The organism is Cupriavidus sp. 01T418 (assembly GCF_056398885.1).
In genome coordinates, this window is sequence record NZ_JBFTQG010000009.1 from 1 (window position 1) to 54,591 (window position 54,591).

The following is a 54,591-nucleotide window of genomic DNA, read 5'->3' on the forward strand; positions in this document are numbered from 1 at the left end:
CGATGCGCGCGATCCGGACAAGATCGTCGAGATCGTGGCGGCGCTGGAGCCCACCCTGGGCGGCGTCAACCTCGAGGACATCAAGGCGCCCGAATGCTTCTACATTGAGAAGAAGCTGCGCGAGCGCATGAACATCCCGGTCTTCCACGATGACCAGCACGGTACCGCCATCATCTCGGGCGCTGCGCTGCTCAACGGCCTGAAGGTGGTGGGCAAGGACATCGCCAAGGTCAAGCTGGCGGTATCGGGCGCTGGTGCGGCGGCCATTGCCTGCCTGGATACCATGGTGAGCCTGGGCGTGACCCGCTCGAACATCTCCGTGGTGGACTCCAAGGGCGTGATCTATGTGGGCCGCGACTCCAGCATGGAGCCCAACAAGGCCCGCTACGCGCGGGAAACCTCGGCCCGCACCCTGGCCAACGTGGTCAACGGTGCTGACGTGTTCCTGGGTTGCTCGGCTGCCGGCGTGCTGACCGCCGAGATGGTCAAGACCATGGCCGACAAGCCCATCATCCTGGCGCTGGCCAACCCCGAGCCGGAAATCCGCCCGGAAGTGGCCAAGGCCGCCCGCCCGGACTGCATCATCGCCACCGGCCGTTCGGACTACCCGAACCAGGTCAACAACGTGCTGTGCTTCCCGTACATCTTCCGCGGCGCGCTCGATTGCGGCGCCACCAAGATCACGGAAGAAATGAAGCTGGCTTGCGTCAAGGCCATCGCCGATCTGGCCGAAGCCGAACTGAACGACGCCGTTGCCGCCGCCTACGGTGGCCAGGAACTGAAGTTCGGCCCCGACTACATCATCCCGACGCCGTTCGACCAGCGCCTGATCGAGAAGATCGCGCCCGCGGTGGCCAAGGCCGCTGAAGAATCCGGCGTGGCCACGCGTCCCATCAAGGACCTGGAAGCCTATCGCCAGCAGCTCACCCAGTACGTCTACCATACCGGCCTGATCATGAAGCCGGTGTTCACGGCCGCCAAGGCCGCGCCCAAGCGCGTGGTCTACGCCGAGGGCGAGGAAGAGCGCGTGCTGCGCGCGGTGCAGACCGTGGTGGACGAAGGCCTGGCGCGCCCGATCCTGATCGGCCGCCCGCACGTTATCCAGATGCGCATCGAGAAAGCCGGCTTGCGCCTGAAGGCCGGCGAGGACTTCGAGCTGATCAATCCGGAAGACGATCCGCGCTACCGCGCCTACCACGAGGCGTATCACGCGCTGCGCGGCCGCGACGGCGTGACGCCCGACATGGCCAAGGTGGCGCTGCGCCGCTCCAATACGCTGATCGGCACCATGCTGATGCATATGGGCGACGCCGACGCGCTGCTGTGCGGCACCGTGGGCCGCTTCGAAGCGCACCTGGAGCACGTGCGGGACGTCATCGGCCTGGCGCCGGGCGCCAAGGTGTTCGCCGCGATGAACGCGCTGATGCTCGAGAAGTACACGCTGTTCATCACCGACACCTTTGTCAACGACGACCCCACCGCCGAGGAACTGGCTGCCATCACGCAGCTGGCGGCCGAGGAGGTCGCGCGCTTCGGCCAGCATCCGAAGGTGGCGCTGATGTCGCACTCGATGTTCGGCTCGTCGAACCGGCCGTCGGCCCGGAAGATGCGCGCGGCCCAGGAGATCCTGGCCCGCGAGGCACCGCACCTGGAAGTGGAAGGCGAGATGCAGGGCGACGCCGCCCTGGTCGAGGACGTGCGCCGCCACTTCCTGCCGGGCACCAAGCTGGCTGGCAGCGCCAACCTGCTGGTGATGCCGACGCTGGACGCGGCCAATATCGCCTTCAACCTGCTCAAGATCACGGGCGGGCAGGGCGTCACCATTGGCCCGATCCTGCTGGGCGCGGCCAAGCCGGTGCACATCCTCAACCCGCAAGCCACCACGCGCCGCATCGTCAATATGACGGCGGTAGCGGTGGCGGAAGCCAACGCGGTGCGTTGATTCGCGGTGCGGCGGCCTGGAGCCGCCGCGCGCGCGTGGGACGCCAGTGGTGAGGAAGCAGCTCGTCGATTGCTGTCTGCAAGTTGACGCGGGGCGGTTGAAACTAGGTGGAAGCCACTGCCCGGTCAGCCAGTCCACTTCGCGTTGCGGATGACGCTGCAGAAGTTCCCAGGCTTGAAAGAGGGATCCTTGTCGGCGATCACATCGGCTTTGACGTTGCCGAAGGTTGTGTCGGGTTTGTGCTTGATGCCGTCATAGAAGGCCTGAATGATGTTTTCCTTGAAATGGTCTCCACGCGGATGCGCGCGGACAACCGCTTCACGCTCGGCGTCGGTGTACTCAGGATAGGTCAGGCCCAGTACGTCCATTTCCACGCCGGCAGTGACCAGCGCCACGACAGGATGCATGTGCTGGGGAATCCCTGGCGTTGTATGCAAGGCAATCGCCGTCCATACCGTGTCGATATCTTGCTGATTGATTCCGTGGTTTCGCAGAAAATCACGGGCGGCGTTGGCGCCATCCACCTCGAAGCGCTCGCAGGCGCTGCTGTGCTTATGCGTCAGCCCCATGTCGTGGAACATGCAGCCGCAGTACAGCAACTCGGGGTCGAACTTCAGGCCGCGATGCTTCCCGGCCAAGGCGCCGAAGTAATACACGCGGCTCGAGTGATGGAACAGCAGGGGCGATGCGGTGTCCCGAACGAGTTCGGTGATTTCGCGGCTAAGCTTGCTATCGGGGATAGCGATCCCGTCGATATTCAACGTCATGACAAGTCTCCAAGGTGGGGCCAGGTCTAATTTTCGGTCAATGTTGTTTTGGCCGCAATCGGCGTAATACGTCATATACTGCCATTGTGCGTGTTGGACTGACATACGGGAGGTTGCCGTCGAAATGGCAATAACGGTTGCAATTGTGGCGCTGCCAGGTGTTCAGCTCCTGGATGTGGCTGGACCGCTGGACGTGTTCGCACAAGCGAATGTGGAGGTGAGGCACGAGGCCTACGGCTTGCGCATCGTGGCGTGCGAGTCCGGGGTGATCCGGAGCTCGTCCGGCGCATGCCTTGTGGCCGACGAGGTGGCCGGGGACACGAGCACCTGCATAGACACCTTGCTCATCGCTGGCGCACCGAACGCTGCGCAGATACGCTTGAAGCCCGAAGTACTATCCTGGCTGCGCACAACCGCGGCGCAGGCCAGACGCTACGGCTCAGTTTGTACCGGCGCCTTCGCATTGGCAGCGACAGGGCTGCTGGATGGACGTCGACTCACCACGCATTGGGCCGCGGTGGACCAGCTCGCGCAGGCGTACCCCTCCGTTACCATCGACCAAGACGCGCTTTACGTGCGTGATGGGAAACTTCGTACGGCAGCCGGTGTCACGGCAGGTCTAGACCTTGCCTTGTCGCTGGTGGAGGAGGATTTGGGCCGGGAGATCGCCATGCGCGTTGCTGCGCAGTTAGTCATGTACTTCAAGCGTCCTGGGGGGCAGCTTCAGTTCAGTCGCAAAGGCGAAACACGTCCCGCCGGGCGCTCGGCCCTGCAGGAGGTCCAGCGTTGGGTCGCGGCGAACCCGGGGTTGGAACATAGTGTGGAGAAGCTCGCCAAACACGCTGGCTTGAGTCCACGCCATTTCGCGCGTCTGTTCCATGCCGAAGTCGGTGTGACGCCGGCCACGTGGATCGAGATGGCACGAGTCACAGCAGCTCGGGAGTTGCTGGAGACCGGAAGAGAAGCGCCCAAGCAGGTTGCTGCAAAGTGCGGTTTTGCCAATGCAGATACGTTGAGACGGGCTTTCGCCAAGCATGTCGGCGTCACGCCGGCCGAATACAGGAAGCGGTATGCCGGAGCATGACCTGTCTCGGCGCGTAACGTCAGGTGGTTCAGCGGGAACGGTGATTCGCCATGAACGCGGACGATTTCACCTGCGTTTCGGGTCAGATTCCCGATTCCGGGCGACGCGTCCGAGCTCGTCGCGCGCCTTGCCCATCGGGGTGCCTTATCCAAGGCGCGGCGCTTGCCGGGGCGCATCGCGACGTGCCAGTTCGCCGCGATGCCTTGCGTTTTGCCGCGTTTCTCCACGCCTTGGTAACCCGCATCACCGAATGCGTCGGTCTCGTCGCCATGCACCAGGACGTGGGCTCGCGTGACATCGTTGGCGTTGCCGGCCGTGCCCACCACCGTGTGCACCAGGCCCGAGTCGACGCCGCCAACTCCTTCGCTACAACCCGGAGCCCCCGTGAAATTCGACACGACCACCATCCGACTGATCCTCGCCATCGCTGAGGAAGGCAGCATCTCCCGCGCCGCCGACAGACTCAGTCTGGCGGTGGCGGCCGCATCCCGCCGCGTGACGGACCTGGAAGACCAACTCGGCGCCAAACTCTTCAAGCGCGTACCGCACGGAGTCGAAATCACCGGATCGGGCGACAAGCTACTCCAATACGTCCGGCAGATCGACAACCTCATCGACCGCCTCGAAGGCGACGCGCAGGCTCTCAACCAGGGCCTCGACGGCCGCATTATCATCGGTGCGCCCAAGGCCGTCGTCATCCAGTTCCTGGCCCGCGAGATTGCCGACATCCAGCGCAAATACCCCGGCATCTCCTTGAAGATCGTCGAGGAGAACAGCAAGATCGTGCAGCAACTGCTGCGCGACAAAGTGATCGACGTCGGCATCTACGAGAAGAAAAGCGGCTTCCTGGATCTGGCGAAGTCCCCGTACAAGGAGGACCGCCTGGTGCTGGTCTATAACCGCCCGCATTTCCAGTTTCCCGACGGACCCGTCGGAATCGACGATATCCTCGATCTCCCCATCGTGAGCCTCGGCAAGGGCTCCGCGGTCCTGTCCGCCGTGCACCGCGCGTACCGCAGCCGCGGGCGGCTGTTCCCCAACAATTTCACCGTCAGCGGTTTCGACACCATGCTGGCGATGGTGCACCATGGCCTGGGTGTCGGCCTGATGCCGCCCGACGTCCTGCACAGTTTTCATCCCGGGGAATCGCTGGCATCGGCCGAACTCCAGGGCGACTGGCACCGGCGCAGCTACGTCCTGTCCTGCGTCGAGGGCCACGCTCAGGAGCAGACCCTGCGCAACGTGGTGACCGAGCTGGTCGGCAGACCGGCCTAGTCCCCGGGGGAGGCGCCCCGCCCGGTTTCGCATTGCGCGAAACCAGACATGATCCAGGCGTTCTTGCGGCGGCCTGGTATGTAGCGGACAGTGAGATCAGAAGACTGCTGGCCATGCCTGGCATGGCTAAGCGGTCCCACTCACACCTTCTACAGAGGAGACTCGGGATGACCGAATCGAAGCATCTGCCGCTGCAAGGCATTCGCGTGCTGGACGTCAGCCAGGTCATGGCGGGCCCCTTCGCCTGCATGCTGCTGGCCGACATGGGCGCGGACGTGATCAAGGTGGAGCCGCTCGAAGGCGACCAGACCCGCGGCGCGATGGGCTTCAAGATGAAGGGGCCCGACAGCATGGGCTTCCTGAACATGAACCGCAACAAGCGCTCGCTGACGCTTGACCTCAAGAGCGACGAAGGGCGCGAGTTCTTCTACAAGCTCGCCAAGACCGCCGACGTGATTGTCGAAAACTACCGGCCAGGCGTGGTGCAGCGTCTGCGCATCGACTACGAGTCGATCAAGGCGATCAATCCGAAGATTGTCTACGTCAGTATCTCCGGCTTCGGGCAAAGCGGACCGTGGGCGTCGAGGCCCGGCTTCGATCTCATGGCGCAGGCCATGTCCGGCGTGATGAGCGTGACCGGCTACAGGGGCGGCAAGCCCGTCAAGGCCGGGGTACCGGTGGCGGACATCGGCTGCGCGCTGTTCGCGGTCTACGGCCTGCTGTCGGCCTACATCGGCGCGCAGAAAAACGGCGAGGGTCAGCACATCGACGCGTCGCTGTTCGATTCGGTAATGGCCTTCTCGATCTGGGACATGTCGGAATACTGGGGCACGGGCGTGCCGCCGACGCCGCTCGGCACCAGCAATAAGATGAGCGCGCCCTACCAGGCCGTGAAGGCGCGAGACGGCTACTTCGTGATGGGCGCCACCAATCAGAAGCTCTGGACGAAGCTGTGCGAACTACTGGAGCGCCCGGACTTGATCGCTCAGGCCGACTATGCGAGCGTGTCGCTGCGGCTGAAGAATCGCGAGGCGCTGATCGAAGCCTTGGAGCAGGAATTCGCGAAGCGCGACAGCGCGGCTTGGGTCGACGCGATGCTCGCCGCCGGCATTCCGGCCGGCCCGATCCTGTCCTATCCCGATGCGTTCGAGAGCGAGCACGCCACGCACCGTCGCATGTGCATGGAGATCGAACACCCGAACGAAGGCAAGGTCAAGAACATTGGCTTTCCCGTCAAGATGCTGGGCACGCCGCAGACGGTGCGTCGTCATCCGCCGCTGCTGGGCGAGCACAACGACGAGATCTTCGCCGAGATTGATGGGACGGCGCCATGAGCGAACTCGTCAGTCTCAAGATCCATCAGTCGGGCGCAGCGGAGATCGTGATCGACCGCCCGGAGCGGCATAACGCGATGACGCTCGATATGTACGAGTCGCTGTTGGCGCTGATCGCAGAGTGCGCAAATAACAGCGGCGTGCGCTGCATCCTGTTCCGGGGGGCGCGCGGCAAGTCCTTCATTTCCGGCACCGACATCGCGTACTTCAAGGACTTCCGCGACGGCCGTGATGGCGTGGCCTACGAGGCCTTCGTCGAGCGGGTGATCGACACGGTCGAACGCATTGAGGTGCCCACGGTTGCAGTGATCGACGGGTGGGCCGTCGGCGGCGGCCTGGCATTGGCAACGGCCTGCGATTTCCGGCTCTGCAGCGACGGCTCGCGCTTCGGCGCGCCGATCGCGAAGACGCTCTCCAACACGCTGGCGTCGCGCAACATCGCACGGTTGCATGCGGCGCTCGGCGTGCCGCGGGTCAAGAAGATGTTGCTGCTCGCCGACTACCTCACGGCGCACGAAGCGCTAGCGTGTGGCTATGTCTATGACGTGTGTTCGCAAGACGCACTGCAAGACGACGCCCATACGCTCGCGCAACGGCTCATGGCGCTTTCACCGGTCACGCAGAAGGCCGTGAAGGAAAGCCTGCGCCGCATCGTCGTCGAACAGCGGCTCGACGACGAAGATCTGATCGAAGAGGTGTACAGCAGCGCCCGTTTCAAAGACGCCGTGGTCGCCTTTACCTCGGGATCGCCGAGAAAATAACAACGAACAATGTGGAGTGAGACATGAAACGAATACAGATCAAGGCGACCACTACCGTCCTGCTGATGTTGTGCCTGATGTACTTCATCACCTACGTCGACCGCGTCAACATCAGCACCGCCGCCGGGCAATTCAAGTCCGAACTCGGGCTGAGCAACACGCAACTCGGCTTCATCTTCTCGGCTTTCGCGTATCCGTACGTGATATTCCAGTTCATTGGCGGCTGGGTCAGCGATCGTTTCGGCGCCAGGCGCACGCTGATCGCCTGCGCCTTCATCTGGGCGGTGGCGACCACGCTGACGGGCTTCGCCGGCGGCTTCGCGACGCTCGTCGCGGCTCGGCTGCTGCTGGGTCTGGGCGAAGGCGCCACCTTCCCCGCGTCCACCAGCGCGATGGCGTCGTGGGTGAGGAAGGACAAGCGCGGCATGGCCCAAGGTATCACTCACTCGTCGGCGCGGTTCGGCAATGCGGTGGCGCCGATCCTGGTGCTGGCGCTGATGACTTCGTTCGACTGGCGATTCGCCTTCTACCTGCTCGGCGCGCTGAGTTTCGGCTGGCTGGTCCTGTGGTACGTGACCTACACCGAAAAGCCGGCGGATCATCCGCGCATCACCGCTGGGGAAATTGAGAGCCTGCCGCCGCCGAGAGTTCGTCCGGTGGAAGCGCCCGGCACCTGGGCGCGTCTCTATCGTCGCTTGCTGCCTGTCTCCGCCGTGTACTTCTGCTACAACTGGATCCTCTGGTTGATGCTCGACTGGATGCCGCTCTACTTCATGCATAGCTTCCATCTGAACATCAAGAAGGCGGTGATTTTCACGTCAGGGGTGTTCGTCGCCGGTGTGTTCGGCGATCTGATCGGCGGCCTCATCAGCGATAAGCTGCTTCGACGCACCGGCAATCTGAAGCTCGCGCGCAGCGTCCTGGTCGCGTTCTGCATGACCATGACCGGGCTGTCGCTGATCCCGGTGGTGCTGATCCACGAACCGATGTATTCGCTGATTTTTCTGGCCGCGGCGATGTTCTTCAACGAAATGAATATCGGGCCGATGTGGGCTATTCCGATGGACATCGCTTATGACCGTTCGGGTACGGCCAGCGGCATTATGAGCGGCACAGGCTTCACGGCGGCTATCGTCAGCCCGGTTGTGGCGGGCTATCTGATCGACCGCCTGGGGAATTGGAATGTCACCTTTCTGCTGTCCATCGGCGTGATGGCCTGCGGTGTACTGCTGACTTGTATCATGAAACCGGATATGCCGTTCATCGCCAAGCTGAAGCCAGTGGCGCCTTCGGAGCACGCAGGTCGAGATGCAGCGTTGCCGATTGTCAATAGAAACTGAAAACGCCGTAGATGCCTTAGGGCATCTCCTTGTACAGAGCTGAGCGTCAGCCTCACCACCTGAGCGCCGACAGCCCCCATCCCTGCCCCCGATCGAAGAATCAGAATCAGAGGAGACAAGATGCGAATCAAACTTCTGGCGGCAATCGCCATGATCGTTCTTGCGTCCGGCATGGCCAGCGCGCAATCCTATCCGACCAAGCCGATCACCATCGTGATCGGCTCCAGCCCTGGCAGCACGACGGATGGCCTGGCCCGCGCGATGGGTGCCCAGATCACGAAGGAGACGGGCCAACCGGTCGTCGTCGACAGCCGCCCCGGCGCATTTGGCGGCATCGCGGCGCAGCTCGTCGCGCGCTCGGCCGCCGATGGTTACACGCTGTTCATGACCACCAACACCACACAGGCCGCCAATCCGCATCTGGTGAAGAACCTGCCCTACAACCCCATCAAGGACTTTGTACCGATCGGCCAGGTGGTCCAGGGCTACATGCTGATGGTCGTGAATCCCGACGTGAAGGCCAGGAACGTGCCCGAATTCATCGCGCTAGCGAAGAGGGAACCGGGCAAGCTGACGTTCGGCTCCGGCTCATCGTCGGCGCGGGTCGCCACCGAGCAATTCCAGCACATGACCGGGACGAAATTGACTTACATCCCCTACAAGGCCAATCCGCCCGCCGTGATCGACCTTGTCGCCGGACAGACCGACGTGATGATCGTCGACCTGACCACCAGCCTGCCGCAGGTCAAGGCCGGCAAACTGCGCGCACTCGGCGTCAGCAGCCCACAGCGCTCGCAGCTGCTGCCCAACGTGCCGACCATCGCGGAGCAAGGCGTGGCGGGTTATGAGTCCAGCTACTGGAACGGTCTATACGCGCCCGCTGGTACACCGGCGCCGATCATCAACCGTCTCAACGAACTGATGCGCAAGGCGATGGCGACCGAATCGATCCGCCATTTCGTGATGGAGAACGGCATGGAGGTAAAGGTGTCTTCGCCTGAGGAACTTGCCAGATTCCAGCTTGCCGAGCTGGACCGCTGGGGCAAGATCATCAAGACGGCGGGCATCGAGCCTGAATAAGGTCGACTCGGATGGCGTGAGGCAGGATGTCCTGCTCACGCCAGCGCCTTTGACTGCAACTCAACCGCGGCCGACGAAGGGCATATTGCTCGCCGTCACGGTCATGTTCAACACATCTGACGACAATGGCAGCGCTGCGATGTAGCGCACGGCTTCTGCCACGTGCTTAATATCCATCATCGGCTCGGTGGCCACGGTGCCGTTGGCCTGACGCACGCCTCTGGTCATGCGGGAAGACAAGTCCGTCGGCGCATTGCCGACGTCGATTTGCCTGCATACGATGTTGAACTCGCGATCGTCCAGGCCTGACTTTGAGTTCAGGCCAACCCGATGGGCACCTGGAGGCTGCGTAGCTCACTGGTGGCGGTTCGGCGAGGCCCCCTACTTACTCCCAGGTGAGCGTAGAGTCCTTTAGCAGGTGGCCCGCCAGAATGTAGTCTCCATGCTCAATGGCACGTGCTTCTAGTTCGCACAGACAGACCTCTGGCAGTGCGGTCAAATCGAACATGCAATACAGGTGCCGCTGCCTGAATGTGAGTTTCGGTGCTCGTAATCCCCGGACTAGGGCTTCCGGAGAGCACACAGCGACATGCTCGATGGTTCGGAACTGCACGACGACGCCATATTGCTGCCCGAGCCTTCCAAGCTCGAACGCATCTTCCCACGCGGTCTCGTAGTCGAGGTCTACCGTGCCCTTCGTCCGAGAATTGATGCGTTCAACCGCATTGGTCCGATTGTGTGCGACGTAGACGGTCATGGGCGCGTACCTAGTCGGTGGAGTCGGGGTCCCATAAAATATATCGAGAACTTTAGGTCGGCGCAACCAGAAGCTGTGCGCGATTGAAGATTGAAGTAATCCTGCTTCTTCGTGCTGCAAGCCAAGGAATAGTGCCCCACCAGCATACGGTCCTCATGCAACGTCAGCCTGACCTCGCACTTGCCTCCAGGCTGCCGCGTGACTTGTGCCGAGGAAACGCGCATAGGCTGCCCAGCTTGGATGCGCACGTTGCCGCTTTGTGAGATGGATGACGTTGCCGCTCGGCTTGTGCCGTCGTCGCGTTGCAGCGATTCGGCAGCGCAGCGCAAGGGGATCCGATCTATCGGGCGGCAGAACAACTTGGCAAGCTGTTGCGCAGACTGTTCCTGTGCGACTATTTCAGCAACGTGGAATTTCGCAAAGAACTGCATACGCTGCTCAATCGCGGTGAGTCGGTGCACTGGCTCCAGCGTACGATCTACACGGGTAGGGTCACGCCGGAGCGCGGACGGCATCGTGACTAGGCACATGAAGCTGGGGAGCTTGGGCGCGTCGGCTCTTTGCTTTCGTTTGGGGCACGCCCGGCAAGGCCATGCGGGCAACGCATGGAGTGGGATTACCAGATCACACGGCACTTTGCTGTATGCAGCAGAGTACGCTGCAAAGGGCTCTGAAATAAGAAAACTGGAACCATTGTGGCTTGCTCGAAGACCGACATCCGGCTGTGGCTGGCCTTGGCGTCGGCGGCCGCCTTCATCCGCATCGAATCACGCAGTGCTGCGCCGATGCTGCCGCTGGCGCTATTGCGCATCCCCGCGTTTAGGGTGGAGTCGCTCGCCGGTGTGATCGTGAATTTTGCCTACTATGGCCAGATCTTTGTCTTCAGCCTGTTCTTCCAGCTTCAGCAGGGACTATCGCCACAGCAGACCGGGCTGGCGTTCCTCCCGATGACGGTGGTGCGGATGGCAGTCAACGTGCTTGCCGGCCGCCTGATCACGCGGATGGGCGCGAGGTACTTGATGGCGCCGGGATTGCTCCTGGCCGCCCTGGGCTACCTGATGCTGTTGCCGGTACGCATCGACGGCCCCTACTGGCTGCTCGCCCCGCCGATGCTGCTGGCCGCCAGCGGCATCGCGCTGATGGTGCCGACCATGACCAATGTCACGCTTTCAGCCGTGGATGGCTCCCGCGCGGGCATCGCCTCCGGCGTCCTCAACTCGGCGCGACAGGTAGGCGGCATGCTCGGCGTGGCGGGGTTCGGTTATCTGGTGCACGACACTGCCCCGCACTAGCTATTGTCATTCTCCATTTCCAGAATCCCCCCGCTTCACCCATGCGCTCTTCCGTGCTACTGTATAAATATACAGTTATCGGAATTTCCACCCGGCTCCTAAGCTGGGTCGCAAGCATCACATGAACGCCCATCTCTCCCCAGCCTCGCCCGACATGTCGGGCGTTGCGCCTTTGGCGCAAACGCCCGCCGACCGGCAGGGTGCGCTGGACGCACTGGAACAACGCTATCCCGGCCTGTGGCGGGCGGGGCAGCTTGGCCATCTGGGCCGGGCGGGCAGCGTGCCGGCCTTGCCCACCGGCCATGAGGCGCTTTCAGCCGAGCTGCCCGGCGGCGGCTGGCCGGTGGGGGCGCTGACGGAGTTGCTGCTGGCCGACCCTGGCGTGGGCGAGTTGCGCCTGCTGCGCCCGGCGTTGCTGGCGCTGACGGCGGCGCAGCGCCAGGTGGCGCTGGTGGGGCCGCCGTATCTGCCCAATGCAATGTGCCTGGCCGAATGGGGTTTGCCGGCGCGGCAGGTGTTCTGGGTGCGCCCGCCCGCCGGCGCGGGCCGGACCGCGGCCCAGGCCGATGTGCTGTGGGCGGCGGAGCAGGTGCTGCGCAGCCAGGCCTTTGGCGGGATGATGGTGTGGCTGCCCACGGCGCGTCCCGAGGCGCTGCGCCGCTTGCAGGTGCTGGCGCAGGCGGGCGACGCGGTGGTCTGGGCGTGCCGCCCGGCCGGCATGCTGCGCGAGTCGTCGCCGGCGGTGTTGCGGCTGCTGCTGTCGCCGGCGCCCGGCAATGCCTTGTCGATCACCTTCCACAAGCGGCGCGGCCCGGTGCGCGATGCGCCGCTGGTGCTGCCGCTGGGCGAGATGATGGCGGTGCCGGCCAGGTCCACACCGTCTGCGGCGCCACAGGTTCCTTCAATGCCGGTCCCTTTGAATATCCCGGTTTCCCAAGCCGTTGCGGGAGAGCAAGCCCATGTCGTACTGGATCGCGGTGCATCTGCCGCGCCTGTCGCTGGACGCGCTGCAGCCGAACTGGCCTGAGCCCGCCTCGCTCTCCGCTTGCGCCGGCCTGCTGCACCACCGCGTGCCGGTGGCGGTGATGGAGCGCGAACGGGTGGTGCTGGCCAACGGGCCGGCGGTGGCGCTGGGGGTGCAGGCCGGGATGCGGCGTGGCGGCGTGCAGGCCTTGTCGGCGCAGGTGGTCCAAATGGAGCGCGAGCCGGCGGCCGAGGCGCAGGTGATGACGGCGCTGGCGCTGGCGCTGCTGCACTTCACGCCGCATGTGACGCTCCATCCCGATCCCGGCACGGCTACCGTGATGATCGATGTCGGCGCTAGCCTGCGGCTGTTCGGCGGCCATCTGGCGTTGTGCCGCGCGGTGTATGCGCGCGTGCGCCGGCTGGGCGTGTTCCTGCAGCTTGGCTGCGGGTCCACGGCCTTCGGGGCGGCGTGGCTGGCGGCGCAGCCGTTGCGGCGGGACCGCCGTGGCGCCATGGTGCGGCCGGCGCGGCGCGCGGTGCGGGCGCCGCGCATGGCGCGGTTGCTGGACCGGCTGCCGGTGGCCATGCTGCAAGGCCTGGCCGACGACGGCTGGCTCGACGGCATCGGCTGCCGCACCGTGGGCGAGGTGCGCGGCCTGCCGCGCGCGGGCCTGCGGCGCCGGCTGGGCCCGGATCTGCTGGCGCGGCTGGACCAGGCCTATGGCGAGGTGCCGGTGCGCTTTACCTGGTTCAGCGCGCCGGCGGCGTTCGCGCAGCGCATGGAGCTGCCGGGCCGCACCGAATCCGTCCAGGGCGTGATGGCGGGTGCGCAGCGCCTGCTGCTGGCGCTGGCCGGCTGGCTGGCGGTGCAGCAGGCGGGCGTGACGCGGCTCGTGCTGCGGCTCGAACATGAGCGCTACCGGCTCGGCACCGAGACCCCGTCCACGCCGGTCACGGTCAGCCTGGCGCAGCCCAGCCGCGATCCGGTCCATCTGTCCAGGCTGCTGCAGGAGCGGCTGGACAAGGTGCAGTTCAACGTGCCGGCGGTGGGCCTGATGCTGGAGGTGGAGTCCATGGAAACCTGCCTGCCGCAAAGCGATTCGCTGTTTCCGGAGCCGGGCGGCACGCCGGCCGAGCTGGGCCGCCTGCTCGATACGCTGATGGCGCGGCTCGGCCGCGAAAACGTGCTGCAACCGCAGCCGCTGCCCGACCACCGGCCCGAGCGCGCCAATCGCTGGTGCCCCGTCGACGAAATGCCGGCGCGCGCGCCGCTGCCGGCCCCGGCAGGCGGCATGCCCGAGCGCCCGCTGTGGCTGCTGGACAAGCCGATGTCGCTCACCGTGCAGCGCCACCGGCCCTGTCATGGCGGCCCGCTGACCTTGCTCTCGCGGCCGGAGCGCATCGAGAGCGGCTGGTGGGATGGCGCGCTGGCCACGCGCGATTACTTCATCGCCGAGCGGGCCGATGGCCTGCGTTGCTGGGTCTATCGCCAGCGCCCCGGCCGCGAGGAAAGCGGCGAGTACCGCTGGTTCCTGCACGGCTTGTTCGCCTGAGCCTTGCCGCCTTGTCATGTCCAGCAAGCCCTCCATGCCCTCGTTTTCCGCTTTGCCGTCGGTGCTTTCCGCCTTGCTGCCGGCATTGCCGGCATTGCCGGATTATGTGGAGCTGCACTGCATTTCCAATTTCACGTTCCTGGACGGGGCGTCGCATCCGGTCGAGCTGATCGAGCGTGCGTTTGCGCTGGGCTATCGCGGGCTGGCGCTGACCGACGAATGCTCGGTGGCGGGCACGGCGCGCGCGCACCACGCGCTGAAGGACCTGCGCGAGCGTCTGCGCGATGCCGCGGCGCGCAGCGCGGCGCGGCTGGCCGCGGGGCTGGATGAGGATGGCGGCGATGATGACGATGACGACGACGACAGGGAGGAGGGCGAGCACGGCGAGGATGGCGAACCTCTCGCCGCGCCGGATACCACGAGCCATGCAGCCGCCCCCGACGAAGCCACCCAGGCCCGCCAGCGCCGTCATGAACGGCTGGCGGCGCTGGCCCGCGCCGCGCAGGACTTCCGCCTGCTGATCGGCAGCCGCTTCACGCTGACCGATCACGCTGGCCAGCCGGTGCTGCGGCTGGTGCTGCTGGCCCAGGACCGGGAAGGCTTCGGCAACCTGAGCGAGCTGATCACCCTTGGGCGCACGCGTTCGGAGAAGGGCAGCTACCGGCTGCACCCCGACGACCTGGCCGCGCCGCCGCAGCCGCAGCAGGCCCACCTGCGCGGCATGCCCAACTGCCTGGCGCTGCTGCTGCCGTCCTATTGCCCCGAGCCCGAGGCGCTGCTGCAACAGGCCAGCTGGATGCGGCAGACCTTTGGCGTGCGCGGCTGGATCGCGCTGGAACAGTTGCAGGGCCATGCCGATGCCTTGCACCGTTTGCGGCTGGAGGCCGCATCGGCGCAAACGGGCGTGCCGCTGGCGGCGGCCGGCGCGGTGACCATGCATGTGCGCTCGCGCAAGCCGCTGTCCGATGTGCTGAGCGCCATCCGCGTGGGCCAGCCGCTGGCCGAGTGCGGCATGACGCTGGCGCCCAATGCCGAGCAGCACCTGCGCATGCGGCAGCGCCTGTCCCGGCTGTATCCGCGCGAGACGCTGGCGCAGACGGCGCGGATCGCTTCGCTGTGCGATTTCTCGCTGGAGACGCTGCGCTACGAGTATCCGGAAGAGCTGGTGCCGCCGGGCGAGACGCCCTTCAGCTACCTGCGCCGCGAGACCATGAAGGGCGTGCTGCGGCGCTTTCCCGGCGGGCTCAAGCCCGCGTGGCGCAAGCAGTTGAAGGAGGAGTTCGAACTGATCCGGGAGAAGCAATACGAACCCTTCTTCCTGACCGTGCACGATATCGTGCGCTTTGCCCGCGGCCGCGGCATCCTGTGCCAGGGGCGCGGCTCGGCGGCCAATTCGCTGGTCTGCTATTGCCTGTTCATCACCGAGGTCGATCCCGGCGATGCCAACATGCTGTTCGGCCGCTTCCTGTCGCGCGAACGCGACGAGCCCCCCGATATCGATGTCGACTTCGAGCACCAGCGGCGCGAGGAAGTCATCCAGTACATCTACGGGAAATATGGCCGCCACCGCGCCGCGCTGGCGGCGTCGCTGATCACCTACCGCTCGCGCAGCGCGCTGCGCGACGTGGGCCGCGCGCTGGGCATCGATGCCAGCGTGATCGAGCAGGTGGTCAAGGGCCAGGCCTGGTGGGACGGCGGCAAGACCTTCCTCGACCGCATTGCCCAGTACGGGCTGGACCCGGAATCGCCGGCAGTGCGGCAGTGGGCCAGCCTGACCGCGCAGTTGCGGGGTTTCCCGCGGCATCTGTCGCAGCATGTGGGCGGCTTCGTGATCGCGCGGCACAAGCTGTCGCGCCTGGTGCCGATCGAGAACGCGGCCATGGAAAATCGCAGCGTGATCCAGTGGGACAAGGATGACCTCGAATCGCTCGGCTTGCTGAAAGTGGACGTGCTGGCGCTGGGCATGCTCTCGGCCATCCGCCGCGCGCTGGCGATGATCCCGAGCCGTTCGGGCGCGCCGTACCGCATGGAGGACATCCCCGGCAAGGATGTGCCGACCTACGACATGATCTGCGCCGCCGATACCATCGGCGTGTTCCAGGTGGAGTCGCGCGCGCAGCAGTCGATGCTGCCGCGGCTGCTGCCGCGCACCTTCTACGACCTCGTGGTGGAGGTCGCCATCGTGCGGCCCGGACCCATCCAGGGCGGCATGGTGCATCCCTACCTGAAGCGGCGCGAGCAGGCGCGGCGCACCGGCAAGCCGCCGGCGTATCACAACGACGTCATCAAGAAGGTGCTGGGCCGGACCCTGGGCGTGCCGATCTTCCAGGAGCAGGTGATGCAACTGGCCATCGATGCCGCCGGTTTCACGCCCGGCCAGGCCGACCAGCTGCGCCGCTCGATGGCGGCCTGGCGGCGCAAGGGCGACCTGAAGCAGCATCAGGATGCGCTGGTCAAGGCGCTGACCCGCAACAAGTATCCGGAAGCCTTCGCGCTGGCCATCTGCAAGCAGATCGAAGGCTTCGGCGAATATGGCTTCCCGGAAAGCCATGCCGCGAGCTTCGCCAAGCTGGTCTATGTCAGCGCGTGGATCAAGTGTCACCATCCCGCGGCCTTCCTGTGTGCCTTGCTCAACAGCCAGCCGATGGGCTTCTATTCCCCTTCGCAACTGGTGCAGGATGCCGGGCGCCACCACGTGCGTACCGAGCCGGTGGATGTCACGGTGAGTTGTTGGGAAAGCACGCTGGAGCATGAGCCAGGCGGGCCGGCGGCGCGCGGGCGCGAGCGTGCGCAGCCGGTGGTGCGGCTAGGCCTGAACCGCGTAAGCGGCATGCGCGAGGCTGCCGCCGGACGCATCGAGCAGGCACGTGCCGGGCAGCCTTTTGCCAGTGTCGAAGACCTGGTGCTGCGGGCGCGGCTGGATCGCCACGACATTGACGCGCTGGCCGCCGCCGATGCGCTGGCCAGCCTCGCCGGGCATCGCCGCCAGGCGCGCTGGCAGGCCCGCGCGGCGGCGCTGCAGGCGGCGCACCATGACCTGCTCTACGAGGCGCCGCCGGCCGAGAGCGAGCTGTCGCTGCCGGCGCCGCGCCTGGGCGAGGACGTGGCCGCCGACTACGCCAGCATGGGCCTGTCGCTCAAGTCGCATCCGCTTGCGCTGCTGCGGCCGCGGCTGGCGGCCATGAAATACGCCACCGCGCAGGAACTGGCCCATTGCGGCAGTGGCCGGCGCGTGCGGGCCTGCGGCATTGTCACGGTGCGCCAGCGGCCGGCTACCGCCAGCGGCACGATCTTCACGTCGATCGAGGACGAGACGGGCGCCGTCAATGTGATTCTCTGGCCGGACCTGATCGAGCGCCAGCGCAGGGAAGTGCTGGGTGCCACGCTGCTGGGCGTGATCGGCATGTGGCAGCGGCAGGGCGAGGTGAGGCACCTGGTGGCGCAGGAACTGGTGGACCTGAGCCCGCTACTGGGCCGTTTGATGGTGTCCAGCCGCGACTTTCATTGAACGGAAATGAATGGAAACTAACGGGACATAACGAGACCGGCAAGGCGAACGAGGCGGCGAGGCCACCTTGCCTGTTACTGCGGTTGCTGCGCGGATGCTTGCTGCCCGCGCGCCTTGCCATGCCGTGCCCCGACCACGTCTCCCTGCCAGCCGACCGCCTTGAGCAAGGCGAAGCCATGCGGCGTGATATGCGGGCACCAGTGACCGGCTCCGCATTCCTCCAGCGACACGAGGCCGCGCTCCAGCAACGCTTCCAGATCCACGGGATCAAGCTCCAGCCGATCCTGGGTGTCGTGGACCAGTAGCAAGGTGGCAAATTCATGCGGACTCAGCATCAACATCTCCTGGGTTGGAAATCCTGGTCACGCGGCTCAGCAGGGGCGCAACCGCTACGGAAGTAGATAGCGCTCACGCGAATTGGTTCAGGTGTTTTCCACATCCGAACCTGCCCGGTGCGCTGACATCGCGATCCCCTCCGTTCTACGTTTGATTTGCGTCTGTATTGTGTCGACTATCTTTCTCCATTTTTCTTTCCGGTTTCCCAGGCGCGAATTGCATCTGATTCGCCCATGGTTTGCGCCTGATTTGCGCCCGTTTAGCGGGCATCCTGCACCCGCCTTGTGCTGCTTCCGCTCTTCGGTTGTGCATGTGAAAAAAGCCACGAAACCGCGCTTCAGCGCGCTCGCTGCACACCTCGGAGAACTGATGCAGCAAGCCGGCGCGGCGGCACGCTCCGACGTGGGGCCCGACGCGGAAAACTCGCACAGTCGTGGCAACGCATGCATGAAACGGGCCTGCATGCCGCCGGGCCGCTGTTCGACATGCACAGCGCGCTGGTAAAGCAGACCTGGTCACAGTCTGCAGGCCCCAGACTCCAGACTTCAGACTCTAGACCAGGCCGGGAATCTGCACGTCGGGATTCACGTCGGCCTCATAGTCCACGCCATCGATCTCGAAGCCGAAGAGGCGCAGGAATTCCTTCTTGTAGCCGGCAAAGTCGGTGAGTTCGTAGATGTTGTCGCTGGTGACCTGCGGCCAGAGCTGCTGCACGCGGGACTGCACTTGCGGGTCGAGTTCCTTGTAGTCCGCGCGCAGGCGGCCTTCCTGGTCCAGGCAAGGCGCATCGCCGTACAGGCTGTCCTTGTAGAGCCCATAGACCTGCTCGATGCAGCCCTCGTGCGTGCCTTGCTCCTTCATGACCTTGAACAGCAGCGACAGGTACAGCGGCATCATGGGGATGGCGGAGCTTGCCTGCGTGACCACGGCTTTGAGCACCGAGACGCGCGCGTCGCCACCCTTGGCGGCCAGCCTGTCGCGCAGGCCAAGGACCTTCTGGTCAAGGTCCTTCTTGGCGGCGCCGATGGAGCCGTTCCAGTAGATGTCGTGCGTGATCTGTTCGCCCAGGTAGGTGAAGGCGGTCGTCTTCGCGCCGTCGGCCAGCACGTTCGCGGCGCTCAGCGCGTCAATCCACATTTGCCAGTCTTCGCCGCCCATCACCGCCACGGTGTCGTCGATCTCGCTTTGCGTCGCCGGTTCCAGCATGGTCTCCCTGACCACTTCCTTGTCGGTATCGATGCCGCGCAGGCTGACTGCCTTGCCCACCGGCTTCAGCGTCGAGTTGAATACTTCGCCGGTCTTCGGGTGCGTCCGTCGGGGCGACGCGAGGCTGTACACCACCAGGTCGACCTGGCCGAGATCCCGCTTGATGGTATCGATCGTCTTCTGCTTGATCTCGTCGGAGAACGCATCGCCATTGATGCCCTTGGCGTACAAGCCCTTGGCCGCGGCAAGCCGTTGGAAGGTGGCCGTGTTGTACCAGCCGGAGGTGCCGGGCTTGCTGTCGGTGCCGGGACGTTCAAAGAAGACACCTAGCGTATCGGCGCCGGAACCGAATGCGGCGGTGATGCGGGCCGCAAGCCCGTATCCGGTCGACGCGCCGATCACCAGTACTTTCCTGGGCCCTCCGGCGATGGGGCCCTTTCCCGTGACGTAGTCGATCTGTTCCCTGACGTTGGCCTCGCAGCCTGCAGGATGGGTCGTAACGCAGATAAAGCCACGCACGCGCGGTTTGATGATCATGAGACCTCGCTTGTTAGATGCCGAGCCTGATTTAGCAGGCGAAAAAAACTTCGCGCATTGTAAATGAGGCGGCAAGAAACGAGCCCGCCCTCCCGGCGAGCGCGCGGGGCGGTTGGGCGCGGGCCTTCTAATGATGTTGCTGGCGATACGCTACCTGAAGCCAGCTTTGCAGGGTGTCTCCGGTGTCCCGTCCCGCGGGATCGGGATCGGGTCTGCCAGTGTCCGGGGCAGCGTCCAGCAGGCAAGTCCTTAGCTCTTCGCGTTCCGTGAAAGTCGGCGTGGCCAGCCAGCCAACAAACTCGTCGTGCCAGTTTTCCCACGCGTTCTCATCGAACTCAAACTCCTCGTCCAGTCGGCCGCCATCGCGCAGGTAGGTGCCGACGATACGCTTGCCGTCCCAATACGCAACGGCCACGTCCGTCAGGTCCGCCGTGGTTCCCACCGGCAGGTCGCGCAACAACATAACCAAATGTGCCTTGAACGATGCGAATCCGTTTGAGGTCATCGCCTGCTCCGCTTCTGGGGATGCATGCTTCGAAAGCATGCACCCGTTCCGATGGCGCGTCGATGTTCAGCGTCGTCCGGGCACGCGCAAGACCGGCGGCTTGATGGTGCGATCGGCTGCGGATTCAGGTCCGGCTCACCCGAACTTGCCCCGCGCCAGGTCTTTCTCGAATTCGACGGTCCATGCCGTGCCATGTCCGATCCGGTATTCCCTCTCCTTGAGAGTCGACTTGCGCACGACGTTGATCTGGCCCTGCAGCGGATAGACCTCGTCCACGATGTCGGTCGTGTCGGTTTCCTGAAGCAGGAAATCGGCCTCGTCAAGCTTGTGGCGCTGCAGGACGGCAATGAAATCCGCTCTTTCGTCCGGTGCAATGACTGACATTCTGCGCCCTCCCTATACTGAACGTTCGACGTTTCCAAGATAGCACAAGCGCCAATGCCGTGGCGCCCGGGCGCGCTTTCAGGTGCGGGCCGGCCGCCGCTGGCGTCGATGGGCCATAGCGCATGTTCGGAGAGCGTCTTCGCGAGCAACCGCAAGCGCTGTGAAGCATGAAGCTCTCACCGGATTCATTGGCGCGCAGAGCATCGGCAGAAGGCGGACCTGCCGCCGCTCAGCCCCCCAGGAACAGCCGGCCGACCTCCGGGTCGCTGCGTAATTCGGCGCCCGGCCCGGCCATGACAAGCTGGCCGGCCACCAGCACGTAGCCGATGTCGGCAAATTCCAGCCCCTTGCGCGCATTCTGTTCCACCAGGATGAGGGTCTTGCCCTGCGCGTGCTGCAGCTCACGGAGAATCTCGAACACCATGTCGATGAAACGCGGCTCCAGTCCGATCGACGGTTCGTCCACCAGCAGCACGTCAGGGTCCATCATCAGCGCACGCGAGATTTCCAGCAGGCGGCGCTCGCCGCCCGAGAGCACCCTGGCCCGCTGGCGGCGGCGTTGCGCCAGCGCGGGGTACTTGCGGCAGATGCGTTCGGCGGCCTCGCGGGCTTCACGCGGGTGCCGCATCAGGTAGCCGCCCATCAGCAGGTTCTCTTCGACGGTCATGTCGGGAAAGATGGCGCTGTCCTGCAGGACATAGGCCAGGCCGGCGCGCTGGAGCTTGTGCGCCGGACGCAGGCGGGTGACATCCTTGCCGTCGATGCGGATGGTGCCGGAGCGGATGCTGGCGAAACCGTAGATCGCATGCAGCACAGTGGATTTGCCAGCCCCGTTGGGGCCGATCAGGCAGAGCGACTGGCCGCGCCCGGCGCGCAGGCTGACGCCATGCAGGATCTCCTTCGCGCCGTAGCCGGCAACGAGGTCGTCCACCGCGACCATCGGCGCTGCGCCGGCCAAGCGGTCGAGCAGCGCGGTGCCGGGGCGTTCGCGCGGCGCCTGCGGGGCGGTGGCGCCAGCGTCATGAATCGCGGCCTGGCGGATGGTTGCGCGCCCCGCTTGCATCAATGGACCCCCAGGTAGGCGTCGATCACCTTGCGCTCGCCCATGATTTGCGCGGGCGTGCCCTCGGTGAGCAGCTCGCCATGCGCCAGGCAGTAGACGTAGCCGGCCAGGTCGACGACGACCCGCATATTGTGCTCGATCACCAGCAGGGTGAGGCCGGTCTGCGCATTTGCCTCTTTGAGCAAGGTCACCAGGTCCTGGATCATTACCGGGTTGACGCCCGCGGTCGGTTCGTCGAGCAGGAGCAGCTTGGGCTCGTTCATCAGCGCCATGGCGAGTTCGAGCAGTTTCTGCTGCCCGAAGGAGAGTTCGCCGGCGCGCATATGCGGTTGCTGGTGCAGACCGACCAAGCGCAGCAGGCTATCCGCGCGCGCGGTCGCCGCCGGCGGCAGGGGCGAGACCATGGCGGCAAGCCCTTGGCGCGCGCGGGGCACGCTGACCAGCAGGTTCTGCATGCAGCTCATGCTGGCGAAGATGCGGGTTTGCTGGAAGGTGCGCACAAGCCCCAGGCGGGCGACTTGCGGTACGCGCAGGCGCGAGATTTCACGGCCGCCGAAGACGATCGAGCCACGGTCGATCCGATGATAGCCTGCGATCGCATTGAACAGCGTGGTCTTGCCGGACCCGTTCGGGCCGATCAGCCCGACGATGCTGCCCTGCGGCACCTGCAGCGAGATGTCGTGGTTGGCCATGACGCCCCCGAAGGATTTGGTGACACCGCGCACTTCGAGCAGGCTAGCCATGGCCGGTACGCTCCTGTGCCACGTCCGGGGCGGGCGGATCGGCATTGCGGCGCTCCCTGAGTTGCCGGATCCAGCCCATGATGCCGGTTGGAAACAGCACCACGATCGCCACAATCAGCAAACCGAGGGCGACGCGCTGCCATCGCAGCAGGTAAGTCCAGAACAGCTCCTGGGTGAGGTGGAACACGGCGGCGCCGATCACCGGTCCCCACAGCGTTCCCTTGCCGCCGAGGATGGCCATCACCACCATCCAGACGCCGAAGGTGGCGCCGGCGAAGGCCAGTTCCCGCGGATCGATGAAGCCCACCAGGTTGCCCGTCAGCGCTCCCGCCACGCCGAGAAAGACGGCGCTGACGCACCACGCGAGGATCTTGTAGCGGGTGGTGCGCAGGCCGAGCGCTTCGGCCTTGTCTTCGTCGTCGCGGATGGCATTGAGCGCCAGCCCGAACGGGCGGGCATAGAGCCAGCGCAGCGCCAGCAGCGTTGCCACGGCGAGTGCGAGCATGGCGTAGTAGAAGAAGCGCTGGCGGCTGCCGACCTCGCCAGGGAAGAGCGGCAGCGCCAGGCCGGAACCGGCGCCGATGAAGTTCCAGCCGGCGGCGGCATCGGCGAAGGCGATGCCCAGGCCAAGCGTCGCGATCGCGAAGTAGTGACCGCGCAGCGCCAGCAAGGCCGGGCCCAGCGCCAGCGCGAGCGCCACCGCCACCAGCGCGGACAACCCGGCGCCCGCCGCCAGGCCGGGGAAATAGGCCAGGCCGAGATCGCGCTGCACCACCGCGCAGACGTAGGCGCCGACGCCGAAGAAGACGATGTTGCCAAAAGAGTTGTATCCCATCTGCCCACCCATCACATCCCAGGTCAGGGCGAACAGCACCATCAGCCAGAGGAAGGCCATCTGCGTGGTGAGGGCGGGTACGAGCCACGGCGCCGCGGCCGCGCACAGGCCGAGGCCGCCCAGGGCAGCGAGCAGGGCGGGCCGGCTCATTTGAGGTATCTGCGCTGCCGGCGCAGGACCAGGTTTCGCGAGACCAGGATCACCACCAGCAGCGCATACAGGAAAGCGGTCTGGTACTCGGTGCCGAGCACGAAGCCGGCGTAGTTCTCGGCGATGCCAAGGCCTCCGCCGGCTAACAGGACCGGCAGCATGCTGCCCAGGCCCGCCACTACGACGATCATGAAGGCGCGCACGGTATAAGGCAGCCCGAGGTAGGGGTGCACGATCCAGGTCATTGCCACCAGCCCGCCGGCGGCGCCGCAGATGGCCGCGTTCAGGGCAAAGGTGGCGGCGTAGATGCGGTCGGTGTCGATGCCGAGCACGCGCGCTGCCCGCGCATTCTGCGCCGTGGCGCGGATGGCTTGCCCGAGGCGGCACTTCCTGAGGAACACCGTCAGGATGCCGCCCAGTACGAGGGCGGCGGCAAAGGCGATGAGCTTGACCCGCGATACCGCCACCAGCCCGCCTGCCAGCAGGGCGCTGCCAAGCCCGGCGTCGACCGTGCGCACATTGGCGCCGAAGGCCTCGTTGGCGAGCTGCTGGATCACGATGCTCAGGCCAAACGTGGCCAGCACCGAGATAAACAGGTCGCGCTCGACGATGCGGAAGATGACAAGGCGATAGAGGCCCAATCCGACCACGAACATCACGGCCGCGGCGGCGGGCACGGCGAGCAGCGGCGGGCACCCCTTGCCGGCCAGGTAGATCACCACATAGCCGCCCAGCATCACCAGCTCCCCCTGGGCGATATTGATGATGTTCATCACGCCCCACACCAGCGCCATGCCGTAGGCCACCAGCGCGAAGATCGCCCCGGCCAGCAGGCCATCCACCACGAGCTGCAGGTTGAGTTCGGGGGTTTGGAAGAGGACCGCCAGATCGGTCATGTCAGCGGTTGCCGCGGAGGCGGCATGCGTCACTTATCGACTTGCTTACTTGCGTTTGGCCCAGGCAGGAGCCGGGAAGATGATCCGGGACGATGCCCAGCCGCTCGGCGCGACCACCTTGAACTGGCCGTCCTGGACCTGGTACAGCACCATGGACTTGGCGATGTTCTTGCCGGTCTGGTCGAACTTGAGCGGACCATAGAAGGTCATCAGGTTGGTAGCGGCGAGTGCATCGCGGATCTTGTCGGGTTCGAACGAGCCCGCGCGTTCGAAGGCGTCCACGAAGGCCAGCACGGCAGCGCTGGACTCGGCCGCCTGATAGGGCGCCTCATAACGGAATTCCTGCTCGAACATGCGGGCGTACTGCCCGGCAGAGCCGAACCAGCGGTCGGTGTACGTGAGCGAGCGGTCCCATTGCGAGCCGCAGACCGCGAATTCCGCCGCCTTGCCGAACTTTTCGATGATCTGCGCGGAGTCGCAATGGGTCAGGGCCAGCATGGGCACATACACCTGCATTTCGGCGATCTGCCGCACCGCCAGCGTGGCGCCTTTTTCGTGGCCGGAGACCACCAGGATGTCAGGCTTGAACGCCTTGACCTTGGCCAGCGTTGCCGACATGTCGTTCAGTTCCGGCGGCAGCTTGTCATCGACCACTACCTGCATGCCCAAACGCCTGGCGTCCTCGACCACGCCGTCGCGCACATCCTTCGAGAAATCGTCGTTCTCGACGGCGATCGCCAGCTTGAGGCTTTTTGGCGACCTGCCTGCGCGTTGTGTCTCTTCGGCGGCGAGGTTGATTGCCGAGCGCAGATAGTAGTCCGAGGTATTGAGCACGGCGAACAGGTAGCGATAGCCCTGGGTGAACAGGTTGCGGTCGGCGCCGTTGCCCTCGACCATCGGCATACGATATTTCTCGGTGACCGGCGCGATCGCCTTGGTGAGGCCAGAGCTGTACGGCCCGAGCACGAACTTGACGCCGTCCTGGCTGATCAGCCGCTCGGCCAGCTGCGCGCCGCGAGCGGAGGTCGATTCGTCGTCGTAGTAAAGGATTTTCAACTGGTAGGCCTTGCCGCCCACCTTGACGCCGCCAAGCTCGTTGACCCGCTTGACAGCGAGCGCGTAGCCGTCCTGGGTGTTTTTGCCGTTGGTGGAGTATTTGCCGGTCAGGGAGACTGCCGCGCCGAGGATGATGGTGTCACCCTCCACCTTGGCTGGCGCCGGGACCGTCAGCGCGAAGCCCACGCCGGCTAGCGCGAGCGCGGCAATACGGCTCGACCGCAGCGCGGAGATGACGCCTGTGCGCCGCAGGCGCGCTGGCCAGGTCCGCGGTTGGGTGCTGCCCTGGGGTTGCCGTTCGGGTGCGTGTTTCATATCACCTCCCCACAAGACCAGCATAGTGCAAGGATGGGCACTTGCCAGCCTGGCCCGGTCCGGCCGTGGCCGCACCGGGTGCGTGGCGGTTGACAGGCGCGACCCGTGAACGTGCGGGTCTTGTCCGAACCGATGCAGGGCGCGGACCTGCTCTACCAGGGAATCGGCTGGCGATCGCGGAAGAAGCCGCCGCTGGGTCCCGCCTCAGGCAGCGTCGCCAGCCAGACGACGGTGTCGATGCCTTGCTCGGGCGAGCGCGGCGCATCGGGCCCACCCAGGTCGGTGCGGCACCAGCCAGGGCACACCGAGTTGACCTTGACGCCGCTGCCGGCCAGTTCGGCGGACAGGATGCGGGTGGCGGCATTCAGCGCCGTCTTTGAAATGCGGTAGGCCGGCGCACCGGCGCCCATGTCCGCGAGCTGCCCCATGCCGGATGCGAGGTTGACCACCCGGCCGGAGCCGCTGGCGCGCAGCAGGGGCGCCAATGCCTGAGTAACCCGCAGCACGCCGAAGAGATTGGTTTCCAGGGTGCTGCGCAAGGTATCGAGCGGCAGTTCGAGCAGGCTGGTGCCGTAGTGATCGAGCGAGACGCCGGCGTTATTGATCAGCGCGTCCACGCGACCGAAGCGTTCGGCCAGCCACTTGGCAAGGGCGGCCACCGCATGGTCGTCCGTGACGTCGAGCGGGTGGCATGCGAGCGAAGAGCCGGTTAGCTTGAGCTGGACCTGCAACGCTGCGAGGTCCGCCGGCTCGCGTGCCGTGGCGACGACCAGGTGGCCTTCGGCGGTGGCAAGGCGATATGCGGCTGCGCGGCCGAGTCCGCGGCTCGCGCCGGTGATCACGGTGACGGGTTGGCTGGCCATGCTGGTGTCTCCTTTTCCAGGCCACTAGCAGGTGAGGTGCAGGATCGCATTGGCGCCGCGGGGATGCTCCTCCAGCTTTGCGATGGCTTCGGCGGTGGGCAGGATGACCAGCTCGACATGGCGGCGTTTCGCCTCTCGCTTCACGTCATCCATGACCGGCAACGCACCGCTACCGGTGCCGATCACCAGACGGCTGCAATTCCAGGGTATGTCTTCCATGATCGACAGCGGCGTGTGCCCGAAGGCTTCGCGGAAAGGTTTGGATGGCCTTTTCTTGCGTTTGCGGACCTTCCCCTGATCGATGATGACGTCATGCTGGTAGGTCTCTCCGTCAATACGGAGGGATCCAAAGGAAAATGCTTCGAAGCGCATACGGAAACATCCAGGGGGACGCGGCCGGTGTCAGTGGCTCTCGGCGTGCTTGTGCGGCTTGCCCGGGCCCGTGACCGAAATCACGTCCAGATCGAAGAACGGGCTGTCCTGGGGCGGCGGTGGCAATCCTGCGCCCCACGCGCCGATGGCCAGCTTGATGTACTCGGCCATCTGCTCGTCGGAGATGTCCTTGGGTTGGTCGATTGTGACCACGTACCGACGATTGCTCATGGTGCATCCTTGTCTGGCCTGTCGGGCTGGCGGGGAAGCGTTCCACGCTCACCCGGCATGCCTGTTTCCTCCACGCACTCCGGATCCAGGGCACTATCGCTTGCGCGGCTTCCCCGCACGCGGCACATCGTCGGCCGGATCGGGAAGCAGGTCCTTGTCCAGCACGTCATCGATGCTGGGTGGCATAGGGGGGTGCTCTTCCCGTTCCGCGCTCCGGTCTGCCCGGTCCGAGGGCGTGTCGGCGGGAATGCTCTCGGCCGCGCGGGTGATCTCGTTCGTGACTTCGTCCGGCGCGTCATCGTCGTCCGGGTAATGGCCATGGCGGAAATCGGTCGGTTCCGCCGTCTGTTCGGTGAATACGTCGACGGTCTCGTCGATGTCCGCCCATAGGTACACCTGTTTGCTGGCATCGAGGATGCTGGGAATGGCGCGTCCCGTGCCTGGCCGATCCGGCGGTCCGGTTCGCTGCGTCTTGCCAGGATCCACCTTGTGCGGCCTTTTCATGGTCAACTCCTGAGCGGCGATGGTGAGGATGCTGAGGACGGTAGTCTTGCCTCATGCAAGCGTGCGCATGTTTCCATAATAAGCACGCAAAGCGCGAAGGAGGGCAATGCGAAGGATAGGTGCCTGATGCGGTACTGGCCATGCAATACAACTGGCCGTGTCGGACGCGACGGTGTCCTAGAATTGAAATGCCGGTCTGCGGGAAGTGACCGGCACACCAGATACAGCGAGTCCCTGCACCATGCAGGATGGAGGAGTGTCATGCCCACCTATTCGTACCGTTGCGAGAAGTGCGGTCAGGTCTTCGACCACGCCGAACATCTCGCTGAACATGCAACGGCCCATCCGCCTTGCCCCAAGTGCGGCAGCGAAACGGTCCAGCACGTGCCAACGCCATTTGTGGCGAAGACGGCCAGGAAGAGTTGAGGCCTGCCAGGCCTGCGTGACTCGCGCGCTCCATTGAGACGGGAAATGCCGCCGCTTTACCGCGGTGCGCCGCGCATCGGAACAAAGAGTACTAAACTGGTTCCAGATGGCGCGCACTGGTGGGGACGGGTGGGGACGATGCTCAGGCTAAGCAAACTGACCGACTACGGCACGGTAATCATGACCCACATGGCGCGGGATCCGGGCCGGATCTGCAGTGCCGCCGAGGTTGCGGCCGAGATCGGTGTGTCGATGCCAACGACGAGCAAAATCCTGAAGATGCTCGCGCGGCAACACCTGCTGCATTCGTTGCGCGGCGCCAGGGGCGGTTACCTGCTGGCGCGGCCGCCGCAGGAAATCTCGATCGCGCAGGTGATCGACGCCATGGAAGGCCCCGCCGGCATGACCGAATGCAGTATCGCGGCCGGCTTGTGTGCCCGGGAAGGAACCTGTTCCGTCCGGGCAAACTGGCAGCAAATCAGCCTGGCAATCTTTCATGCCCTGGATGGCGTAACGCTGGCGGACATGACCCAACCGGCGTTGCATCCGGTGGATACCGGCATGCTGCACGCCTGGAGGGCGGCAGGCCGCAAGCCGGCATTGGAGTGACATTCGAGTGACATTCGAGTGACGCATGGCAACCGAAGGCAGAATATGGCAACCCCGGGGTACAAGCTCGACGAACTGATCAGCCAAGGCTATCAGCACGGCTTCTACACGTCCGTGGCAACGGACACGGTGCCGTGCGGGCTGAACGAGGGCGTGATCCGCATGATCTCGGCCATGAAGGACGAGCCGGAATTCATGCTTGACTGGCGCCTCAAGGCCTATCGTCACTGGCTGACGGTGTCCGAGCCGCACTGGGCGACAGTCAGGCACCCGCCCATCGACTACCAGGCTATCGCCTACTATTCGGCGCCGCGCTCCCAGAAGGCCGGGCCCAAGACGCTGGACGAGGTCGATCCGGAGTTGCTGCGCACCTACGAGAAGCTGGGCGTGCCCCTGCGGGAACGCGCGTTGCTCGCGGGCGTCGCCGTGGACGCGGTATTCGACAGCGTCTCGGTAGCGACCACCTTCAAGGCGAAACTGGGCGAGCTCGGCATCGTTTTCTGTTCGTTCTCGGAGGCGGTGCGGGAGCATCCAGAGTTGGTGCAGCAGTACCTGGGTACGGTCGTGCCATACACCGACAACTACTTCGCCACGCTCAACTCGGCTGTGTTCAGCGACGGGTCGTTCTGCTATATCCCCCCCGGAGTACGCTGCCCGATGGAGTTGTCCACTTACTTTCGCATCAACGCCCAGAAGACTGGACAATTCGAGCGCACCCTGATCATTGCCGGCGAGGGCGCTTATGTCAGCTATCTGGAAGGCTGCACCGCGCCGATGCGCGATGAAAACCAGCTGCATGCCGCCGTGGTGGAACTGATCGCGCTGGAAGGTGCGCAGATCCGGTACGCGACGGTGCAGAACTGGTATCCGGGGGACAAGGAGGGCAAGGGCGGCATCTATAACTTCGTGACCAAGCGCGGCGACTGCCGCGGCGCCCGCTCGAAGATCTCGTGGACCCAGGTCGAGACCGGCTCGGCCATTACCTGGAAGTATCCAAGCGTGATTCTGCAGGGCGACGACTCGGTTGGGGAGTTCCATTCCGTGGCGCTGACCAACCACTACCAGCAGGCCGACACCGGCACCAAGATGGTCCACCTCGGCAGGAATACCCGGAGCACGATTCTCTCCAAGGGCATTTCCGCCGGCCACGGCCAGAATGCGTACCGCGGACTGGTGAAGGTGGCAAAGAGCGCCGATGGCGCGCGCAACTACTCGCAGTGCGACTCGCTGTTGCTGGGCGACCAATGCGCGGCCCACACCTTTCCCTACATCGAGGTGAAGAATGCCACCGCCCGCGTCGAACACGAGGCCTCCACCTCGCGCATCGGCGAGGACCAGCTGTTCTATTGCCAAAGCCGCGGCATCGGCCCCGAAGACGCGGTATCGATGATCGTGAACGGGTTTTGCAAGGCAGTGTTCAAGGAACTGCCCATGGAATTCGCGGTGGAAGCGCAGAAGCTGCTGGGCGTCAGCCTGGAGGGAAGCATCGGCTAGGGGAGCGCGCGGGACGCGGCGCCTCGGAGCCACATTGGAACCACATCGGAACCACATTGGAGCAAGAGGCCAGCCATGCTTGAAATCCGCAACCTGCATGTCTCAGTCGACGACAAGCCCATCCTGCGCGGCATCGGCCTTACCGTGAAAGCCGGCGAAGTGCACGCCATCATGGGCCCCAACGGCTCCGGCAAGAGCACCCTTGCCCATGTGCTGGCCGGACGGGACCGCTACGTCGTGACCGCAGGCGAAGTCCTCTTCGACGGCGCGAACCTGCTTGGCATGCCGCCCGAAGAGCGGGCGCGCGCGGGCGTTTTCCTGGCCTTCCAGTATCCGGTGGAAATTCCCGGCGTCTCGAACATCTATCTGCTCAAGGCGGGGCTCAACGCGATCCGCAAGCATCGCGGCGAGCCGGAGCTGGATGCCATCGACTTTCTCGCGCTGGTCAAGGACAAACTCAGGCTCATGGAGATGGACCCAAGCCTGCTTTACCGCTCCGTGAACGAGGGCTTTTCCGGCGGCGAAAAGAAGCGCAACGAGATCCTGCAAATGGCGGTGCTGGAGCCCCGGCTCGCCATTCTCGACGAAACCGACTCCGGCCTCGACATCGACGCGCTCAAGATCGTCGCCAGCGGCATCGGCGCCATGCGCGGCCCGCAACGCGCCATCGTGCTGGTTACCCATTACCAGCGGCTGCTTGATTACATCGTGCCGGATCGCGTCCACGTGCTGGCGCAGGGGCGCATTGCCAGGTCCGGCGGACCCGAGCTGGCGCTCGAACTGGAGCGCCATGGCTATGTCGGGATGGAGGCGCCGGCTTTCACCGGCACGGAGGCTTCAGCATGAGCGCAACCGGCGTGGAACACTATCTTGCCGAGTTCGACCGCGTCGAGGCTGCATTGCCTGGCCGGCGACTGCCCTGGCTCGCGCGCGAGCGCCAACAGGCGCGCGAGTATTTCGCGCAAGCCGGGTTTCCGACGCTGCGCCATGAGGACTGGAAGTACACCAGCGTGGCCGGGATCGAGAGAAGCCGCTTTACCGTGCGGCCGACGCAGTCCGACGGCAAACCGGACGCCGCCCTGGCTGCGCGGATCGAGTCGCTCGCCTTGCCCGGCGCGCACCTGATGGTATTCGTCAACGGCCGCCACCAGCCGCAATGGTCGCGCATCGGTATGCTGCCGGCAGGGGTTGAACTCCTCAGCCTCGCCGCCATGCTGGAGCGCACACCGGAACCCGTGGAAGCGCTGCTTCGCCGCCGCGTGAGCGACTACCCGTCCGGCTTCGCCGCATTGAACACGGCGCTCATGGCCGATGGCGCCTATATCCGCCTGGCCGCCGGCACTGCTCCCAACAAGCCGATCCACCTGCTGTTCGTCACCACGGAGTCCGAACTGGCCACCCATACGCGCAATCTCGTGATGGCGGACGAAGGCAGCCATGTTTGCATTGTGGAGCACCACGTGGGCGTGGACGGCCTCGGTTATCTCACCAATTGCGTCACCGACGTGGTCGCCGCGCGTGGCGCGCAGGTCGAACATCACAAGGTGCAACAAGAGAGCCTGAAAGCGTTTCACATCGCCGCCGTGAATATGGATCAGGGGCACGGCAGCCGCGTCACCTCCAGTGCATTCGCCCTGGGCGGCGGCCTGGCGCGGGCAGACATCCAGGTCGCGCTGAATGGCGAGCGCGCCGAGTGCTCGCTCGACGGGCTATACATGAGCAGCGGCCGGCAGCATCTCGACCACCACACCCGCATCGACCACGCCAGGCCGGACGGCAAGAGCCGGGAGTTCTATAAAGGCGTGCTGGCCGACGCCTCGCGCGCCGTGTTCAACGGCAAGGTGGTAGTGCATCCCGATGCCCAGCATACCGATGCGCACCAATCCAACCGCAACCTGCTCTTGTCCGGGAATGCCGAGGTCGACACCAAGCCACAGCTGGAGATCTACGCCGACGACGTCAAGTGCAGCCACGGCGCCACCGTAGGCCAGCTCGATCCCGACCAGATCTACTACCTGCGCTCGCGTGGGGTGGACGACGCTTCGGCCCGGGCCCTGCTGACCTTCGCCTTCGCCGAAGAAATGGTCAGCCGGCTGGGCCTGATCTCTTTGCGCGCGCGGCTGGAAACGCTGTTGCGCGGCCACTTGCCCGAGCCGGTGAAGGTGCTGACATGAACACAGCCGCGCATGAACTCAGGGCCCTGCAGCGCGCGGTACCGGCCGATGGCCTGGACGTGATGCGGCTGCGCCGGGATTTCCCCATCCTGCGGCAGACCGTCAACGGCAAGCCGCTGGTCTATCTGGACAACGCCGCCACCAGCCAGAAGCCGCAGAGCGTGATCGACTGCGAGGCACATTACTACGCTGCGCTCAATGCCAACATCCACCGCGGCGTGCATACCCTGAGCCAACTCGCGACCGATGCCTACGAGGCCGCGCGCGACGCCGTGCAAGGCTTGATCAACGCGGCCCGGCGCGAGGAGATCGTGTTCGTGCGCGGAGCCACGGAGGCGATCAACCTGGTGGCGGCGAGTTACGGACAGCGCCTGCGGCCCGGCGACGAGATCCTGATCACAGCGATGGAGCACCATTCGAATATCGTGCCGTGGCAACTGGCGTGCGAGCGCACGGGTGCCATCCTGCAGGTGGCGCCGATCAACGACGCGGGCGAACTGCTGCTGGAGGCATTCGAGCGCCAGCTTGGCCCACGCACCAGGCTGGTTGCCGTGACCCATCTGTCCAATGCCCTTGGCACGGTCAACCCGTTGCGGTACCTCATCGAGCTGGCGCACGCCAGGGGCATTCCAGTGCTGGTCGATGGGGCCCAGGCCGTGCCGCACTTCAAGGTCGACGTGCAGGCGCTGGATTGCGATTTCTACGCATTCTCGGCGCACAAACTCTACGGCCCCACCGGGGTTGGCGTGCTCTATGGCAAGGCCGCGCTACTCGATGCCATGCCGCCTTACCAGGGCGGGGGCGACATGATTCGCGAGGTCACTTTCCGCAAGACCACTTACAACGAGTTGCCCTTCAAGTTCGAGGCCGGCACGCCCAATATCGCCGGCGTGATCGGCCTGGGCGCCGCGATCGGCTATGTGAGCGCGGTGGGTCCGGAAGCCATCGCGGCCCACGAGCACGCGCTGCTCGCCTACGCCACCGGGCAGGCAGCGCAGATTGCCGGCCTGCGCATCATCGGCACGGCCGCGGACAAGGCCAGCATTCTCTCGTTCGTCCTGGATGGCGTGCATCCCCACGATGCCGGCACCATCCTCGACCTGGAAGGCGTGGCGGTCCGTGCGGGCCACCATTGCGCCATGCCCGTGATGGAGCGGTTCGGCGTGCCCGCCACGGTGCGTGCGTCCTTTGCGCTTTACAACACGCGCGAGGAAGTGGATGCGCTGTTCCGTGCCGTGCGCAAGGCACAGGAGGTATTTGCCTGATGTCCGATTTGCTCGATCTTTACCGGGAAGTCGTGGTCGACCACAGCCGCTCGCCCCGCAATTGCAGGCGGCTGGCGGGCGCGAACCGCAGCGCCGAGGGGTTCAACCCCCTGTGCGGCGACCGGCTCACGCTATACCTGAAGGTGAGCGACGGCATGATCGAGGATGCGAGCTTCGAGGGCTCCGGCTGCGCCATCTCCACCGCCTCGGCGTCACTGATGACCGAGGCGCTCAAGGGCAAGACCGAGGCGCAGGCGCAGGCGTTGTTCTCCGGCTTCCACGCGCTTGTGACCGGATCCGGCCCGGCGCAGGCCGGCGCGCCGCTGGGCAAGCTGGCGGTACTGGGCGGCGTACGGGAGTTTCCGACCCGCGTGAAGTGCGCGACTCTGGCCTGGCATACCCTGCAAGCCGCCTTGCGCGGTAGCGCCCAGCCGGTCTCAACGGAGTGACGCGATGAGCATGATCGATTGGCTGCGCAAGGCAGAGGCACACGAAGACAGGCTCGAGCCTGGCCCCGGCACGATGGAGGGACGGGTGATAGAGGCGCTGCGCACCGTCTATGACCCCGAGATCCCGGTCAATATCTACGACCTGGGCCTGGTCTATGCCCTGTCCGTGGACGAAGTCGCCGGCAAGGTGGACATCCGCATGACGCTGACCGCGCCGGGCTGCCCGGTGGCGCAGACCTTCCCCGGCGTGGTCGAGAGCGCCGTCATGGAAGTTGGCGGCGTGGACGAAGTCGAGGTTGAACTGGTATGGGATCCGCCCTGGTCGCGAGAGCGGATGAGCGAGGCGGCGCGGCTGGAACTGGGGCTGCTCTGAGATGAGCGAATGGATCGATGTCGCGCGAGCCGACGAATTCACGCCCGGGACGTGCCGCACCGTTGACGTCGACGGGGTGCAGGTCGCGGTATTCAATGTGGGCGGCAGCTATTACGCCATCGAGGACATGTGTTCCCATGAGGCGGAGCCTTTGTGCGGCGGCGACATCGAAGGCGAGGAAATCGTCTGTCCGCGCCACGGCGCGCATTTCTCCCTCATCACGGGGGCGGCGCTGTCCCCGCCGGCTTATGACCCGGTGGCGATCTTCCCAATCCGGGTCGTGGGCGGCAAGGTACAGGTCAAGGATGACCGCTGGGGCTAGGGGGCGCGTCGTTCGGCCTTGTGCCGGCGCCGGTGCGGCATATATTGAAAGTCCTTCCAGCGCATTCTTCCCGACGCCCATATGCTGTACCGTTTCATGGAGTATCAGCGTGCATTGCTCGAACCGTGGACGGCATGGGCAGCGCAGGCCACGAACGCTTTCACCGACCCAGGCAGCCCGTTTGCCCATGTGCCGGGTGCGCCCTGCTTTGCTGCGGGCTATGAGTGGCTCTACCGGCTAGGCAAGACTTACGGGAAGCCCGCCTTCAGCATTACCACGTGCGACGCGAACGGTCGCGTCGTGGCTGTGGACGAGCAGATCGTGCTGGAACGGCCATTTTGCCGTCTGTTGCGTTTCGCGTGCGACCGGGTTGCCGCGTCAGGACGAAGGCCCCCCGTGCTGGTGTGCGCGCCGCTGGCGGGCCATCATGCCGTGCTGCTGCGAGAAGTCGTGGAAATGCTGCTTCCCGCACACGAAGTCTATGTGACGGACTGGCGCGATGCGCGCTATGTGCCCCTGGTCGAGGGGCCGTTTCACCTGGACGACTGCGTCGGCGAGTTACAGGCGTTCATCCGGCATATCGGCGGGCAACGCCTGCACGTGCTCGCCGTCTGCCAGGCTACCGTGCCGGCATTGGCGGCGGTATCGCTGCTGGCCAGCGCCGGCGAGCCGATGCCGGCAAGCCTGGTCCTGATGGGCGGCCCGATCGACACCCGCCGCCACCCGACCGCCGTGGATCGCATGGCCGCCCGCCAACCGCTGGCGTGGTTCGAAACCAACCTGATCCACACGGTGCCGGCCCGATATCCCGGTGCCGGCCGCAAGGTGTACCCGAGCTTCCTGCAGCATGCGGGCCTGGTGATGGCGCATCCGGCGCGCATGGCGAATGCGCATTGGGACTGCTACCTCGATCGGGTGCAGGGCGATACCGAGCGCGCCCAGGCGCACCGGCGTACTTGCGAGGAGTACAACTCGGTGCTCGACATGGCAGCCGAGTTCTACCTGGATACCATCCGCATCGTGTTCCACGAGTTTCGGCTGGCGCGCGGCAACTGGAGCGTGCATGGGCAGGCCGTGCGGCCGCAGGACATTCGCGACACCGCGCTGCTCACCGTGGAGGGCGAGTTGGACGATATATCCGGGCTCGGGCAGACCCAGGCCGCGCACGACTTGTGCAGCGGCATCGCGGCGCGCCTCAAGCGGCATGTCACGATACCCCGGTGCGGTCACTATGATCTTTTCTCCGGACCGTTATGGCGGACCAAGGTCTATCCCGTCGTCCGCGATCTGATCGCGCAGTACGGCTAGCGGGCTCGGGTGCGTTCGCGCCGCCTGTTTCCGCGCCTCCTTATCGTTACAGCCCACTATACTGTGCGGTGACGGTCTCGCGCACAGGGGCAGCGTCGGGATGCAGCCGCTATCTCCGTCCTCGTCCGTTGATCCGCATCCACCCATCACAAGGAGACTGAATATGTCGATTCGCATTGGTGACGAAGCCCCCGATTTCACGGCGGACACCACGGAAGGGAAGATAGATTTCCATGAGTGGATCGGAGACAATTGGGCGATTCTGTTCTCCCATCCCAAAGACTTTACGCCGGTCTGTACTACGGAATTGGGTTATATGGCTGGACTGAAACCGGAATTCGACAAGCGCAATACCAAGATCATCGGCCTTAGCGTGGACCCCGTCAGCGACCATCAGAACTGGGTCAAGGACATCGCGGAAACGCAGGGGCACGCCGTCAACTATCCGATGATCGGCGACGTCGACCTCAAGGTCGCCAAGCTCTACGACATGATCCATCCCAACGCGAGTGGCGGGCCGCGCACTGCGGTGGACAATGCCACGGTGCGCTCGGTGTTCCTCATCGGGCCGGACAAGAAGGTCAAGGCGATGCTGGTCTATCCGATGAGCGCCGGCCGCAATTTCGACGAAGTGCTGCGCCTGCTCGATTCCCTGCAGCTCAACGCGAAACACACCGTGGCCACGCCGGTGAACTGGAAACCGGGCGACGACGTGATCATCCCCACCTCGGTATCCAACGAAGACGCGATGAAGAAGTATCCGCAGGGCTTCAAGACCCTCAAGCCGTATCTGCGGGTCGTTGCACAGCCGAAGTAGGGCGAAGCAGGGTACGGCAAGGCCGCTCAGCAGGAAACACGCGCGGCGTTGGGAGGCACCCAGGGCCCATCCAGCGCCGCGCAAGTCCGCCCAGGCTTCAAGCCAAAACCACGCCGCGCACAAGATCCCTCAAAAAAAAAAGAGATCCCGCATCATTCGCGGTCATTCGCGGGATTGGCCATGCACGCAATTCGCCAATGCCAAAGCCCGCTCAAGGCGGGGCGGAAGCGTGCGTGTGGCCGGTGTGGGACTTGTGCGGGCCGTGTTCATGCTGCTGCGCCGCCTGGTTCGGGTCGAAATCGCAGCTCGGGTTGGCTTCGTCGTGCGAATGCGGGTGCAGCGCGCCGGGGATGTGCCGGCTGTTGAGGCCGTCGGCCTTGAGCCAGGCCAGCGTGGCGGCGGCGGCACGATCGATCAACGTGCCGCACTGCGTGTAGTCGTAGGGGGAGACGTCGAGCGGGCACAAGGGCGGGACCACCGCGATGTGGGCGTGATCGGCCCAGCGCTCCAGGTCTTGCACCAGCTGGCGCGCGACCAGCAGCGACAGCGCGTTGAAGGCATGGTCGATGGGGCCGCGCGGTTCGCGCCGTGCCGCGCAGGCGAAGCCGGCCGGCAGCACCACCACGCGCGTGGCGCCCAGGCGGATGGCGGTGGAGACCGGCGTGTTGTTGGCCACGCCGCCGTCGATCAGTTGCCGGCCGCCCAGCGCCACCGGCGGGAACACGCCGGGGATGGCGGCGCTCGCCAGCACCGACTGGACCAGGTTGCCGGAGGACAGCACCACCTCCGCGCCGGTCTGCATGTCGGTGGCGACGACATAGAGCGGCAGCTCGGCGCGTTCCAGATGCATGTCGCCGAAATGGCGGGACAGCAGGCGCTGCAGCGCGGAGGAGTCGACCAGGTGGGCACGCTGCCCGCGCAGCATGCCGAACAGGCTGCGCCATGACCACGGCATGACTTCGGCCCGGCGCAGTCCGCGCCAGAGCGTTTCCAGCTGGTTGGTGCCGGTCACATGCGGGTTGCAGGCATAGTAGGCGCCGTTGATGGCGCCGGCGGAGGCACCGATGACCATGTCGGGCTTGATGCCCCAGGCCACCAGTTCACGCAGCATGCCGGCCTCGATGGCGCCGAGGCTGCCACCGCCGGCAAAGACAAATGCGGTTTTTTCCATGGTCTGTGGTTCAGTGCGAAAGTGCGGAGGAACCCGGTAAGGGAAGGATAGTCGACATTTCGCCTCCATGACAGGCATTTGCCGCGGGCGGGGTGCGCCGATGGCACGTAATGTGCGTACAGTGCCAGAAAAGCACGCGCGCGCCAAGGTTTCGAGGCCGCCGGGAGAGGAGGCAATGCGTAGCCCTGCCGAGAAGTTTCATGGCGGGCATCCGCTGCGGTCCTCAGGCCGGCACCGGCTCCGCCTCACCGCGCGCCATCCGTCGAATCGCCTGCGGCGGCTGCCCGAACGCCCGCAAAAACGCCCGCCGCATGCGCTCCCGGTCGCCGAAGCCGGTATCCCTGGCTACCACATCGATCGGATGTCGCCCGGACTCCATCATCAGCCGCGCGGCTTCGATGCGCAGGTGTTCCACCGCCTTGGCCGGGGTTTGCCCGGTCTCTTCGCGAAAGGCGCGGCTGAACTGGCGAGGGCTGAGATGCGCGGCTTGCGCCAGTTGCTCGACCGACAATGCTTCGTGCAGGTTTTGCCGGGCAAAGGCGAGGGCGGACTGGATGCGGTCGGACTTGGGTTCCAGTTCAAGCAGCGCCGAGAACTGCGATTGCCCCCCGGCGCGGCGGTGATACACCACCAGCTTGCGCGCGACCTGGCGCGCGACCTCCGCGCCGGCATCCTTCTCGACCAGCGCGAGCGCCAGATCAATGCAGGCGGTCATGCCGGCCGATGTCCACACGGGTCCGTCAATGATAAAGATGCGGTCCTCCTCCATGCTGACCTTGGGATAGGTGCGACGGAACCGGGCGGCATAGAACCAGTGCGTGGTGGCGCGGCGGCCGTCGAGCAGTCCCGCTTCGGCGAGGTTGAACGCGCCGGTGCAGGTGGCGCCGATCCGGCGGGTGGATTTTGCAGCGTCCTTGAGGAACGCAACCACACCGGGCGGCGCGGGCTGGACATCGTTGTCGCCAACCACCAGCAGGGTGTCGAACGCGCAGCCGCCGAATGGCTCCGTAGTGACGGAGAAGCCTGCTGAGGTGGCGACCGGCCCGCCATGCTCGGAGAGCAGGTGGACGCCATAGAGGGCCTTGCCGGCGGTGAGGTTGGCAAATTCCAGGACCGTGGTGATACCGAGGTTCATCACCTGGAACCCTGGATAGAGAATAATTCCGATACGTCGCATGGCGAATTCCGGGGGTGGCACAAAAGGTGGTATCTATGGCATTGCTGCCATCAGATTATGCACCTAATCTTCGATCCGTGATGGCCGGCATGGGGCTGGCAGACAACGGAGAACCAACATGGCAGCAACCACGGCAACGCCCGCCAACATGCAGCATCGGGGCACCGCGCTGATTACCGGCGCATCTTCAGGGATCGGCGCGGTCTATGCGGACCGGCTCGCCCGGCGCGGTTATGACCTGATCCTGGTCGCCCGCAACCGCGAGCGGCTTGCCACGCTGGCCGAGCGGCTGACGAGCGAAACGGGGCGCTCCGTCGAGATCGTGACGGCGGACCTTGGCGTGGACGCCGATGTCCGCCGGCTTGAGACGCTGCTGCGCACAGACGCCAGCATCACGTTGCTGGTCAACAATGCAGGCATCGGCGCTACGGGGCAGTTGCTCGAATCCGATGCCGACAAGATGCAGGCGATGATTACGCTCAATGTGATCGCGCTGACGCGGCTGGCCTATGCCGCCGCGCATGGCCTCGTGGCGCGCGGCACGGGGACGATCATCAACATTGCCTCGGTCGTGGCGCTCGCACCCGAGTTCCTGAATGGCGTCTACGGCGGCACGAAGGCCTTCGTGCTGGCGTTCACGCAATCGCTGCACCATGAACTGGCGGATAAGGGCGTGCGGGTGCAAGTCGTGCTGCCAGGCGCGATCCGCACGGAATTCTGGGATGTGGCCGGTCACCCGGTGGAGAACCTGCCGCAGGAAATGGTGATGGGCGTGGACGACCTGGTCGATGCTGCCCTGTCCGGGCTGGACCAGGGCGAAGTGGTGACGCTGCCCTCGCTGCCGGACGTAGCAGACTGGCATGCCTTCGAGGCCGCCCGCGCGGCGCTGAGGCCGAATCTGTCGCGCAGTGTGCCGGCAGCCCGCTTCAAGGTGGCTGCGGCAGCCTGAAGGGAGATCGATAACGTTCAAGGAACGCGTAAAGGTGCAAGGTCATATAACGATAACGCGCGCCCGCTATTGCATCGTGGCATATGCATATGGCCATTGCGTCCTTGCGGGATAACCCGTATTGCCGCTAGTATTGAAGTGTCTCCTCCATTCCCTGCCAGGGAATTGGGTTACGCCCGCTCAAGCAGCGGGCGTTTTTATTTTCGGGCGGAGCCAGTGGCTACGCAGACTTCGTGCTGCGCGAGCAGAGAGTTCCGCGGGACATTTGAGCCGCTCTTGAGCGCCAGCCATTCTGCTCGGTGTTATTTATGCGCAATACGGCGCTTTCGTGACCGTCCAAACAAATCAAAGTTTGTTTTTCGCATATACAAATTGTGGTTTGTATCTCAGAGAAACAAATTATAGGCTGTTCGCCATACAAACTATGTTGTGTTTTTTGAAAAACAAACTAGAATTTGTTTATCGAAAAAACAAGCCAGGATTTGTATGAGCGACTTCACCGTCCGGTCACCTGCAGACCTTACCGAGTTGCTGCAGGCGTTCCGCAAGCAGGCGGGCCTGAAGCAGTCGGAAGTCGCTGTGCGGCTGGGCGTCACCCAGCAAACCATATCCGCCCTGGAGCGCAACGCTGACAAGGTCAGCGCCGACCGGCTCCTGCAACTGCTGAGCATTCTTGGCGTTGACATGGTCCTTCACAAGGAAGATGGTCGCAAAAAGACGGAGCCCTATCAGCCGCGCATAGCCCCTCCCCCGCAAAAGGGCAAGATTTCGACCGATAAGAACTGGTGATGGCAATGGACGGGCACAGGCGGCCTCGCCATCAAAGGCTCGGGCTGTGGATGAATGGAACATTCATCGGGACCTGGAGCGTCAGTCCCCATGGCGGCGACCAGTTGCACTATGCCGATGAGTGGATAAATTCGGATGAAGGGCGGCCTATCTCAAGGTCTCTCGGGTTTCTCCCGGGCAACGCGCCCCACCGCGGCGGCGCAGTGCAAGCCTACTTCGAGAACCTGCTTCCCGATAGCAAAGATATCCGCGAGCGGATTGCCCGTCGGTACAAGCTTGCCGCGACCGACGCTTTCACAATGCTCACCGAAGTCGGTAGAGATTGTGCTGGCGCTCTCCAAATCCTCCCGGACGGCATGGCGCCGGACGATATCGAGACCGTCCACGCGACACCTCTTGCTGAGGCAGAGATTGCCGACATCTTGAGGGGAACAGTGGCGCCTCCGAAGATAGGCGGCGCCCCCCAGGACGAAGTGCCGGACAATTTCCGCGTCTCCATCGCAGGCGCACAAGAGAAAACTGCCCTGTTGCGACATGTCGTGACCGACCAATGGTGCATGCCTCACAAGGCTACGCCCACAACGCACATCCTCAAATTGCCGATGGGAATCATCGGCCACATGAAGATGGACTGGCGCGACTCCATTGAGAATGAATGGCTCTGTGCGCAAATTTTCGGCGCTTACGGGCTCCCCATGGCGACCTGCGAGCCGTTGATGTTCGAAGACATGCAGGTGCTGTCGGTGGAGCGCTTTGACCGCCGTTGGGTGGGTCGTCATGAGCAAGACGACAACCCTTGGCTACTGCGCCTGCCGCAGGAAGACATGTGCCAGGCCACGGGTACGCCGCCGCACCTGAAGTACGAAAATGAACATGGGCCAGGTATCGACGCCATCATGGAAGTTCTCGGTAGTTCGCTGCAGCCCGCACGAGACCGCAGGTTGTTCTTTCTCGCTCTGCTTCTCTTCTGGATGCTTCGCGCTCCAGATGGCCACGCCAAGAACTTCAGTGTCTTTATCCGCCCTGGCGGCAAGGTCGAGCTGACCCCGTTCTACGACATTCTGTCGGCATATCCGAATCTTGGCGATGGCCCATCGCAGATGTCGCCATACAAGATATCGATGGCTATGGCCATTCRGTCCAGGAACGCGCATTGGAAAATGGTGGACATCCATCTGCGGCACTGGGTTGCGCTCGCGGTGAAGTACGGCATCACTACCGAAGATGGCCGGCCGGCTGCGAAGCTCATAGAGGAAGTGGTAGAGCTGACCCCGCAGGTCATCGAGACAGTCAGGAACAATATTCCGCCCGGCTTCCCAACGAGGGTCCCCGAACGAATTCTGAATGGGCTGACTGCCGCTGCAGCCGAACTTGGCAAGGAGCTGTCCGCGAGCTGACGTGCAAAAAGAAAGACTATGCCGGTCAGGGCGAACAGCGCGTTGGCGACGGCGGGGGGCGATGGGTGCCGGCTGTGACCGCCCCGGCGCGCGGCGAGTCGCGGGGCAGCGCATGGGGAACTTGTGCAATTGCTTTCAAGGGCGCGCACCCCTGCGACACCTTGCCGCAGCCAGAATTCTCGGTGAATAGCGCGAAGTTATGACAGACATAGCCGAGGAAGCTGCATTGTCTGGTTTGCTGAACAGTGTATTCCAACTCCCGGGTTTACCCTCAATGCTGCGATGCGGTAGATTCCGGGCCACGATGTCTGACGTACCGCGAACCTCACCCGAATCCCCTGTTTGCCCGCCGGGCAAACCTGCCGGGCATCGCCGCGCGGACATCCTCCCGTGTGGACCACCGCAGTCCCACAACGATCCGTCCCACAAGGACCAAGCCAGCCTGCCCCTGATCGGGGCATCCCCTGGCACACAGGTCGCCTGAGCCGGATCCGACCCAGTTTCCCCGAAGCCTTAAGCCTGCCTCTTGCTCCCGCATCCGGCAGCAGAACCGCGCCGCGCCGTCGCAGCCGTGATCAACTCAACCAGTCGTGACATGAAGATACCCACACTTCCGCGTTGGACGCGGCTAATGCCTTGCGCCGCCCTGCTCCTGCTGGCCGGATGCAACATGGCCGTGCTGGATCCGAAGGGCCAGATTGGCGCCGACGTCAAAAACATCATCCTGATCGCGACCTGGCTGATGCTGCTTGTCGTGGTGCCGGTGATCGTGCTGATCATTGCCTTCGCCTGGAAGTATCGCGCCAGCAACACGTCGGCCCGCTATGAGCCGGACTGGTCCCACTCGACCGGGATCGAAGTGGTGGTCTGGCTGATCCCCTGCCTGATCATCGTGGTACTGGGCATCATCACGTGGAAGTCCTCACACGACCTGGACCCGTACAAGCCCATCGAATCGAACGTCAAGCCGGTCACCATCGAAGCGGTCGCGCTGAACTGGAAATGGCTGTTCATCTATCCGGACCTGGGTATCGCCACGGTCAACGAGATCGCGTTCCCGGCGAACACCCCCGTGAACTTCAAGATCACGTCGGATTCGATTATGAACTCCTTCTTCATCCCGCAACTGGGCAGCCAGGTGTACGCCATGGCGGGCATGGAGACCAAGCTGCACCTGATCGCCAGCGAGACCGGCGCATTCGACGGCATGTCGGCCAACTACAGCGGCGGCGGATTCTCGGGCATGAAGTTCAAGGCCAGGTCGATGTCCAACTTCGACTTCGAAGCGTGGGTCAAGCAGGTCCGTGCCTCGTCGAGCCAGCTGACCCTGGCTGACTACAGCGCGCTGGCCAAGCCCAGCGAGGCGAATCCCGTGGCGCTCTACGCCAAGGTCGATCCGCAGCTGTACCACGGCATCCTGCACAAGAACATGGACGGCGCCGGTGGCGCTATCGCCGGCAACGGCACCTCGTTTGGTCCCGTCTGCACCTCGCGCAACACCCTTGGCGTGAGCCAGGTGTCCATGGCCGCGCCCGCTACGCCGGCGCCGGGCTCGAATTCCTAGGAGTAGAGATGTTTGGCAAATTGAGTTTGGATGCCATCCCGTTCCACGAGCCCATCATCATGGGCACGTTGTCGATGGTGGCCCTGGGTGGCCTGGCGCTGTTTGCGCTGATCACCTATTTCGGCAAGTGGAAATGGCTGTGGAACGACTGGTTCACCTCGGTCGACCACAAGAAGATCGGCATCATGTACACGGTGGTCGCGCTGATCATGCTGCTGCGCGGCTTTGCCGACGCGATCATGATGCGTACCCAGCTGGCGCTGTCCACCAGCGGCTCGCCGGGCATCCTGCCGCCTGAGCACTACGACCAGGTCTTTACCGCCCACGGCGTGATCATGATCTTCTTCGTGGCCATGCCCCTGATGACGGGCCTGATGAACCTGGTCGTGCCGCTGCAGATCGGCGCGCGCGACGTGGCTTTCCCGTTCCTCAACACGCTGAGCTTCTGGCTGTTCGTGGCCGGCGCCATGCTGGTCAACGTCTCCCTGGGCGTTGGCGAGTTCGCGCGCACCGGCTGGCTGGCCTATCCGCCGCTGTCCGGGATTGCGTACAGCCCTGGCGTGGGGGTGGATTATTACCTCTGGAGTCTGCAGATATCAGGTCTCGGCACCTTGCTGACCGGCGTCAACTTCCTGGTGACCATCCTCAAGATGCGCGCCCCGGGCATGACCCTGATGCGCATGCCGGTGTTCACCTGGACCGCGCTGTGCACCAACGTGCTGATCATCGCCGCCTTCCCGGTGCTGACCGTCACGCTGGGCCTGCTGGGCCTTGACCGCTATCTCGGCATGCACTTCTTCACGAACGAGATGGGCGGCAACGCCATGATGTACGTGAACCTGATCTGGATCTGGGGCCACCCCGAGGTCTACATCCTGGTGCTGCCCGCGTTCGGTATCTTCTCGGAAATCATCTCGACGTTCTCCGGCAAGAAGCTGTTCGGCTACAAGGGCATGGTCTACGCGACCTGCGCCATCATGGTGCTGTCGTTCCTGGTCTGGCTGCACCACTTCTTCACGATGGGCTCCGGCGCCAACGTCAACGCGTTCTTCGGCATCACCACGATGATCATCTCCATCCCGACCGGGGTGAAGATCTTCAACTGGCTGTTCACCATGTACCGCGGCCGTGTGCAGATGACCACGCCCGTGCTGTGGACGCTGGGTTTCATGATCACCTTCGTGATCGGCGGCATGACCGGCGTGCTGATGGCAGTACCGGCGGCCGACTTCGTGCTGCACAACAGCCTGTTCCTGGTCGCCCATTTCCACAACGTGATCATCGGTGGCGTGCTGTTCGGCTACATCGCCGGCATTACCTACTGGTTCCCGAAGGCGTTCGGCTTCAAGCTGGATGAGCGCCTGGGCAAGTGCGCGTTCTGGTGCTGGATCATCGGCTTCTACCTGGCCTTCATGCCGCTGTACGTGCTGGGCTTCATGGGCATGACCCGTCGCCTGAACCACACCGACAACCCGGCGTGGAACCCGTACCTGTACGTGGCCGTGGTTGGCGCCGCGTTTGTCGGCCTGGGCATCCTGTTCCAGATCCTGCAGATCGTGGTCAGCGTGCGCCGCCGCAAGGAACTGCTCGACGTCACCGGCGATCCCTGGGGTGGCCGTACCCTGGAGTGGGCCACTTCGTCGCCGCCGCCGTTCTACAACTTCGCGCACACCCCGGTGGTGCGTGACCTGGACGCGTTCGCCGACATGAAGGCGCGTGGCGAGCTGCCGCAGATGCAGGCGAGCTACGAGCAGATCCATATGCCGAAGAACACGGGCGCGGGGTTCTACATCGGCGCCTTCAGCCTGGTGCTGGGTTTTGCCCTGACCTGGCATATCTGGTGGATGGCGGCGGTTGGCCTGGTTGGCATGATCGTCAGCTTCATCTTCCGCAGCAACGACGACCATATCGACTACTACGTGCCCGCGCGCGAAGTCGAGGCGGTTGAAACGAGCCATTTCCAGCGCATCGCGTCACAGGCCTGAATCGAATCATGACGACTGAAGCCCTACATCGTTATCCCGCGCATGCCGCCCCCGAGGCGCATGCCCACTCGCACGACCACGCCCATCACGACACCAGCGGCAATACGGTGTTTGGTTTCTGGGTGTACCTGATGAGCGACTGCATCATCTTCGCCGGGCTGTTCGCCGCATTCGCGGTGCTGCGTGGCGAAGTGGCGGGCGGCCCGTCGGGCAAGGAACTGTTCGAACTGAACTACGTCCTGGTCGAAACGTTCCTGCTGCTGTTCAGCAGCCTGACCTCCGGCATGGCGATGATCTCGCTGCACAACGGCCAGCGCGCCCGCCTGCAGTTCTGGCTCGGCATCACCTTCCTGCTCGGCGTGGCGTTCATCGGCATGGAAATCAACGAGTTCCATCACATGATCGCCGAAGGCGCGGGTCCGGAACGCAGCGCGTTCCTGTCCTCCTTCTTCACGCTGGTGGGCACCCACGGCCTGCACGTCTTCAGCGGCCTGCTGTGGATGGCCGTGCTGATGTGGCAGGTCTCCCGCAAGGGCCTGACCGCCACCATGAACAAGCGCCTGGCCTGCTTCGCGCTGTTCTGGCACTTTCTGGACATCGTCTGGATCGGCGTGTTCACCGTGGTCTACCTGATGGGAGCGATGTAATGGAACATGGCAACGTCTCTACCGCCGGCGCCCACGGCGCGCACGGCACCACCTCGGCCGGCGCCAGCCATGGCAGCGTCAAGTCCTATGTGATCGGCTTCGTACTGGCGGTGATCCTGACCGTCATCCCGTTCAAGCTGGTGATGGGCGGCACGCTCGAAGCCTCCACCACGCTGGCCGTGATCCTCGGCCTGGCCGTGGTGCAGATTGTTGTGCACCTGATCTACTTCCTGCACCTTGACAGCTCGTCGGAGCAGCGCTGGAACGTGATGGCCCTGGCCTTCACCGCGCTGATCCTGCTGATCGTGGTGGCGGGCTCGCTGTGGATCATGCACAACATGAACACCAATATGATGGTGCACTGAGTGATGGTGCACTGAGCCATTTGGCACCGTGGCGGCAAGGGCGTTCCAACGCCCCTTGCAAAAGATGTAAAAAAACGACCCGGACGCTTCAGCGCCCGGGTCGTTTTCTTTTGGGGGGAGGACGCCGAAACGCATTCCTGGCCGGCCATCGCGCCGACCTGCCCGGACGGCTCTGCGCGCCCAAGGCCGAGACGCACCTTTACGTGCGCGGTCCCGCTGGTTTCATGGAAGCCGTGCTCCGGCAAGCGCAGGAAGCCGGCTGGCATGAAGCGAACTCAACCCGGTTTGGGCTCCGCTTGCGGCCGCAGAGGCTGGTCGCTCATGCCGAGCCGCTCGAGCACGCGTCCGGCGGCATTCGCCACGCTGTCGCCGTGCTGGGGCATGATCAGGTGCGCCGTTTCGCGATAGAGCGGGTCGCGCACCCGGTAAAGGGCCTCCAGCGTGGCGCGCGGGTTGGCGCCTTGCAATAGCGGGCGGTTGCGGTTGCGCCGGGTGCGATGCCAGAGTTCGGCGGGCGAGGCGGTAAGGTAGATCACGTAGCCGCGCGAGCGCAGCATCTCGCGGTTTTCCGGGCGCAGCACGGCGCCGCCGCCGGTCGCCAGCACGATGCCCTTGCGCTGGGTGAGTTCGTCGAGCGTGCGGGTCTCGCGCTGGCGGAAGCCTTCCTCGCCTTCCAGCTCGAAGATGGTGGGAACGCGCACGCCGCAACGCGCCTCGATTTCGTGGTCCGTATCGAAAAAAGGCAGTCCCAGCCGGCGCGCCACCGTCCGGCCTATGGTGGTCTTGCCGGCGCCCATGAAGCCGATGAAGAAGAGGTTTTCGAAGTCCAATTGGGGGAGGAGCCAGCGCAGGCTCCGGATTCGGCCTGCGCTACGTTAGCACGAGATGGGCGCCGCTCAAAACGGCCTGGCGTCGCGCCCGTTGCGTGGCGGCGATGCAGGGGGCTTCAAGGACCTGGCAATTGCCGCGCCTGCGCGGACGTGGCCACGGCGCGGCCGTACTCCGCGCACAGCTGCGCGACCCGGCCGGCCAGTTGCGCGTTGCTGGCGGCCAGCGTGTCCTTGTCCCAGCCCCATTGTCTTCCAGGCCAGTGCGGCAATGGCCGCCGCGCTGCAGTGGGGACCGAACCGGTGATGGCTGCCGAGAGGATGCAGGGGTCTCGTATTTGAAACTCCAATTCCGATATTCCGATGTGCGATTGCAATGTCCGTCTCAGGCGGGCCGGGCCGGGCGGTTGCGGCTGGCCAGGGCTTGCGCCGCCATGCGCAGCGAGGCGTTGGCCGCGCCGAAGCCCAGATAACCGTCGCGCTGCACCAGCTCGAAGAAGAACCGGTCGTGGAACGGCTCGGTATAGGCGTGCAGGAATTCGCCGCCGGCATCTTTGTCGTAGAGCAGTTGTTGCCGGCGCAAGCGCTCCAGCAGCGCATCGTCCAGCCCGAGCCGCGCGCCGACATCGTCGTAGTAGTTGTCGGGCACATGGAGCATGGCGGCTTCGGCAGGGACGATGCGCTCCAGCGTTGCGCTCAGGTCGGGCGTGCGCAACGCAATATGGTGGATGCCCGATCCGGCATAGGCGGTGACGAACCTGCCGGTGGCCGTGCGGCTGCTTTCCGATACGTTGAGCGGGATCCGTATGCTCTGCTCCGGGCTGACCATGGCGCGGCTTTTCACCAGTCCGTAAGGGTCCGCGATCTCGTGCAGCGCCTCGGCCCGCAGGCCGAACACCGTCTTGTAGAACAGCACGAAGCTGTCGAGCCGGTGCGCGGGCAGCGCCTGGGCGATATGGTCGATGGCGGCGAGCCCCGCGCCCGCGCTGCCGGCGCTGCCGGGTTCGAGCACGAAGTCGCTCTCGTAGATGCTGCGGTCCGATTCCCGTTCGTCGATCAGGTAGAACAGCATGCCGTCCGGCGCCCGCACGGCCGGGATGCTGCGCTCGTCCGGGCCGATGCGCTCGCGCCATTCTTTGCACAGCAGGGCACGGGCACGCGCAATGGCGCGCTGGGCATCGTCCACCTTCAGCCCCACCGCGCACACGGACGGGCCGTGCAACTGGAAGTGCTCGGCGGCGGCACTGTCCAGCTCGGCATTGAGAATGATATTGACGCCGCCCTGGCGATACAGGTCCACCGCCTTGGAGCGGTGGCGGCCGGCGTGGTGGAAGCCCAGCGAACGCAGCCGCGTACCCAATTCTCGTCCGGCGACATAGTCCACCGCGAACTCCAGGAAGTCGACGCCGCCGAAATGCGGCGCGGCTGGCAGGGCGGGGCCGCCGGCTTCCGATTCGAGCCAGATCAGCGAGCGCAGCCCATCCTGCGCGGTCAGCCGCGCGGGCGCAGCGCGGAATTCATCGTTGAAGATCTCCAGCGAAAGTGGCCCGCGATAACCCGCGCCGATGGCCGCGCGCGCGAATCCGGTGATGTCGAGATCGCCCTGGCCGGGGAAGTTGCGGTGATGCCGGCTCCACGACAACACGTCCATGCTCATGCGGGGCGCGTCGGCCAGTTGTACGAAGAAGAGTTTCTCCGCCGGTACGTCGCCGATGCCTTCGAGCGTGTCGCCCAGCGACAGCGTGTGGAAGCTGTCGAGGATCAGGCCCAGCGCTGGATGGTCTGCCTGCCGCACGATCTCCCACGCCTGGCGCCACAGCCGGGTGTGGCGAGCCCAGGCCAGCGCCTCGAAGCCCACCAGCAGTCCTCGCTTCGCCGCGGCTTCGGCCATGGCGTGCAGGTCGGCGGCGGCGCGCGCGGGATCGTCGATGGCGATCCCTTGCACATTGCTGCAGACCAGCACCATGGGCGCGCCGAGTTCTTCCATCACGTCGAACTTGCGTTCGGCGCGCGCCATGTTGCGGGCACGGAATTCATCGGGCATTGCCTCGAAATCGCGGAAAGGCTGGTACAGCGGGATATCCAGGCCGAGGTCGGCTGCGATGCGGCGTACATCGGCTGGCGAGCCATCGAAATTCAACAGGTCGTTCTCGAAGATCTCGACGCCATCGAAGCCGGCCGCGGCGGCCGCTTCCAGTTTTTCCGGCAAGGTGCCGGACAGCGATACGGTGGCGATCGATTTCGGGTGGCGCCAGGCTGCGGTGTCCATGTCAAATCCTGCGTGCTTCGTGTAAGGCAAGGTTAGAACCGATAGCAGGCAGCAACAAGCGCAATTCGCCCGCATACGTGCGATAATCGCGCCATTGCGAGCGACTGGCGCTCGGAACTAGGGTTATCGCTATGGACAAGGAACCGTTGAACCGGCGCGACTGGATTGCCGGACTGGAGAAGGGCCTGGCCATCCTGGAGGCCTTCGATAACGACCATCCACGCCTGACGCCCACGCAGGCGGCCCAGTTGACGGGCCTCACGCGCACTGCTGCGCGGCGTTACCTGCTCACGCTGGAGCACCTGGGTTACACCACCAGCGACGGCACGCTGTTCAGCCTCACGCCGCGCGTGCTCAAGGTGGGCTGGTCCTACTTCGATTCAGCGCGCCTGCCGCGGGCGGTACAGCCCTTCCTGCAGCAGATCACGGCGGCGGTGGGCGAGCCGGCTTACCTGAGCGTGCTGGATGGATGGGAGCTGGTGTTTATCTGTCGTACCGGCACGAGCCGAGTGATGAATACGGGCTTTGTGCTGGGGGCGCGCGTGCCGGCGCCACTGGCTTCGGCCGGGGTGATGATGCTTGCCTCGGAGCCCGAGGATAAGGTCAAGTCCTGGCTGGAGGGCGTCGTGCTGACGCCCTACACGCCGTACACTATCCTGCAGCAGGACCGGCTGCTGGCGGAAATCAGGAAGGCGGGCGCGCAGGGTTATGCGCTGGTCGAGCAGCAGTTGCAGATCGGGGTGCGCGGCGTGGCGGTGCCGCTGCGGGATCGGCATGGGCAAGTGATGGCTGCGCTGAGCGTGAATATGCAGATTGGGGAGGAGAGCGCGGAGCAGGCGCGGGAAAGGGTGTTGCGGGTGCTGCAGGATACGGCGATATCGATTATGCGGGTGCTTTGAGCGTGGCAATTGCGCTTGCTTGACGGCAAAGTGAACTGCTCATGCACGGTGACAAGAGGACTGCCTGAAAACGCAGCTGACGGAAGGGGCGCATGCGGTGGCGAACCAACCGGCGCGAACAAAAGCGATACAGCCCGATCAGAATTCGGATGATGGGCTGCAGAATCTGCGCGTCACCGAGGCCATCGCCGAGGCTGCGCGTGCAGGCCGCATCGTCGAGACGGCGGATGTCGTCGTCCCAAGGCGTGGACGAGGCGGGCGGCAACGATCAGAAGACCGGCAAGAACACCTAGGAAAGAGGGAACAACATGCAATCCGTACTCGTCATCAACGGACCCAACCTGAACCTGCTCGGCACGCGCGAGCCGCAGATCTATGGCTCGACCACGCTGGCGGATGTCGAGGCGGCCCTGCAGCAGCAGGCCGCCGGAATGGGCCTGTCGCTGGCCTGCTTCCAGAGCAATCACGAAGGCGCCATCGTCGACCGCATCCACGCGGCGCGCACCGAAGGTGTCAGCTATATCCTGATCAATCCGGGCGCGTTCACGCACACCAGCGTGGCGATCCGCGATGCCTTCGCCGGCGTGGCGATTCCCTTCGTCGAGGTGCATATCTCGAACGTGCACAAGCGCGAGGCGTTTCGCCACCATTCCTACCTGTCCGATATCGCGGAGGCCGTGATGGCGGGCTTCGGCACGCAGGGCTATGGCCTGGCGCTGCAGTTCATCGGTGCGAAGCTGGCTGGAATGCCCGCCAGGTAGCCGCTGACATTGCATTTGCGGGTCCGGTGGATGCGTGCAGAGAAACGGTATATACTGTTTTTTGCATTTTCTGGAATCCGCAAATGAGTACGCCACATATCAAGCCCCCAACGAAGACGGCCTTCTACTTCCCGACCAGCGCGGAGCAATCCGATGCCAGCGCCCGGAAACAGAGCGCCAAGGAGAGCGCCAAGGCAAAGCCCGCCGCAGGCAGGAAGAAGCCGGCGCCCGCAGATGCAAAGGTCAAGCCATCGAAGGTGGCCGGCAAGCCGGCCGCCGCTCCCGTGGTAGAAAAAGCGCCGCGCCAGAAGAAAGAAAAAGCGGTGCGCGATAGCTTCACCATGCCCAAGTCGGATTACGCGCTCATTGCCGAGATCAAGCAGCGATGCCTGGCGGCCGGTGTGCAGATCAAGAAGGGCGAGGTCCTGCGGGCAGGCTTGCAGCGCCTCGCCGCAAGCTCGGCGGAGCAGTTGATGGCCGCCGTGTCGGCTGTCGAAGTCGTCAAGACGGGGCGCCCGGCGAAGGCCTGACGCGCAACCGATCCGGGCGGCGCGTTTCCTCCAGCCGCTTGCATGACAACAGCCAGGCACTTGTCCTGGCTGTTTTGCCGTTCTTTTTGCGGATCATCCGGATCGAAACGCCCTTCAGGCTGTTCACCAATGCAGAGACACCTTTAAATTCGAACGCATGCCGAACGGCGAGCAGACGCGCGACATGCGTCGCTTCGCCGGATCGTGCCGGTTCGTATTTAATCAGGCTCTGGCATTGCAAAAGGCCAACCACGAGGCGGGCGGAAAATTCATCGGCTATGTGGCGATGGCGAAGCAGCTGACGGCTTGGCGAAATAGCGCAGAGACGGCGTGGCTGAAAGATGCGCCGGTTCACCCTTTGCAGCATGCGCTGAAGGATTTGGAGAAGGCTTACAAGAATTTCTGGCCAGCATGCCCCAGCGCATTCGTCCGACCGCGGATGTCCGTTCTGTCTTGCGCCCTTGCCTTGGCATGGCGTCTGTACGCGCGGCAGCGTGGCCGGCGTGCCGTCCACTCAGTAGGCGATCCTGGCAACGGCGCGCAATTCGTCGGCCGTCGCCGTGCCGAAGCCGAAGAACTCCAGGTAGGCCGGAATCATCTCGAACAGCATGTCGGTGCCGACCTGGACCTTGCAGCCGCGTTCCATGGCCGCGCGCAGCAAAGGTGTGTATTCCGACTTCATCACCACTTCGCCCACCCACGCCTGCGGATCGATGCGCGACACATCGAAGGGCAGGGGGTCGGCTTCGTTCATGCCCAATGGTGTGGCGTTGACCACCACTTCGTAGCCGGCGGGATCGTTGGCGCCGACACTGATCAGCAGGCTCGGATAGTGCGACCGCAGGCGTGCCGCCAGCGCTTGCGCGGGCGCTTCGCTCGCGTCGAACAGTCCCAGCCGCGCCACCCCGGCGGCGGCCAGCGATGCGGCGATGGCCGAACCGACACCGCCGCAGCCCGAGACCAGCACGCTGGCGCTCTCCAGCCGGCAGCCCTTGCGCTGGATGCCGCGCACGAATCCGGCGCCGTCGAACTGGTCACCCAGCAAAGTGCCGTCGTCGCGCAACAGCACGGCGTTGCAGGCGCCGGCGATGCGCGCGGTCGGGGTGAGCGCGTCCACCAGTTCCATGGTGGTGACCTTATGCGGCATGGTGATCAGCGCGCCGCGGATATTCGTCAGCCGGAACAGCGCGCGGAATCCGCTCGCGAAGTCCTCGGCTTTCAGGCCCATGGGCATCACGACGGCATTGATGCCGCGCTGCTCGAACCACGGGTTGTAGATCATCGGCGCCTTGAAGGACTCGGTGGGGTAGCCGATATGGGCGATGAGGGTGGTCTTGCCGTTGATCATGATGGGGGCCGGGTTCGATGTGGATAGTCGAAGCTTAGGGGCGCAAGGGGCTTGTTCCAAGAGTGTCATCCAGCATATTGCGCGATAGATGAACGAGGATGCGCGCTTATGGATCGAAACGCGGGTTTGCCCTCGATGTACGCCGCATCCGGGCAAGGAGGATTGGCCGCATTGGGGTTTACACGAAGTTCGTGCGGTCATCGCTCGCCCGCGCACGAATAGCGTGGTGGGCCGGGGCTGCCGGCATTGTTGGCCACCGGGGCGCCGGGTAGGCTTCGGCTGCCGCCGCGCCCATCCGGTCCGGCGCGAGCGGGAGCGGGTCTTGCGGCTGGGCTAGAGCGAAGCCGGGCCCCTTGCTATGATGAGCGACGCCACACCCGCAGCCACCACGGATCACATAAAGGAGCACAGACATGAGCCTGTCGGCAGACGCCTTTTCCCCGCGCGACGACGATTTCCAGCCTTGGGAGAATCCGCTGGGCATCATGGGTTACGAGTTCATCGAATTCGCGTCTCCGGACCCCGTCGCGCTCGGGCGTACCTTCGAACGGTTCGGCTTCCATGCCATTGCCCGGCACCGGCACAAGAACGTGAAGTTGTACCGGCAAGGCGAGATGAACTTCATCGTCGATGCGGAACCGGATTCCTTCGCCACCCGCTATGCCTCCGAATATGGCTTGTCGATCTGCGCGGTCGGCATCCGCGTGAACGATGCGGCGACGGCCTTCGCGCGCGCGGTCGATGCCGGCGCGTGGCCATTCGAGGGCGGCACGGTGGGCCCCATGGAGTTGAATATTCCAGCCATCCAGGGCATCGGCCAGTCGATCATCTACTTTATCGACCGCTGGCGCGGCAAGGAAGGCCGGCCCGGCGACGTGGGCGACATCTCCATCTACGACGTCGATTTCCGCTCGCCGGCCAATATGGCCAATACGGCCGAGGACGCCGCCGCGCTCACCACCCCGGCCGGGCTGACCCGCGTGGACCACCTGACGCAGGCGGTCGAGCCGGGCCATCTGGA

General features: G+C 64.6%; 53 protein-coding genes and 5 pseudogenes (1 of these 58 only partly in view). 35 read left to right on the plus strand and 23 right to left on the minus strand.

Translation table 11 applies throughout. The features are described 5' to 3' along the window. The coding region (locus tag AC1DQ3_RS12315; RefSeq protein WP_477120477.1) for an NADP-dependent malic enzyme at window positions 1–1,942 on the plus strand (1,942 nt) is incomplete at its 5' end. Window positions 1,943–2,067: 125 nt separating this feature from the next. Here the strand turns inward: AC1DQ3_RS12315 and AC1DQ3_RS12320 are convergent. Then, window positions 2,068–2,709, minus strand: a complete 642-nt coding sequence (locus AC1DQ3_RS12320; protein ID WP_477120478.1) for an HD domain-containing protein — start codon at window positions 2,707–2,709, stop codon at window positions 2,068–2,070. A 124-nt stretch (window positions 2,710–2,833) separates the two neighbouring features. On the opposite strand from AC1DQ3_RS12320, the gene AC1DQ3_RS12325 reads away from it, so the two are divergent. Beyond that, window positions 2,834–3,793, plus strand: a complete 960-nt coding sequence (locus AC1DQ3_RS12325) for a GlxA family transcriptional regulator (protein WP_477120479.1) — start codon at window positions 2,834–2,836, stop codon at window positions 3,791–3,793. Window positions 3,794–3,895: 102 nt separating this feature from the next. Here the strand turns inward: AC1DQ3_RS12325 and AC1DQ3_RS12330 are convergent. Beyond that, window positions 3,896–4,140: pseudogene (locus tag AC1DQ3_RS12330) on the minus strand (transposase); the annotation flags it as partial. Window positions 4,141–4,177: 37 nt separating this feature from the next. Here AC1DQ3_RS12330 and AC1DQ3_RS12335 point away from each other — a divergent pair. From AC1DQ3_RS12335 to AC1DQ3_RS12355, 5 genes are all read left to right on the plus strand, one after another. Next, complete coding sequence (locus AC1DQ3_RS12335) at window positions 4,178–5,068, plus strand: LysR family transcriptional regulator (protein WP_477120480.1); 891 nt, start codon at window positions 4,178–4,180, stop codon at window positions 5,066–5,068. A 167-nt stretch (window positions 5,069–5,235) separates the two neighbouring features. Beyond that, window positions 5,236–6,402: a CaiB/BaiF CoA transferase family protein gene (locus AC1DQ3_RS12340; RefSeq protein ID WP_477120481.1), complete on the plus strand. Its 1,167-nt coding sequence runs from the start codon at window positions 5,236–5,238 to the stop codon at window positions 6,400–6,402. After that, complete coding sequence (locus AC1DQ3_RS12345; RefSeq protein ID WP_477120482.1) at window positions 6,399–7,163, plus strand: enoyl-CoA hydratase; 765 nt, start codon at window positions 6,399–6,401, stop codon at window positions 7,161–7,163. Before AC1DQ3_RS12340 ends, AC1DQ3_RS12345 begins: the two co-directional genes overlap by 4 nt. A 23-nt stretch (window positions 7,164–7,186) precedes the next feature. Next, complete coding sequence (locus AC1DQ3_RS12350; RefSeq protein WP_477120483.1) at window positions 7,187–8,503, plus strand: MFS transporter; 1,317 nt, start codon at window positions 7,187–7,189, stop codon at window positions 8,501–8,503. Between the two features lie 120 nt (window positions 8,504–8,623). After that, window positions 8,624–9,583, plus strand: a complete 960-nt coding sequence (locus AC1DQ3_RS12355; protein WP_477120484.1) for a Bug family tripartite tricarboxylate transporter substrate binding protein — start codon at window positions 8,624–8,626, stop codon at window positions 9,581–9,583. A gap of 60 nt (window positions 9,584–9,643) precedes the next feature. Here the strand turns inward: AC1DQ3_RS12355 and AC1DQ3_RS12360 are convergent. Together AC1DQ3_RS12360 and AC1DQ3_RS12365 are read right to left on the minus strand one after the other, a co-directional pair. Further along, window positions 9,644–9,886, minus strand: a pseudogene (locus AC1DQ3_RS12360) (3-oxoacyl-ACP reductase); the annotation flags it as partial. A gap of 82 nt (window positions 9,887–9,968) precedes the next feature. After that, a complete protein-coding gene (locus tag AC1DQ3_RS12365; protein WP_477120485.1) occupies window positions 9,969–10,340 on the minus strand; it encodes a PHA-granule associated protein 4 in 372 nt (123 codons plus the stop codon). Window positions 10,341–10,630: 290 nt separating this feature from the next. On the opposite strand from AC1DQ3_RS12365, the pseudogene AC1DQ3_RS12370 reads away from it, so the two are divergent. From AC1DQ3_RS12370 to AC1DQ3_RS12390, 5 genes and pseudogenes are all read left to right on the plus strand, one after another. Next, window positions 10,631–10,861: pseudogene (locus tag AC1DQ3_RS12370) on the plus strand (Tn3 family transposase); the annotation flags it as partial. Between the two features lie 174 nt (window positions 10,862–11,035). Further along, window positions 11,036–11,632 (plus strand): MFS transporter, encoded by a 597-nt coding sequence (locus tag AC1DQ3_RS12375; RefSeq protein WP_477120486.1) that lies wholly within the window; start codon window positions 11,036–11,038, stop codon window positions 11,630–11,632. A 121-nt stretch (window positions 11,633–11,753) separates the two neighbouring features. Beyond that, on the plus strand, window positions 11,754–12,659 hold the full coding sequence (gene imuA, locus AC1DQ3_RS12380; RefSeq protein WP_477120487.1) for a translesion DNA synthesis-associated protein ImuA: 906 nt from the start codon (window positions 11,754–11,756) through the stop codon (window positions 12,657–12,659). Further along, window positions 12,592–14,151, plus strand: a complete 1,560-nt coding sequence (locus AC1DQ3_RS12385) for a Y-family DNA polymerase (protein ID WP_477120488.1) — start codon at window positions 12,592–12,594, stop codon at window positions 14,149–14,151. Before imuA ends, AC1DQ3_RS12385 begins: the two co-directional genes overlap by 68 nt. Window positions 14,152–14,185: 34 nt before the next feature. Beyond that, on the plus strand, window positions 14,186–17,659 hold the full coding sequence (locus tag AC1DQ3_RS12390) for an error-prone DNA polymerase (protein ID WP_477120489.1): 3,474 nt from the start codon (window positions 14,186–14,188) through the stop codon (window positions 17,657–17,659). A gap of 74 nt (window positions 17,660–17,733) precedes the next feature. Here the strand turns inward: AC1DQ3_RS12390 and AC1DQ3_RS12395 are convergent, their stop codons facing one another. The 13 genes from AC1DQ3_RS12395 to AC1DQ3_RS12455 form a co-directional block, all read right to left on the minus strand. Next, on the minus strand, window positions 17,734–17,994 hold the full coding sequence (locus tag AC1DQ3_RS12395) for a hypothetical protein (RefSeq protein WP_477120490.1): 261 nt from the start codon (window positions 17,992–17,994) through the stop codon (window positions 17,734–17,736). Window positions 17,995–18,547: 553 nt separating this feature from the next. Next, window positions 18,548–19,738: an enoyl-ACP reductase FabV gene (gene fabV, locus AC1DQ3_RS12400; RefSeq protein WP_477120491.1), complete on the minus strand. Its 1,191-nt coding sequence runs from the start codon at window positions 19,736–19,738 to the stop codon at window positions 18,548–18,550. Between the two features lie 127 nt (window positions 19,739–19,865). After that, a complete protein-coding gene (locus AC1DQ3_RS12405; protein WP_477120492.1) occupies window positions 19,866–20,282 on the minus strand; it encodes a hypothetical protein in 417 nt (138 codons plus the stop codon). Window positions 20,283–20,378: 96 nt separating this feature from the next. Continuing rightward, on the minus strand, window positions 20,379–20,627 hold the full coding sequence (locus AC1DQ3_RS12410; protein ID WP_477120493.1) for a hypothetical protein: 249 nt from the start codon (window positions 20,625–20,627) through the stop codon (window positions 20,379–20,381). 229 nt (window positions 20,628–20,856) lie between these two features. After that, on the minus strand, window positions 20,857–21,690 hold the full coding sequence (locus AC1DQ3_RS12415; protein ID WP_477120494.1) for an ABC transporter ATP-binding protein: 834 nt from the start codon (window positions 21,688–21,690) through the stop codon (window positions 20,857–20,859). Beyond that, window positions 21,690–22,433, minus strand: a complete 744-nt coding sequence (locus AC1DQ3_RS12420; protein ID WP_477120495.1) for an ABC transporter ATP-binding protein — start codon at window positions 22,431–22,433, stop codon at window positions 21,690–21,692. Before AC1DQ3_RS12420 ends, AC1DQ3_RS12415 begins: the two co-directional genes overlap by 1 nt. Further along, on the minus strand, window positions 22,426–23,418 hold the full coding sequence (locus tag AC1DQ3_RS12425; protein WP_477120496.1) for a branched-chain amino acid ABC transporter permease: 993 nt from the start codon (window positions 23,416–23,418) through the stop codon (window positions 22,426–22,428). The genes AC1DQ3_RS12420 and AC1DQ3_RS12425 overlap by 8 nt, the downstream gene beginning before the upstream one ends. Further along, window positions 23,415–24,314: a branched-chain amino acid ABC transporter permease gene (locus AC1DQ3_RS12430; protein ID WP_477120497.1), complete on the minus strand. Its 900-nt coding sequence runs from the start codon at window positions 24,312–24,314 to the stop codon at window positions 23,415–23,417. Before AC1DQ3_RS12430 ends, AC1DQ3_RS12425 begins: the two co-directional genes overlap by 4 nt. A gap of 45 nt (window positions 24,315–24,359) precedes the next feature. Continuing rightward, the gene (locus tag AC1DQ3_RS12435; RefSeq protein WP_477120498.1) at window positions 24,360–25,685 is read right to left on the minus strand and encodes an amino acid ABC transporter substrate-binding protein; all 1,326 of its coding nucleotides are present in this window, start codon (window positions 25,683–25,685) and stop codon (window positions 24,360–24,362) included. A 152-nt stretch (window positions 25,686–25,837) separates the two neighbouring features. Then, window positions 25,838–26,548 carry an SDR family oxidoreductase gene (locus tag AC1DQ3_RS12440; protein WP_477120499.1) on the minus strand — a complete coding sequence of 237 codons (711 nt, stop codon included), beginning with the start codon at window positions 26,546–26,548 and terminating at the stop codon, window positions 25,838–25,840. Between the two features lie 24 nt (window positions 26,549–26,572). Then, complete coding sequence (locus AC1DQ3_RS12445) at window positions 26,573–26,920, minus strand: MTH938/NDUFAF3 family protein (RefSeq protein WP_477120500.1); 348 nt, start codon at window positions 26,918–26,920, stop codon at window positions 26,573–26,575. 30 nt (window positions 26,921–26,950) lie between these two features. Further along, window positions 26,951–27,151 carry a hypothetical protein gene (locus tag AC1DQ3_RS12450; protein WP_477120501.1) on the minus strand — a complete coding sequence of 67 codons (201 nt, stop codon included), beginning with the start codon at window positions 27,149–27,151 and terminating at the stop codon, window positions 26,951–26,953. A gap of 93 nt (window positions 27,152–27,244) precedes the next feature. Next, entirely contained in the window at window positions 27,245–27,655 is a 411-nt protein-coding gene (locus tag AC1DQ3_RS12455; protein ID WP_477120502.1) for a hypothetical protein, read from the minus strand. Window positions 27,656–27,916: 261 nt separating this feature from the next. Here AC1DQ3_RS12455 and AC1DQ3_RS12460 point away from each other — a divergent pair, with 261 nt between their 5' ends. The 11 genes from AC1DQ3_RS12460 to AC1DQ3_RS12510 all read left to right on the plus strand — a co-directional run bounded on the left by AC1DQ3_RS12460 (window position 27,917) and on the right by AC1DQ3_RS12510 (window position 36,892). Continuing rightward, complete coding sequence (locus AC1DQ3_RS12460) at window positions 27,917–28,081, plus strand: FmdB family zinc ribbon protein (RefSeq protein WP_045243030.1); 165 nt, start codon at window positions 27,917–27,919, stop codon at window positions 28,079–28,081. 138 nt (window positions 28,082–28,219) lie between these two features. Beyond that, on the plus strand, window positions 28,220–28,690 hold the full coding sequence (locus tag AC1DQ3_RS12465) for an SUF system Fe-S cluster assembly regulator (protein ID WP_477120608.1): 471 nt from the start codon (window positions 28,220–28,222) through the stop codon (window positions 28,688–28,690). Window positions 28,691–28,735: 45 nt separating this feature from the next. Beyond that, window positions 28,736–30,184: a Fe-S cluster assembly protein SufB gene (gene sufB / locus AC1DQ3_RS12470; protein WP_477120503.1), complete on the plus strand. Its 1,449-nt coding sequence runs from the start codon at window positions 28,736–28,738 to the stop codon at window positions 30,182–30,184. 75 nt (window positions 30,185–30,259) lie between these two features. Continuing rightward, window positions 30,260–31,030 (plus strand): Fe-S cluster assembly ATPase SufC, encoded by a 771-nt coding sequence (gene sufC, locus AC1DQ3_RS12475; protein WP_477120504.1) that lies wholly within the window; start codon window positions 30,260–30,262, stop codon window positions 31,028–31,030. Beyond that, a complete protein-coding gene (gene sufD / locus AC1DQ3_RS12480; RefSeq protein ID WP_477120505.1) occupies window positions 31,027–32,358 on the plus strand; it encodes a Fe-S cluster assembly protein SufD in 1,332 nt (443 codons plus the stop codon). Before sufC ends, sufD begins: the two co-directional genes overlap by 4 nt. Further along, complete coding sequence (locus tag AC1DQ3_RS12485) at window positions 32,355–33,623, plus strand: SufS family cysteine desulfurase (protein ID WP_477120506.1); 1,269 nt, start codon at window positions 32,355–32,357, stop codon at window positions 33,621–33,623. The genes sufD and AC1DQ3_RS12485 overlap by 4 nt, the downstream gene beginning before the upstream one ends. Continuing rightward, window positions 33,623–34,072, plus strand: coding sequence for a Fe-S cluster assembly sulfur transfer protein SufU (gene sufU, locus AC1DQ3_RS12490; RefSeq protein WP_477120507.1), 450 nt, complete (start codon window positions 33,623–33,625; stop codon window positions 34,070–34,072). Before AC1DQ3_RS12485 ends, sufU begins: the two co-directional genes overlap by 1 nt. Window positions 34,073–34,076: 4 nt before the next feature. Then, window positions 34,077–34,445, plus strand: a complete 369-nt coding sequence (locus AC1DQ3_RS12495; RefSeq protein ID WP_477120508.1) for an SUF system Fe-S cluster assembly protein — start codon at window positions 34,077–34,079, stop codon at window positions 34,443–34,445. 1 nt (window position 34,446) lies between these two features. Further along, complete coding sequence (locus tag AC1DQ3_RS12500) at window positions 34,447–34,767, plus strand: Rieske (2Fe-2S) protein (protein WP_477120509.1); 321 nt, start codon at window positions 34,447–34,449, stop codon at window positions 34,765–34,767. An 81-nt stretch (window positions 34,768–34,848) separates the two neighbouring features. Next, the gene (locus tag AC1DQ3_RS12505) at window positions 34,849–36,075 is read left to right on the plus strand and encodes a polyhydroxyalkanoate depolymerase (RefSeq protein WP_477120510.1); all 1,227 of its coding nucleotides are present in this window, start codon (window positions 34,849–34,851) and stop codon (window positions 36,073–36,075) included. Between the two features lie 163 nt (window positions 36,076–36,238). Next, window positions 36,239–36,892 (plus strand): peroxiredoxin, encoded by a 654-nt coding sequence (locus AC1DQ3_RS12510; protein ID WP_477120511.1) that lies wholly within the window; start codon window positions 36,239–36,241, stop codon window positions 36,890–36,892. A 211-nt stretch (window positions 36,893–37,103) separates the two neighbouring features. On the opposite strand, the gene AC1DQ3_RS12515 is transcribed toward AC1DQ3_RS12510, so the two are convergent. Then, window positions 37,104–38,063: a patatin-like phospholipase family protein gene (locus AC1DQ3_RS12515; protein ID WP_477120512.1), complete on the minus strand. Its 960-nt coding sequence runs from the start codon at window positions 38,061–38,063 to the stop codon at window positions 37,104–37,106. A 223-nt stretch (window positions 38,064–38,286) separates the two neighbouring features. Then, on the minus strand, window positions 38,287–39,240 hold the full coding sequence (locus AC1DQ3_RS12520) for a GlxA family transcriptional regulator (protein WP_477120513.1): 954 nt from the start codon (window positions 39,238–39,240) through the stop codon (window positions 38,287–38,289). A 118-nt stretch (window positions 39,241–39,358) separates the two neighbouring features. Here AC1DQ3_RS12520 and AC1DQ3_RS12525 point away from each other — a divergent pair, with 118 nt between their 5' ends. The 7 genes from AC1DQ3_RS12525 to AC1DQ3_RS12555 all read left to right on the plus strand — a co-directional run bounded on the left by AC1DQ3_RS12525 (window position 39,359) and on the right by AC1DQ3_RS12555 (window position 46,936). Then, window positions 39,359–40,189, plus strand: a complete 831-nt coding sequence (locus tag AC1DQ3_RS12525) for an SDR family NAD(P)-dependent oxidoreductase (RefSeq protein ID WP_477120514.1) — start codon at window positions 39,359–39,361, stop codon at window positions 40,187–40,189. A gap of 486 nt (window positions 40,190–40,675) precedes the next feature. Beyond that, window positions 40,676–40,978 carry a helix-turn-helix domain-containing protein gene (locus AC1DQ3_RS12530; RefSeq protein ID WP_477120515.1) on the plus strand — a complete coding sequence of 101 codons (303 nt, stop codon included), beginning with the start codon at window positions 40,676–40,678 and terminating at the stop codon, window positions 40,976–40,978. 5 nt (window positions 40,979–40,983) lie between these two features. Next, window positions 40,984–42,375, plus strand: coding sequence for a type II toxin-antitoxin system HipA family toxin (locus tag AC1DQ3_RS12535; protein WP_477120609.1), 1,392 nt, complete (start codon window positions 40,984–40,986; stop codon window positions 42,373–42,375). A 595-nt stretch (window positions 42,376–42,970) separates the two neighbouring features. After that, a complete protein-coding gene (gene cyoA / locus AC1DQ3_RS12540) occupies window positions 42,971–43,939 on the plus strand; it encodes a ubiquinol oxidase subunit II (protein ID WP_477120516.1) in 969 nt (322 codons plus the stop codon). Window positions 43,940–43,947: 8 nt separating this feature from the next. Next, on the plus strand, window positions 43,948–45,924 hold the full coding sequence (gene cyoB / locus AC1DQ3_RS12545; protein WP_477120517.1) for a cytochrome o ubiquinol oxidase subunit I: 1,977 nt from the start codon (window positions 43,948–43,950) through the stop codon (window positions 45,922–45,924). An 8-nt stretch (window positions 45,925–45,932) separates the two neighbouring features. Further along, window positions 45,933–46,571 (plus strand): cytochrome o ubiquinol oxidase subunit III, encoded by a 639-nt coding sequence (gene cyoC / locus AC1DQ3_RS12550; RefSeq protein WP_477120518.1) that lies wholly within the window; start codon window positions 45,933–45,935, stop codon window positions 46,569–46,571. After that, window positions 46,571–46,936 carry a cytochrome o ubiquinol oxidase subunit IV gene (locus tag AC1DQ3_RS12555; RefSeq protein WP_477120519.1) on the plus strand — a complete coding sequence of 122 codons (366 nt, stop codon included), beginning with the start codon at window positions 46,571–46,573 and terminating at the stop codon, window positions 46,934–46,936. Before cyoC ends, AC1DQ3_RS12555 begins: the two co-directional genes overlap by 1 nt. Window positions 46,937–47,211: 275 nt before the next feature. Here AC1DQ3_RS12555 and AC1DQ3_RS12560 read toward each other — a convergent pair whose 3' ends face one another. The 3 genes and pseudogenes from AC1DQ3_RS12560 to AC1DQ3_RS12570 all read right to left on the minus strand — a co-directional run bounded on the left by AC1DQ3_RS12560 (window position 47,212) and on the right by AC1DQ3_RS12570 (window position 50,032). Next, complete coding sequence (locus AC1DQ3_RS12560) at window positions 47,212–47,766, minus strand: shikimate kinase (protein ID WP_477120520.1); 555 nt, start codon at window positions 47,764–47,766, stop codon at window positions 47,212–47,214. 116 nt (window positions 47,767–47,882) lie between these two features. Beyond that, window positions 47,883–48,052: pseudogene (locus AC1DQ3_RS12565) on the minus strand (3-keto-5-aminohexanoate cleavage protein); the annotation flags it as partial. 96 nt (window positions 48,053–48,148) lie between these two features. After that, window positions 48,149–50,032 carry a bifunctional sugar phosphate isomerase/epimerase/4-hydroxyphenylpyruvate dioxygenase family protein gene (locus tag AC1DQ3_RS12570; protein ID WP_477120521.1) on the minus strand — a complete coding sequence of 628 codons (1,884 nt, stop codon included), beginning with the start codon at window positions 50,030–50,032 and terminating at the stop codon, window positions 48,149–48,151. A 131-nt stretch (window positions 50,033–50,163) separates the two neighbouring features. Between AC1DQ3_RS12570 and AC1DQ3_RS12575 the strand changes: the two genes are divergently transcribed. The 4 genes and pseudogenes from AC1DQ3_RS12575 to AC1DQ3_RS12590 form a co-directional block, all read left to right on the plus strand. Continuing rightward, window positions 50,164–50,931 carry an IclR family transcriptional regulator domain-containing protein gene (locus AC1DQ3_RS12575; RefSeq protein WP_477120522.1) on the plus strand — a complete coding sequence of 256 codons (768 nt, stop codon included), beginning with the start codon at window positions 50,164–50,166 and terminating at the stop codon, window positions 50,929–50,931. A gap of 308 nt (window positions 50,932–51,239) precedes the next feature. Then, on the plus strand, window positions 51,240–51,692 hold the full coding sequence (gene aroQ / locus AC1DQ3_RS12580; protein WP_477120523.1) for a type II 3-dehydroquinate dehydratase: 453 nt from the start codon (window positions 51,240–51,242) through the stop codon (window positions 51,690–51,692). Between the two features lie 83 nt (window positions 51,693–51,775). Then, window positions 51,776–52,222 (plus strand): hypothetical protein, encoded by a 447-nt coding sequence (locus AC1DQ3_RS12585; protein WP_477120524.1) that lies wholly within the window; start codon window positions 51,776–51,778, stop codon window positions 52,220–52,222. Window positions 52,223–52,379: 157 nt separating this feature from the next. Then, window positions 52,380–52,628 (plus strand): annotated as a pseudogene (locus AC1DQ3_RS12590) (helix-turn-helix domain-containing protein); the annotation flags it as partial. Between the two features lie 108 nt (window positions 52,629–52,736). On the opposite strand, the gene AC1DQ3_RS12595 reads toward AC1DQ3_RS12590, so the two are convergent. After that, entirely contained in the window at window positions 52,737–53,570 is an 834-nt protein-coding gene (locus AC1DQ3_RS12595; protein ID WP_477120525.1) for a shikimate dehydrogenase family protein, read from the minus strand. A 413-nt stretch (window positions 53,571–53,983) separates the two neighbouring features. Here AC1DQ3_RS12595 and AC1DQ3_RS12600 point away from each other — a divergent pair, with 413 nt between their 5' ends. After that, window positions 53,984–54,591, plus strand: partial view of a 4-hydroxyphenylpyruvate dioxygenase family protein gene (locus AC1DQ3_RS12600; RefSeq protein ID WP_477120526.1) — the 5' portion only. 547 nt of this gene lie beyond the right edge of the window; 608 of the gene's 1,155 nt are visible here — the first part of the coding sequence; its start codon is at window positions 53,984–53,986; its stop codon lies off the right edge, out of view.

What these genes read in the sequence shown, in the direction of transcription:
- AC1DQ3_RS12500 (WP_477120509.1), top strand. Translation starts at nt 34,447, where the DNA reads ATGAGCGAATGGATCGATGTCGCGCGAGCCGACGAATTCACGCCCGGG.
- AC1DQ3_RS12465 (WP_477120608.1), top strand. Translation starts at nt 28,220, where the DNA reads ATGCTCAGGCTAAGCAAACTGACCGACTACGGCACGGTAATCATGACC.
- AC1DQ3_RS12355 (WP_477120484.1), top strand. Translation starts at nt 8,624, where the DNA reads ATGCGAATCAAACTTCTGGCGGCAATCGCCATGATCGTTCTTGCGTCC.
- AC1DQ3_RS12495 (WP_477120508.1), top strand. Translation starts at nt 34,077, where the DNA reads ATGAGCATGATCGATTGGCTGCGCAAGGCAGAGGCACACGAAGACAGG.
- cyoC (WP_477120518.1), top strand. Translation starts at nt 45,933, where the DNA reads ATGACGACTGAAGCCCTACATCGTTATCCCGCGCATGCCGCCCCCGAG.
- AC1DQ3_RS12510 (WP_477120511.1), top strand. Translation starts at nt 36,239, where the DNA reads ATGTCGATTCGCATTGGTGACGAAGCCCCCGATTTCACGGCGGACACC.
- sufU (WP_477120507.1), top strand. Translation starts at nt 33,623, where the DNA reads ATGTCCGATTTGCTCGATCTTTACCGGGAAGTCGTGGTCGACCACAGC.
- AC1DQ3_RS12505 (WP_477120510.1), top strand. Translation starts at nt 34,849, where the DNA reads ATGCTGTACCGTTTCATGGAGTATCAGCGTGCATTGCTCGAACCGTGG.
- AC1DQ3_RS12445 (WP_477120500.1), bottom strand. Translation starts at nt 26,920, where the DNA reads ATGCGCTTCGAAGCATTTTCCTTTGGATCCCTCCGTATTGACGGAGAG.
- AC1DQ3_RS12325 (WP_477120479.1), top strand. Translation starts at nt 2,834, where the DNA reads ATGGCAATAACGGTTGCAATTGTGGCGCTGCCAGGTGTTCAGCTCCTG.
- AC1DQ3_RS12320 (WP_477120478.1), bottom strand. Translation starts at nt 2,709, where the DNA reads ATGACGTTGAATATCGACGGGATCGCTATCCCCGATAGCAAGCTTAGC.
- AC1DQ3_RS12585 (WP_477120524.1), top strand. Translation starts at nt 51,776, where the DNA reads ATGAGTACGCCACATATCAAGCCCCCAACGAAGACGGCCTTCTACTTC.
- AC1DQ3_RS12405 (WP_477120492.1), bottom strand. Translation starts at nt 20,282, where the DNA reads ATGCTTTCGAAGCATGCATCCCCAGAAGCGGAGCAGGCGATGACCTCA.
- AC1DQ3_RS12520 (WP_477120513.1), bottom strand. Translation starts at nt 39,240, where the DNA reads ATGCGACGTATCGGAATTATTCTCTATCCAGGGTTCCAGGTGATGAAC.
- AC1DQ3_RS12485 (WP_477120506.1), top strand. Translation starts at nt 32,355, where the DNA reads ATGAACACAGCCGCGCATGAACTCAGGGCCCTGCAGCGCGCGGTACCG.
- AC1DQ3_RS12530 (WP_477120515.1), top strand. Translation starts at nt 40,676, where the DNA reads ATGAGCGACTTCACCGTCCGGTCACCTGCAGACCTTACCGAGTTGCTG.
- AC1DQ3_RS12340 (WP_477120481.1), top strand. Translation starts at nt 5,236, where the DNA reads ATGACCGAATCGAAGCATCTGCCGCTGCAAGGCATTCGCGTGCTGGAC.
- AC1DQ3_RS12350 (WP_477120483.1), top strand. Translation starts at nt 7,187, where the DNA reads ATGAAACGAATACAGATCAAGGCGACCACTACCGTCCTGCTGATGTTG.
- aroQ (WP_477120523.1), top strand. Translation starts at nt 51,240, where the DNA reads ATGCAATCCGTACTCGTCATCAACGGACCCAACCTGAACCTGCTCGGC.
- AC1DQ3_RS12570 (WP_477120521.1), bottom strand. Translation starts at nt 50,032, where the DNA reads ATGGACACCGCAGCCTGGCGCCACCCGAAATCGATCGCCACCGTATCG.
- AC1DQ3_RS12460 (WP_045243030.1), top strand. Translation starts at nt 27,917, where the DNA reads ATGCCCACCTATTCGTACCGTTGCGAGAAGTGCGGTCAGGTCTTCGAC.
- imuA (WP_477120487.1), top strand. Translation starts at nt 11,754, where the DNA reads ATGAACGCCCATCTCTCCCCAGCCTCGCCCGACATGTCGGGCGTTGCG.
- AC1DQ3_RS12420 (WP_477120495.1), bottom strand. Translation starts at nt 22,433, where the DNA reads ATGGCTAGCCTGCTCGAAGTGCGCGGTGTCACCAAATCCTTCGGGGGC.
- AC1DQ3_RS12345 (WP_477120482.1), top strand. Translation starts at nt 6,399, where the DNA reads ATGAGCGAACTCGTCAGTCTCAAGATCCATCAGTCGGGCGCAGCGGAG.
- sufC (WP_477120504.1), top strand. Translation starts at nt 30,260, where the DNA reads ATGCTTGAAATCCGCAACCTGCATGTCTCAGTCGACGACAAGCCCATC.
- AC1DQ3_RS12515 (WP_477120512.1), bottom strand. Translation starts at nt 38,063, where the DNA reads ATGGAAAAAACCGCATTTGTCTTTGCCGGCGGTGGCAGCCTCGGCGCC.
- AC1DQ3_RS12410 (WP_477120493.1), bottom strand. Translation starts at nt 20,627, where the DNA reads ATGTCAGTCATTGCACCGGACGAAAGAGCGGATTTCATTGCCGTCCTG.
- AC1DQ3_RS12395 (WP_477120490.1), bottom strand. Translation starts at nt 17,994, where the DNA reads ATGCTGAGTCCGCATGAATTTGCCACCTTGCTACTGGTCCACGACACC.
- sufD (WP_477120505.1), top strand. Translation starts at nt 31,027, where the DNA reads ATGAGCGCAACCGGCGTGGAACACTATCTTGCCGAGTTCGACCGCGTC.
- AC1DQ3_RS12425 (WP_477120496.1), bottom strand. Translation starts at nt 23,418, where the DNA reads ATGAGCCGGCCCGCCCTGCTCGCTGCCCTGGGCGGCCTCGGCCTGTGC.
- AC1DQ3_RS12595 (WP_477120525.1), bottom strand. Translation starts at nt 53,570, where the DNA reads ATGATCAACGGCAAGACCACCCTCATCGCCCATATCGGCTACCCCACC.
- AC1DQ3_RS12435 (WP_477120498.1), bottom strand. Translation starts at nt 25,685, where the DNA reads ATGAAACACGCACCCGAACGGCAACCCCAGGGCAGCACCCAACCGCGG.
- fabV (WP_477120491.1), bottom strand. Translation starts at nt 19,738, where the DNA reads ATGATCATCAAACCGCGCGTGCGTGGCTTTATCTGCGTTACGACCCAT.
- AC1DQ3_RS12525 (WP_477120514.1), top strand. Translation starts at nt 39,359, where the DNA reads ATGGCAGCAACCACGGCAACGCCCGCCAACATGCAGCATCGGGGCACC.
- AC1DQ3_RS12450 (WP_477120501.1), bottom strand. Translation starts at nt 27,151, where the DNA reads ATGAGCAATCGTCGGTACGTGGTCACAATCGACCAACCCAAGGACATC.
- sufB (WP_477120503.1), top strand. Translation starts at nt 28,736, where the DNA reads ATGGCAACCCCGGGGTACAAGCTCGACGAACTGATCAGCCAAGGCTAT.
- AC1DQ3_RS12555 (WP_477120519.1), top strand. Translation starts at nt 46,571, where the DNA reads ATGGAACATGGCAACGTCTCTACCGCCGGCGCCCACGGCGCGCACGGC.
- AC1DQ3_RS12385 (WP_477120488.1), top strand. Translation starts at nt 12,592, where the DNA reads ATGTCGTACTGGATCGCGGTGCATCTGCCGCGCCTGTCGCTGGACGCG.
- AC1DQ3_RS12575 (WP_477120522.1), top strand. Translation starts at nt 50,164, where the DNA reads ATGGACAAGGAACCGTTGAACCGGCGCGACTGGATTGCCGGACTGGAG.
- AC1DQ3_RS12455 (WP_477120502.1), bottom strand. Translation starts at nt 27,655, where the DNA reads ATGAAAAGGCCGCACAAGGTGGATCCTGGCAAGACGCAGCGAACCGGA.
- AC1DQ3_RS12415 (WP_477120494.1), bottom strand. Translation starts at nt 21,690, where the DNA reads ATGCAAGCGGGGCGCGCAACCATCCGCCAGGCCGCGATTCATGACGCT.
- AC1DQ3_RS12430 (WP_477120497.1), bottom strand. Translation starts at nt 24,314, where the DNA reads ATGACCGATCTGGCGGTCCTCTTCCAAACCCCCGAACTCAACCTGCAG.
- cyoA (WP_477120516.1), top strand. Translation starts at nt 42,971, where the DNA reads ATGAAGATACCCACACTTCCGCGTTGGACGCGGCTAATGCCTTGCGCC.
- cyoB (WP_477120517.1), top strand. Translation starts at nt 43,948, where the DNA reads ATGTTTGGCAAATTGAGTTTGGATGCCATCCCGTTCCACGAGCCCATC.
- AC1DQ3_RS12440 (WP_477120499.1), bottom strand. Translation starts at nt 26,548, where the DNA reads ATGGCCAGCCAACCCGTCACCGTGATCACCGGCGCGAGCCGCGGACTC.
- AC1DQ3_RS12390 (WP_477120489.1), top strand. Translation starts at nt 14,186, where the DNA reads ATGCCCTCGTTTTCCGCTTTGCCGTCGGTGCTTTCCGCCTTGCTGCCG.
- AC1DQ3_RS12365 (WP_477120485.1), bottom strand. Translation starts at nt 10,340, where the DNA reads ATGACCGTCTACGTCGCACACAATCGGACCAATGCGGTTGAACGCATC.